This is a genomic window from Bdellovibrio sp. HCB2-146, from assembly GCF_047345725.1.
Classification (GTDB): Bacteria; Bdellovibrionota; Bdellovibrionia; order Bdellovibrionales; family Bdellovibrionaceae; genus Bdellovibrio.
The window spans coordinates 1,089,673-1,147,343 of sequence record NZ_JBLEQP010000002.1 but is presented as its reverse complement, the minus strand read 5'-3'; the positions used below and the strand labels follow the sequence as shown (position 1 = coordinate 1,147,343).

The 57,671-nt window shown below is 45.6% G+C and carries 51 protein-coding genes and 1 tRNA gene (2 of these 52 only partly in view); 27 read left to right on the top strand and 25 right to left on the bottom strand.

The window, feature by feature from the left end:
* A protein-coding gene (locus ACLWOR_RS16400; protein WP_413941879.1) for an HNH endonuclease crosses the window boundary here: on the top strand, nt 1-17 show its 3' end. The gene continues 1,033 nt to the left of window position 1, outside the view; 17 of the gene's 1,050 nt are visible here — the last part of the coding sequence; its start codon lies beyond the left edge, outside the window; it ends in the stop codon at nt 15-17.
* 3 nt (nt 18-20) lie between these two features.
* On the opposite strand, the gene ACLWOR_RS16395 is transcribed toward ACLWOR_RS16400, so the two are convergent.
* Nucleotides 21-2,357, bottom strand: a complete 2,337-nt coding sequence (locus ACLWOR_RS16395; RefSeq protein ID WP_413941878.1) for a phosphoenolpyruvate carboxylase — start codon at nt 2,355-2,357, stop codon at nt 21-23.
* Between the two features lie 206 nt (nt 2,358-2,563).
* Between ACLWOR_RS16395 and ACLWOR_RS16390 the strand changes: the two genes are divergently transcribed.
* From ACLWOR_RS16390 to ACLWOR_RS16375, 4 genes are all read left to right on the top strand, one after another.
* Nucleotides 2,564-2,947: a hypothetical protein gene (locus ACLWOR_RS16390; protein ID WP_413941877.1), complete on the top strand. Its 384-nt coding sequence runs from the start codon at nt 2,564-2,566 to the stop codon at nt 2,945-2,947.
* Nucleotides 2,948-3,111: 164 nt separating this feature from the next.
* Entirely contained in the window at nt 3,112-8,580 is a 5,469-nt protein-coding gene (locus ACLWOR_RS16385; protein ID WP_413941876.1) for an alpha-2-macroglobulin family protein, read from the top strand.
* Nucleotides 8,577-10,637: a penicillin-binding protein 1C gene (pbpC, locus tag ACLWOR_RS16380; protein WP_413941875.1), complete on the top strand. Its 2,061-nt coding sequence runs from the start codon at nt 8,577-8,579 to the stop codon at nt 10,635-10,637. The genes ACLWOR_RS16385 and pbpC overlap by 4 nt, the downstream gene beginning before the upstream one ends.
* 53 nt (nt 10,638-10,690) lie before the next feature.
* Nucleotides 10,691-11,065, top strand: a complete 375-nt coding sequence (locus ACLWOR_RS16375) for a hypothetical protein (protein WP_413941874.1) — start codon at nt 10,691-10,693, stop codon at nt 11,063-11,065.
* 6 nt (nt 11,066-11,071) lie between these two features.
* On the opposite strand, the gene ACLWOR_RS16370 is transcribed toward ACLWOR_RS16375, so the two are convergent.
* The gene (locus ACLWOR_RS16370; RefSeq protein ID WP_413941873.1) at nt 11,072-11,842 is read right to left on the bottom strand and encodes a lysophospholipid acyltransferase family protein; all 771 of its coding nucleotides are present in this window, start codon (nt 11,840-11,842) and stop codon (nt 11,072-11,074) included.
* Between the two features lie 39 nt (nt 11,843-11,881).
* Here ACLWOR_RS16370 and glpK point away from each other — a divergent pair, with 39 nt between their 5' ends.
* Together glpK and ACLWOR_RS16360 are read left to right on the top strand one after the other, a co-directional pair.
* Nucleotides 11,882-13,363 (top strand): glycerol kinase GlpK, encoded by a 1,482-nt coding sequence (gene glpK, locus ACLWOR_RS16365; RefSeq protein WP_413941872.1) that lies wholly within the window; start codon nt 11,882-11,884, stop codon nt 13,361-13,363.
* Nucleotides 13,363-14,064, top strand: a complete 702-nt coding sequence (locus ACLWOR_RS16360; RefSeq protein ID WP_413941871.1) for a flagellar brake protein — start codon at nt 13,363-13,365, stop codon at nt 14,062-14,064. The genes glpK and ACLWOR_RS16360 overlap by 1 nt, the downstream gene beginning before the upstream one ends.
* Before the next feature lie 6 nt (nt 14,065-14,070).
* Here ACLWOR_RS16360 and ACLWOR_RS16355 read toward each other — a convergent pair whose 3' ends face one another.
* Nucleotides 14,071-14,457, bottom strand: a complete 387-nt coding sequence (locus ACLWOR_RS16355; protein WP_413941870.1) for a Crp/Fnr family transcriptional regulator — start codon at nt 14,455-14,457, stop codon at nt 14,071-14,073.
* Between the two features lie 11 nt (nt 14,458-14,468).
* A complete protein-coding gene (radA, locus tag ACLWOR_RS16350) occupies nt 14,469-15,860 on the bottom strand; it encodes a DNA repair protein RadA (RefSeq protein ID WP_413941869.1) in 1,392 nt (463 codons plus the stop codon).
* Between the two features lie 63 nt (nt 15,861-15,923).
* Between radA and ACLWOR_RS16345 the strand changes: the two genes are divergently transcribed.
* Genes ACLWOR_RS16345 through ACLWOR_RS16330 form a run of 4 tightly spaced genes read left to right on the top strand, consistent with a single transcriptional unit; the run spans nt 15,924 to nt 20,813 of the window.
* Nucleotides 15,924-18,326 carry a transglycosylase SLT domain-containing protein gene (locus ACLWOR_RS16345; protein ID WP_413941868.1) on the top strand — a complete coding sequence of 801 codons (2,403 nt, stop codon included), beginning with the start codon at nt 15,924-15,926 and terminating at the stop codon, nt 18,324-18,326.
* A gap of 23 nt (nt 18,327-18,349) precedes the next feature.
* Nucleotides 18,350-19,207 (top strand): ABC transporter permease, encoded by an 858-nt coding sequence (locus tag ACLWOR_RS16340; protein ID WP_413941867.1) that lies wholly within the window; start codon nt 18,350-18,352, stop codon nt 19,205-19,207.
* Nucleotides 19,204-20,031: an ABC transporter permease gene (locus ACLWOR_RS16335; protein WP_413941866.1), complete on the top strand. Its 828-nt coding sequence runs from the start codon at nt 19,204-19,206 to the stop codon at nt 20,029-20,031. Before ACLWOR_RS16340 ends, ACLWOR_RS16335 begins: the two co-directional genes overlap by 4 nt.
* Complete coding sequence (locus tag ACLWOR_RS16330; RefSeq protein ID WP_413941865.1) at nt 20,028-20,813, top strand: hypothetical protein; 786 nt, start codon at nt 20,028-20,030, stop codon at nt 20,811-20,813. Before ACLWOR_RS16335 ends, ACLWOR_RS16330 begins: the two co-directional genes overlap by 4 nt.
* Before the next feature lie 18 nt (nt 20,814-20,831).
* Here ACLWOR_RS16330 and ACLWOR_RS16325 read toward each other — a convergent pair whose 3' ends face one another.
* The 12 genes from ACLWOR_RS16325 to ACLWOR_RS16270 form a co-directional block, all read right to left on the bottom strand.
* Nucleotides 20,832-21,704, bottom strand: a complete 873-nt coding sequence (locus tag ACLWOR_RS16325; RefSeq protein WP_413941864.1) for an SDR family oxidoreductase — start codon at nt 21,702-21,704, stop codon at nt 20,832-20,834.
* Nucleotides 21,705-21,743: 39 nt separating this feature from the next.
* Nucleotides 21,744-23,210, bottom strand: a complete 1,467-nt coding sequence (locus tag ACLWOR_RS16320; protein ID WP_413941863.1) for an amidase — start codon at nt 23,208-23,210, stop codon at nt 21,744-21,746.
* A 122-nt stretch (nt 23,211-23,332) separates the two neighbouring features.
* A complete protein-coding gene (gene ychF / locus ACLWOR_RS16315; RefSeq protein ID WP_413941862.1) occupies nt 23,333-24,433 on the bottom strand; it encodes a redox-regulated ATPase YchF in 1,101 nt (366 codons plus the stop codon).
* Nucleotides 24,434-24,472: 39 nt separating this feature from the next.
* Entirely contained in the window at nt 24,473-25,036 is a 564-nt protein-coding gene (gene pth / locus ACLWOR_RS16310; protein ID WP_413941861.1) for an aminoacyl-tRNA hydrolase, read from the bottom strand.
* Nucleotides 25,037-25,111: 75 nt separating this feature from the next.
* Nucleotides 25,112-25,762, bottom strand: a complete 651-nt coding sequence (locus tag ACLWOR_RS16305) for a 50S ribosomal protein L25 (RefSeq protein WP_413941860.1) — start codon at nt 25,760-25,762, stop codon at nt 25,112-25,114.
* 74 nt (nt 25,763-25,836) lie between these two features.
* Nucleotides 25,837-26,781: a ribose-phosphate diphosphokinase gene (locus ACLWOR_RS16300; RefSeq protein WP_413941859.1), complete on the bottom strand. Its 945-nt coding sequence runs from the start codon at nt 26,779-26,781 to the stop codon at nt 25,837-25,839.
* Between the two features lie 241 nt (nt 26,782-27,022).
* Nucleotides 27,023-29,017 carry a DUF4105 domain-containing protein gene (locus ACLWOR_RS16295; protein WP_413941858.1) on the bottom strand — a complete coding sequence of 665 codons (1,995 nt, stop codon included), beginning with the start codon at nt 29,015-29,017 and terminating at the stop codon, nt 27,023-27,025.
* Between the two features lie 27 nt (nt 29,018-29,044).
* Entirely contained in the window at nt 29,045-29,950 is a 906-nt protein-coding gene (locus ACLWOR_RS16290) for a hypothetical protein (RefSeq protein ID WP_413941857.1), read from the bottom strand.
* 223 nt (nt 29,951-30,173) lie between these two features.
* On the bottom strand, nt 30,174-30,800 hold the full coding sequence (locus ACLWOR_RS16285) for a cytochrome b/b6 domain-containing protein (RefSeq protein ID WP_413941856.1): 627 nt from the start codon (nt 30,798-30,800) through the stop codon (nt 30,174-30,176).
* A gap of 14 nt (nt 30,801-30,814) precedes the next feature.
* On the bottom strand, nt 30,815-31,417 hold the full coding sequence (rdgB, locus tag ACLWOR_RS16280; RefSeq protein ID WP_413941855.1) for an RdgB/HAM1 family non-canonical purine NTP pyrophosphatase: 603 nt from the start codon (nt 31,415-31,417) through the stop codon (nt 30,815-30,817).
* The gene (gene rph, locus ACLWOR_RS16275; RefSeq protein WP_413941854.1) at nt 31,417-32,148 is read right to left on the bottom strand and encodes a ribonuclease PH; all 732 of its coding nucleotides are present in this window, start codon (nt 32,146-32,148) and stop codon (nt 31,417-31,419) included. Before rph ends, rdgB begins: the two co-directional genes overlap by 1 nt.
* Nucleotides 32,149-32,173: 25 nt before the next feature.
* Nucleotides 32,174-32,956, bottom strand: a complete 783-nt coding sequence (locus tag ACLWOR_RS16270; RefSeq protein WP_413941853.1) for an N-acetylmuramoyl-L-alanine amidase family protein — start codon at nt 32,954-32,956, stop codon at nt 32,174-32,176.
* A 425-nt stretch (nt 32,957-33,381) separates the two neighbouring features.
* Between ACLWOR_RS16270 and ACLWOR_RS16265 the strand changes: the two genes are divergently transcribed.
* The 4 genes from ACLWOR_RS16265 to ACLWOR_RS16250 all read left to right on the top strand — a co-directional run bounded on the left by ACLWOR_RS16265 (nt 33,382) and on the right by ACLWOR_RS16250 (nt 38,220).
* Nucleotides 33,382-34,617, top strand: coding sequence for a hypothetical protein (locus ACLWOR_RS16265; protein ID WP_413941852.1), 1,236 nt, complete (start codon nt 33,382-33,384; stop codon nt 34,615-34,617).
* A gap of 160 nt (nt 34,618-34,777) precedes the next feature.
* Nucleotides 34,778-35,221 carry a YaiI/YqxD family protein gene (locus ACLWOR_RS16260; RefSeq protein ID WP_413941851.1) on the top strand — a complete coding sequence of 148 codons (444 nt, stop codon included), beginning with the start codon at nt 34,778-34,780 and terminating at the stop codon, nt 35,219-35,221.
* A 186-nt stretch (nt 35,222-35,407) separates the two neighbouring features.
* Nucleotides 35,408-36,226, top strand: a complete 819-nt coding sequence (locus ACLWOR_RS16255; protein WP_413941850.1) for a c-type cytochrome — start codon at nt 35,408-35,410, stop codon at nt 36,224-36,226.
* Between the two features lie 176 nt (nt 36,227-36,402).
* Nucleotides 36,403-38,220: a methyl-accepting chemotaxis protein gene (locus tag ACLWOR_RS16250; protein ID WP_413941849.1), complete on the top strand. Its 1,818-nt coding sequence runs from the start codon at nt 36,403-36,405 to the stop codon at nt 38,218-38,220.
* 21 nt (nt 38,221-38,241) lie between these two features.
* Here ACLWOR_RS16250 and ACLWOR_RS16245 read toward each other — a convergent pair whose 3' ends face one another.
* The 3 genes from ACLWOR_RS16245 to ACLWOR_RS16235 all read right to left on the bottom strand — a co-directional run bounded on the left by ACLWOR_RS16245 (nt 38,242) and on the right by ACLWOR_RS16235 (nt 41,636).
* Nucleotides 38,242-39,489: a cyclic nucleotide-binding domain-containing protein gene (locus ACLWOR_RS16245; RefSeq protein WP_413941848.1), complete on the bottom strand. Its 1,248-nt coding sequence runs from the start codon at nt 39,487-39,489 to the stop codon at nt 38,242-38,244.
* A gap of 185 nt (nt 39,490-39,674) precedes the next feature.
* Nucleotides 39,675-40,829, bottom strand: coding sequence for a mechanosensitive ion channel family protein (locus ACLWOR_RS16240; RefSeq protein ID WP_413941847.1), 1,155 nt, complete (start codon nt 40,827-40,829; stop codon nt 39,675-39,677).
* A gap of 15 nt (nt 40,830-40,844) precedes the next feature.
* The gene (locus tag ACLWOR_RS16235) at nt 40,845-41,636 is read right to left on the bottom strand and encodes an undecaprenyl-diphosphate phosphatase (protein ID WP_413941846.1); all 792 of its coding nucleotides are present in this window, start codon (nt 41,634-41,636) and stop codon (nt 40,845-40,847) included.
* A gap of 155 nt (nt 41,637-41,791) precedes the next feature.
* Here ACLWOR_RS16235 and ACLWOR_RS16230 point away from each other — a divergent pair, with 155 nt between their 5' ends.
* The 3 genes from ACLWOR_RS16230 (at nt 41,792) to ACLWOR_RS16220 (ending at nt 45,032) form a co-directional block, all read left to right on the top strand.
* A complete protein-coding gene (locus ACLWOR_RS16230; RefSeq protein ID WP_413941845.1) occupies nt 41,792-43,336 on the top strand; it encodes a S8 family serine peptidase in 1,545 nt (514 codons plus the stop codon).
* Nucleotides 43,337-43,435: 99 nt separating this feature from the next.
* Entirely contained in the window at nt 43,436-44,215 is a 780-nt protein-coding gene (locus tag ACLWOR_RS16225; protein ID WP_413941844.1) for a PilZ domain-containing protein, read from the top strand.
* Nucleotide 44,216: 1 nt separating this feature from the next.
* Complete coding sequence (locus ACLWOR_RS16220; protein ID WP_413941843.1) at nt 44,217-45,032, top strand: enoyl-CoA hydratase-related protein; 816 nt, start codon at nt 44,217-44,219, stop codon at nt 45,030-45,032.
* On the opposite strand, the gene ACLWOR_RS16215 is transcribed toward ACLWOR_RS16220, so the two are convergent.
* On the bottom strand, nt 45,019-45,666 hold the full coding sequence (locus ACLWOR_RS16215; protein WP_413941842.1) for an inner membrane-spanning protein YciB: 648 nt from the start codon (nt 45,664-45,666) through the stop codon (nt 45,019-45,021). The genes ACLWOR_RS16220 and ACLWOR_RS16215 overlap by 14 nt on opposite strands.
* Entirely contained in the window at nt 45,659-47,017 is a 1,359-nt protein-coding gene (locus ACLWOR_RS16210) for a dihydroorotase (RefSeq protein ID WP_413941841.1), read from the bottom strand. Before ACLWOR_RS16210 ends, ACLWOR_RS16215 begins: the two co-directional genes overlap by 8 nt.
* Before the next feature lie 89 nt (nt 47,018-47,106).
* On the opposite strand from ACLWOR_RS16210, the gene ACLWOR_RS16205 reads away from it, so the two are divergent.
* On the top strand, nt 47,107-48,033 hold the full coding sequence (locus ACLWOR_RS16205) for a hypothetical protein (RefSeq protein WP_413941840.1): 927 nt from the start codon (nt 47,107-47,109) through the stop codon (nt 48,031-48,033).
* A 1-nt stretch (nt 48,034) separates the two neighbouring features.
* Nucleotides 48,035-48,769: a HEAT repeat domain-containing protein gene (locus ACLWOR_RS16200; protein ID WP_413941839.1), complete on the top strand. Its 735-nt coding sequence runs from the start codon at nt 48,035-48,037 to the stop codon at nt 48,767-48,769.
* On the opposite strand, the gene ACLWOR_RS16195 is transcribed toward ACLWOR_RS16200, so the two are convergent.
* Together ACLWOR_RS16195 and ACLWOR_RS16190 are read right to left on the bottom strand one after the other, a co-directional pair.
* Entirely contained in the window at nt 48,766-49,281 is a 516-nt protein-coding gene (locus ACLWOR_RS16195) for a hypothetical protein (protein WP_413941838.1), read from the bottom strand. The two genes, ACLWOR_RS16200 and ACLWOR_RS16195, sit on opposite strands and share 4 nt — an antisense overlap.
* Nucleotides 49,253-50,701 (bottom strand): carboxypeptidase-like regulatory domain-containing protein, encoded by a 1,449-nt coding sequence (locus tag ACLWOR_RS16190; protein ID WP_413941837.1) that lies wholly within the window; start codon nt 50,699-50,701, stop codon nt 49,253-49,255. Before ACLWOR_RS16190 ends, ACLWOR_RS16195 begins: the two co-directional genes overlap by 29 nt.
* A gap of 214 nt (nt 50,702-50,915) precedes the next feature.
* Here ACLWOR_RS16190 and ACLWOR_RS16185 point away from each other — a divergent pair.
* The 3 genes from ACLWOR_RS16185 (at nt 50,916) to ACLWOR_RS16175 (ending at nt 52,135) form a co-directional block, all read left to right on the top strand.
* A tRNA-Met gene (locus ACLWOR_RS16185) sits at nt 50,916-50,992 on the top strand.
* Between the two features lie 61 nt (nt 50,993-51,053).
* Nucleotides 51,054-51,341 carry a hypothetical protein gene (locus ACLWOR_RS16180; protein WP_413941836.1) on the top strand — a complete coding sequence of 96 codons (288 nt, stop codon included), beginning with the start codon at nt 51,054-51,056 and terminating at the stop codon, nt 51,339-51,341.
* A gap of 191 nt (nt 51,342-51,532) precedes the next feature.
* Complete coding sequence (locus tag ACLWOR_RS16175) at nt 51,533-52,135, top strand: hypothetical protein (RefSeq protein ID WP_413941835.1); 603 nt, start codon at nt 51,533-51,535, stop codon at nt 52,133-52,135.
* Between the two features lie 61 nt (nt 52,136-52,196).
* Here the strand turns inward: ACLWOR_RS16175 and ACLWOR_RS16170 are convergent, their stop codons facing one another.
* Nucleotides 52,197-52,805 (bottom strand): hypothetical protein, encoded by a 609-nt coding sequence (locus ACLWOR_RS16170; protein WP_413941834.1) that lies wholly within the window; start codon nt 52,803-52,805, stop codon nt 52,197-52,199.
* Between the two features lie 138 nt (nt 52,806-52,943).
* Between ACLWOR_RS16170 and ACLWOR_RS16165 the strand changes: the two genes are divergently transcribed.
* The 4 genes from ACLWOR_RS16165 to ACLWOR_RS16150 all read left to right on the top strand — a co-directional run bounded on the left by ACLWOR_RS16165 (nt 52,944) and on the right by ACLWOR_RS16150 (nt 57,655).
* Nucleotides 52,944-53,789, top strand: coding sequence for a TIGR02147 family protein (locus ACLWOR_RS16165; protein ID WP_413941833.1), 846 nt, complete (start codon nt 52,944-52,946; stop codon nt 53,787-53,789).
* Between the two features lie 32 nt (nt 53,790-53,821).
* On the top strand, nt 53,822-55,204 hold the full coding sequence (locus ACLWOR_RS16160) for a hypothetical protein (protein ID WP_413941832.1): 1,383 nt from the start codon (nt 53,822-53,824) through the stop codon (nt 55,202-55,204).
* Nucleotides 55,195-57,036 carry a hypothetical protein gene (locus ACLWOR_RS16155; protein ID WP_413941831.1) on the top strand — a complete coding sequence of 614 codons (1,842 nt, stop codon included), beginning with the start codon at nt 55,195-55,197 and terminating at the stop codon, nt 57,034-57,036. Before ACLWOR_RS16160 ends, ACLWOR_RS16155 begins: the two co-directional genes overlap by 10 nt.
* A 169-nt stretch (nt 57,037-57,205) precedes the next feature.
* Nucleotides 57,206-57,655, top strand: coding sequence for a nuclear transport factor 2 family protein (locus tag ACLWOR_RS16150; RefSeq protein ID WP_413941830.1), 450 nt, complete (start codon nt 57,206-57,208; stop codon nt 57,653-57,655).
* Here the strand turns inward: ACLWOR_RS16150 and ACLWOR_RS16145 are convergent, their stop codons facing one another.
* Nucleotides 57,656-57,671: the 3' end of a winged helix-turn-helix transcriptional regulator gene (locus ACLWOR_RS16145; RefSeq protein ID WP_413941829.1), read on the bottom strand. It continues 395 nt past the right edge of the window; only the last 16 of its 411 coding nucleotides appear in the window; its start codon lies off the right edge, out of view — the gene reads right to left on this strand; its stop codon occupies nt 57,656-57,658.

Sequence of the window (57,671 nt, the reverse complement as noted above, 5' to 3'; positions counted from 1 at the left end):
GAACTATCAAATTATGAGTTTTAACCCGTTGTCTGCATGCCACTCGAAACGCCGGTCACAGTGACTCGCAATAGTGCTAAGTCCTTTTCTTCCATCGCGATGATTTGTAAGAGGTTTAGCGGGTGGATCATCGGGGACCGGAGGCGAATGCTTTCGGCTAGCCATGGGCGGTACCAGAGTAGTTCTTTTTCGTCAGTGATTTCATGAAAACATTTTTTGGTTTTTTCAAATTCATCTTGGAAGGCTTTGAATATTTCAGATTGCTGTTGGGATGTTAAATTACTTTTGAATAGGTACATTCTAAAAACTTCGATTTCAATTTTGGCTAATGTAAATCCAAGTGCTTTCACGTAAGAAGTAAACACGGCATCTGTCTGAAATGATTTTCTCAAGGATTTCTTGTCACCAGCAGAAAGACTTTCCCACGCATGACCAACACCCCACCAAGTTGGAAAAAGAACCCTGGTTTGGGTCCAGCACATGATCCATGGAATGGCTCGTAAACCCGCAACTGACAATTGTGTAGAGCGTTTGGAAGGACGGGATCCGATTTTCAATATATTCAGAAACGAATAAGGTGTTGCCGACTCCACCATCCACAAAAAAAGTTCTGAAGTGATTTGTTGCCGATAACTGGCAGAAATATTTTGTGCAAACTTATCTAACACCGGGTCTCGAGTGAAGGCATGATTGGTTTTAAGTCCACGGCATGCACTCAAATAAATTTTTTCAAGCTGACTGCGAGCAATGGCAGGCGTGGCGAGACTGCGTTCGACCATTTCTCCTTGAACTGTGCCCTTGTAATAGCGAAGCGCCGATTTCGGCCACCAAGAAGTTTGGTCTTCGATCGTGCCACCACCACGGTCAATGCTTCCGCCGGAGCCGTGAAAAAATAAAGGTGTGATCTTCGCTCGTTGGCAGACTTTTTCTAACTTCGGTAAGGCTTCAGCAATAGCAAGTCGACTGGATAAAACTCCGGCCTCTTTCGACGAGTCTGAATATCCCACCATCATTTCAATACGACCGTCCCAGAATTTTTCGACGGCATGACGGATTTTTGCATCTTCCGTCATTTCTTTGACGATATGAGGCGCGTCCACCAGAGCTTCGGTTTTTTCAAAGAGCGGAATGATTGGCAGGCGGTAATCTCCGAAAGCAGCCCGCTGTTTTTCCCCAGCCTGGCGAATGTGCTCGATGGATTCACACATGCTGATAATAAATCCGCGAGCGTACCAGCGGGGATCGCCGCCCTTAGAGATCGTCGCCAATGTTGCTAACATTCTTTCGATGGCGATTTTCTTTCCTGACGAGGGCGCCATCAGAACATCGGATGACTCTCTCAACTCGAGAGGAACAACCAATCCCGGAAAGATGTGAAAAATTTGACGGAGGCGGCGGAGATCGGGATGTTGTGCTCCCAGTTCACTTTCATATTCTTGACGAAACCGATGAAGGGTTTCGCGCAGCCTCTGAACTTTCTGGCCATCAGCACTGCTGATGTTTTTGAGTTGGCGAATATGTCTGTGAGCTTTTGAGATTTGCTTAATCAAATTGGGAGAAGAAAACAGTTTAAGGCTTTGTTTTACTTTTTCTAACAACTTGAGCGCCATTTTCAAAAGCATTTGTCGCGACAGAGTCAGACTTTCTAATAAAACCTGTTCATCGACACCAGGATGTCCGTCCTTATCTCCTCCAACCCAGCTGCGAATGTAAATTGGTGTATAGCGTTCACTGAACTCTAAAAGACTCATAAGAATTTCATCGCGAAAAAGCAGAGAGTAAATATGTTCCGCCTCATCTTTCACTTTCGGTGCGCGTCTGCGCACGATGTCCGTACGCCAGGCAATTTCAATAAGATGTAAGAGATCGTTTTCTTCTATTGCCAAGAAATCCAGAGATTCTTGTTTTTCCATCCTTGCCAGAATCTGAATAAGCAGACTTTGTATTTGATGAAAGATGGCAATATTCAGGGGAGAGCGAGCCTCAGTGGGGTGGGCCGTGAGGACATACACGATCGCTGCTGGCTGATCTTTCTGGAGAGTGATTTTGTTGGGATTCAGTTCCAGACGATGACTGCGATAGGCGTTTTCACAGGTGTTCATGAGTTCTAACATCAGTGTGAATGAATGGGCTATGGCGTGCCGTTCTAGCGGAGACGATTTTTTGAGTTGAGCATAAACCTTTTGCAGCTCTTTGAATGAGAACTCATCATTGCGATCCCTCAATCCTGTCATCTGTACTCGCAGCTTTTCGATTTTAAGAAAGACGTTTTTACCTAGTTCCCTTTCAATCACTTTTCCAAGAAGAGCGACTGATTGGTTAACCAGATGACGAAGCAGGGGAGTGAGGTTTTGCATTCCCTAAGTTTAAGAGGTGAAGCTAAAAATGCAAAAGCAGATGTCCCCTCGTGCTGATGTACACCGTTTCGGGGAGCGCGGAAGATTGGGTCTACCGTTCTCGATCAGCAGTGACGCGTGAGGCTGGTTTTGGTAAATAGATGACAGGCCTGTTGAACCGTTTACCATTTTAGTACGTCATTAAAATTTAAAAACACGGAGGTTTTATGAAGTCATTGATCGTCGCGTTCGTCTTGTTGGGGAGTTCGGCATTTGCAGCAGGCCCTAACTATGATTTAAAAATGGAATTGTCCCTTGAAGGCAAGCATGTTTTGTCGCCGAAAGTTATCGTTCCCGCTGGTGAAACGGCTTCTGTGGACGATGGTAAAACATTTGTTGAAGTCGTGGCCAATGAAGGTGCCATTCAAGACCATAAAGGTATTTTGATGAAGCTCACGGTCGGGACTATCGGTAAAGACGGAAAACGCAAGATTTTGGCAACGCCACAAGTTTTGGCCAAAGAAAATCAAGCGGCACAAGTCACTGTTGAGTCCGCAAACGGTGGGCCTGCTGATCTGTCACTTTCGATCGTAGCGAAAAGAATCAAATAGATTTCTTCAAACGGGGCATCGCTGTATGTCCCTTTTTGTCTCCCAAAGCTGAAGCGAGGCGTTGCTGTATAAGAGCATTTCGCAAGCTGTCGTTTGTATATAATCATTTAGTTTAGAACCTGTGCGCGGTAGGCTTTCTGTGGAAATTTACAGAGGGATTTTACATGCCTACTTTCTTGAGCTTATTTGTCTCGTCGATTGTTTTTGCACAACCACAACCCGCAGTTAAAACCTTCACGCCGCAGGGTTATCAAAAGTCTGTGGAGCAAGTGAGAATTGAGTTCACAGCACCCATGGTGAAGTTCGGTGATACAAAGCTTGCGGCCCCAGCACAAAGCAGCTGTTTCGACAGCACCAAAGGCGAAGGACGTTGGATCGACACACGCAACTGGGTATTTGATTTCAAAGAAGCTCTACCTGGTGGAGTCGCGTGTGATGTAAAAGTCGCGGGTAAGAGTTTTAAATTCAATACTGGTGGCCCGCATATCAAAGAAACTTTTCCTGTTTCCTATCGTAACCTAGAGCCAGATCAAAATTTTGTATTGATCCTAGATGCCCCTGTTAAAAAAGAATCTTTGGCGGAAGGTCTTTACTTTGTTGTTGAGGGCTTAGGTGATCGTATTCCTGCGCAAGTCATTGAAGGGACAGAGGCCGACAAAATCATCGAAGCCGCGCAGAAAGAATACAAATACGAGAAAGAAAGCTTCAAAGGACAAAAGATTGTTGTGAAAGCTACTCGCACTTTTGCGCCAGAAGCAAAAGTAAGCCTTGTCTGGTCTAAAAAGATTCAGTCCGAACAGGGAGCTTCATCGCCAAATGATCAGACGTTTGAATTTTCAGTCGCAGAAAATTTCAAAGCCAAATTTAGCTGTGAGCGCGAAGTAGCAGAAGGCCCGTGCGTCCCGCTGTTGGGAATGAACATTCAATTATCAAATCAGATTTCACTGAAGGATGCGCAAAGCATTTATCTTGAGGGCCCTCAGAAGGAAAAAATCAAAGCCGACGGCTTAGATGAAAAAAACGAGAAAGATCGTATTTCGTATTTAGCTTTTAAAGGACCATTTAAACCACGCAGTTCCTATACGGTCGTCATTCCTCCAAATGTAAAGGACGAGGACGGTCGGGTTCTTTCAAATCAATCTCAGTTCCCGTTAAAAGTTCAAACGGGTGATGATCCGGCGTTATTAAAATTCGCATCGAGCTTCGGTTTGATCGAAGCAGGCCCTCAAGCGACCTGGCCTTTGACTCTTCGCCGTGTAGAGAAGAGTTTGGTGACGGAGTTTGGTGGATGGACAGGAACTATAACAGCCGCACAATTTAAAGACGTCATCGCTTCTATGGCAGAAGTAGAACGCAACAATGTCAGCGAAGCGCGTCTGACTTACTGGTCAAAACTAAAAGCGGAAAAAATAAAAGTTCAAAAGCCTCAAGCCGCTTCTGAAACGGAAGTCATCGGAATTCCCCTTAAGAAAAAAGGTTACTACCTTGTCGAAATGAAAAGCCCTCTCTTGGGACAAGCGTTAACAGGAGAAAAGAAAAATCTTTATGTTCGCGCGGCGGCCCTGGTTACTGATATGGCTGTTCATGTTAAGTTCTCATCTCGTGAATCTTGGGTGTGGGTGACGGAACTTGCGAATGGAAAAACTGTCGCGGATGCCAAAGTTAAAATCTATGACGTGAAGGGAAACCTCATCGCAGAAAGCAAAACCGATCCAAAAGGTTTGGCGTATATTCCATTTAAGACTTCGATCAGCGATTGGGCTCGCAACGAAGGGGGGCCTTATTACGATGGCTTCTTTGCGGTAGCAGAAAAAGGCGATGATTTTAGTTTCAGCCACTCTTCTTGGGATCGCGGAATTGAATCTTGGCGTTTTCAAATTCCAGCAGGAAACCAAGAGGACGGTCTTATTGGTCATGCGATCTTAGATCGAACACTCTTTAAACCTGAAGAAAAAATGTCGGCGAAGATTGTGATGAGAAAGGCCGAGGGAAAGGGGCTGCAAATCCCAGCGGCCTCTGAATATCCGACAACACTTCTCGTGAGCCATGACTCGGGTCTTCAATCCTTTAAGTTGCCTCTTAAATGGAATACGAAAAAAGGCACCGCGACGGCCAGCATGGATTTGCCGGCGGGAATGAAGCTGGGCCGCTGGACGATGAGCTTCGAAAGAAAAAATTCATACCCGTTGTATGTGGGAGAGTTCTCGGTTGAGTACTTCCGAGTGCCTCTGATTCAAACGACGGTTCATTCGGCAAAGCCCCGCTTTGTCCAAGACAGAAACATCAAGCTACAAGTCCAATCGAATTACTTTGCAGGGGGGCCAGTTGCGGATCTTCCGATAAAAATGCGCTGGAGTGTAGAGCCCAACTACTTTGAAGCGGAAGATGACAATCTCCGGGATTTCACATTCGCGAACGGAAGCGTGAAAGAAGGCCTGTTTCGCCAAGGCGAAAATGAAGAAGCCCGTCACGTTCCTCAAAGTGGAGTGCAAGATTTAAAATTGAACAAACTGGGTAGCGCTGATATCAGTTTGTCCGGAATTAAATATGCGAATAGTCCACAGACTCTTCGTTCAGAAGTAGAGTTCAAAGATCCAAGCGGAGAAACAAAAACAGCGATTCGCTCTTTCAGTCTCTGGCCCTCAAGCATTGTTCTGGGCATGAAGGCGAAATCATGGTCGGCGACCAGAGACTTGGTTGAGTTTGATATCGTAGCACTTGATTTAGATCAACGTCCGCAGGGGAAACAAAATATCACCGTCGATCTCTACACAAGTCATTATTACTCACATCGCAAACGTTTGGTGGGTGGATTCTATGCTTATGAGGATTTCCAAGAATTCAAAAAAGTCGGTGAGCTCTGCAAAGGCACAACGGATTCTCAAGGAGTTTTCCGCTGTAAAGGAGTTTCACCCATCAGTGGTTCGGTGATCGCTGTTGCAAAAACAACAGATCGAGATGGAAGGGAAAGCTTCGTACAAACCAGTCAATGGATTGTGAAACAAGGCGAGAATCAATGGTTTGGTTCTCAAGATAATGACCGCGCAGATTTGATTCCATTTAAAAGAACTTATGAGCCGGGCGAAACTGCTGAGTTTCAACTGCGCACACCATTCCCAACAGCCAAAGTCCTTTTGACGGTTGAGCGTGATGGCGTTCTTTATTCCGAAGTTTTGGATGTGAAGGGAGACAAGCCGACAATTAAATTGCCAATCAAAAAAGAATACGCACCGAACGTGGTTGTTTCTGCATTCGCTATCCGCGGCCGTTTATCTGAGCCTAAGCCGACAGCTCTTGTCGATTTGGGCAAACCGGCATTTAAGCTTGGAATGACATCGATCAAAGTGGGTTGGAAAGAAAACACTCTCAAGGTTGCTGTCAGTACGGATCGCAAAAAATATAAAGCGCGCGAAAAAGTACAAGTCAAAGTTCGCGTGACAAATGATTCTGGTCAACCTGCTTCTCAAGGCGAAATCGCCTTGGTAGCAGTCGACGAAGGGCTTTTGGAACTTCGTCAAAATAAGTCGTGGGATCTGTTGTCGGCTATGATGAAACTTCGCTCCCATAATGTACAAACGGCGACGGCTCAGTCCCTTGTGATCGGGAAAAGACATTTTGGTTTGAAAGCTGTTCCAGCAGGTGGCGACGGTGGGGGCGCGATTCGTCGCGAACTGTTTGATACGCTACTTTATTGGAACCCAGCTGTGACTCTTGATAAAAACGGCGAAGCAACAGTTGCTGTCACACTAAATGATTCTACAACAAGCTTCCGTTTCGTCGCGATTGCGCTTCAAGGAGCCGATCAGTTTGGATCGGGATGGACGTCCATCCAGTCATCTCAAGATTTGATCATTATGCCTGGCCTTGCCGGAGTGACTCGTCAGGGTGACGACTTTATGGCGACGTTCACCGTCAGAAATGCTTCAGAACAAAAGCAAGATCTGCAATTATCATTGGTAACATCACCTCCATCAGCCAGTGCCAACGGAGTTCAAAAGATTTCATTGGAGCCGGGCGCTGCCAAAGAAGTTTTCTGGAAAGTAAAAGCACCGGTAGCCGCAGAACTCAGTTACGTGATGACGGCAAAAAATGCGCAAGGAAAAGTTCTCGACGAAGTAAAAAAGACGCAAAAGATTTTGACACTGCAAAGTCCCAGAATTTTCCAAAGTGAATTTGGACAATGGCCTGATTTAAAAGCTCTGTCATTGCAGCAACCGGCAGGGGCGTTGGCGGGACAAAGCTCTATCATTGTCGAAGTGAACAAATCTCTGGGTGGGTCTGATTCAGGAATTCGTGAGTTCTGGAAAAACTACGTTTATAGCTGTCTTGAGCAACAAATTTCCCGTGCAGTTTCTTTGCAAGACAAAAAGCTCTGGCAAAAACTTGACGATCAACTGTCAACTTATATGGATGGCAACGGTCTGCTTCGTTATTTCCCGCGCGATACATTAGAAGGCAGCGTAAATTTAACGATCTATGTGACAGCTCTTGCTCACGAAGCGGGATTTAAATTTAGCGAGGTTAATGAAAATCGCCTGCTTGATACGTTAAGCTCTTATGCCGAAGGTCGTTTGAAAAATCCAAGCAAGATTTCTCGCATGGATGAAGCACTCCTGAAAATCTCAGCGTTCGAAGTTCTTTCTCGTTACCGTCGACTGAATGTCGATCTTTTGTCATCTGTCGATGCCAAAGCTATGACAGATTGGCCACTTTATTCCCTAGTGGAGTGGTATCAAATCCATTTGTGGGAAAAGAATATCCCTCAACGTGATAAAAAATTGGCAGAGATTGAAAGCACTTTACGAACTCGTTTTTACTTCTCAGCAAAGCGGCTGCAACTCAGAGGTGAAGACGCAGAAAATATGTCATGGCTGATGCGTGACTCAGAAAGTTCAATCTTAAGATTGATTCTGGCGACATCTGATCAAGCTGCTTGGAAACTAGATATGCCACGACTGGTTCAAGGCGTTCTTTCTCGTCAGCAAGAAGGCGCATGGGGACTTACGACAACAAATGCATGGGGCAGCCTCGTGATGAGAAAACTTCAAGCATGGGCGAAGAACAACCCAGTATCTGGTGTGTTCACAGCTGAACTGGAAAAAAATAAAACACGCTATGATTGGAAAAAAGGCAATCTGGGTTCGATGACTTTGCCGTGGACAGGACAACAGGCAAAACTGCAAATGAACCAAGAAGGTTCTGGTAAGCCGTATATCACAGTTTCGGCGAAAGCAGCTGTTCCGGTAACGAAGGCACAATTTGCTGGATTTAACGTTGAAAAAACGATCTTAGCAGTGGAACAAAAGAAAAAAGGCGTTTGGAGTGTAGGTGATATCGCTCGCGTACAACTCAAAGTTCGTGCGAAGGCCCCACAAACATGGGTTGTGGTTGAAGATCCAATTCCAGCGGGCGCAAGCTTGCTCCAAAACTCTTATGCGTCGGCCGTGGAGCGCAAAGAAGAATTGATTCGTTTGTACTTTGACTGGTTCCCATCTGAAGAGCAGACTATTGAATATACGCTTCGCTTTAACCAAGCCGGAACGTTCCATCTGCCAGTGACAAGAGTGGAAGCGATGTACAGTCCGGATTTATTTGCGGAGTTGCCTGAGGGCACATGGAAGGTTCAAGAGTGAGTAGAAAGCTTCTGATTTCTTTATCGATTGCGAGTGCGCTAGCTGTGACAGCAGGGGGAAGTTATCTCCTGCTGGAAACGCCCCGCGCACCTTCGTTTGAAACGGTGAAAAAGAATTATCAGAGCTCGGACCTGTACCTGATGGATCGTAAAGGCGAGATCCTGCATCAACTCAGACAAAATCCCAAAGAACGAAGTTCCCTCTGGTTGCCATCAGAACAAATTCCGCAAGTGATGGTGAAGGCTCTCCTTAAATCCGAAGACAAGAAATTCTATAAGCACGAGGGCGTGGATCTTAAAGCACTCGCGGCCAGTCTTTATCAGCGAACTTTTAAAAAATCAGAACGCGGAGGCAGTACGATCAGCATGCAGCTGGTAAAATTGATCTCTCCTAATAAAGAAATCTGGCAGGGCTATAAGGGAAAACTTCGCCAGGTGAAAGCGGCTTGGCAGTTAGAAAAATCTTGGAGCAAAAAACAAATCATCGAGGCGTATTTAAATCTGGTCCCATTCCGCGGAGAACACCGCGGCCTTACAAGTATTACGCAATCTCTGTATCATAAAAATTCGATTGGACTGACTTTGCCCGAAGCAACTTTACTTGCGGTTCTGATCAGATCTCCAAATGCAGATCAAAAGCAATGGTTGCAAAGAGCCTGCTGGCAAGAACGTGCATGGTGTGATGCCATGAAATCTCGTCTCGCAACGAGCAATCTACGCGATATCATTTTGCAGATCCCGCAAGGCGCCTATCATATTTCTCAACGCCTCAGCCAAACGGGTCTTCGAGGGCAAGTGCAAAGCACACTTTCAAAAGATCTTCAGTCTTATATTCAAGATACAATTTCCTCACAGATGCAAAGCTTGAGTGCCCAGAATGTGCATGATGCTGCGGTTCTCGTGATTGAAAATAAAACCGGAGAAGTGTGGGCTTATGTTGGTGGCTCAAGAGAATTTTCAACCGCTCCGTATGTAGATGGGGTGAGAGCTCTCAGACAAGCCGGCTCAACTCTAAAGCCTTTCCTATATGCGACTGCTTTTGAAAAAAATATTTTGAATGCCGATTCCTGGCTTGAAGATTCAGCAGTTGACGTGGTTTTTGATCGCGGTGTTTACAAACCACAAAACCACGACAAGCAATTCTACGGCTGGGTGCAGGCAAAGACGGCCCTTGGCTCGTCGCTGAATGTTCCTGCCGTCAAAGTATTCCGTTTACTCAATGACGATTCCTTCTGGGGGAAATTGCAGGCTTTGCATTTCCGCCAACTGAAAGATCCAGATCACTACGGACCGGCACTCGCTTTGGGAGTAGCCGATGTGACCCTTGAAGATCTCACGCAAGCCTATCGCGCGCTCGTGAATAATGGTGCTTACACCTCTTTGAAGTTTGTAAAAAGCATCGAACCCGCACTTCGCAATCAAGTCTTCACCGAAAAAAGCGCAAGTGAAGTTGTTACCATCTTATCTGAAAACCAAAACCGTGCGTTGGGTTTTGGAATGGATTCAGCACTCTCTATACCAGGCACCGCGGTTAAAACGGGAACCAGCAAAGATATGCGCGACAACTGGTGTGTCGGTATGAACTCCCGATTTACAGTCGGCGTGTGGGTTGGAAACTTCAACGGTCAACCGATGTGGAACGTCATGGGCGTGACAGGGGCCGCACCCATTTGGAAAAAAACTATGGAGTGGTTAAACGAACGTTATCCTGCTACGGAATCAGTTCCACAACTTCGAACTCTTGCGGCAACGGCACCAGTACAAGCACCGCAAATTAAGGCACCAGTGCAAAGTCAGCCAATGAAGTATCCAAAGGCCCGCATCATCTATCCGCAAGATGGCATGGTGCTCGCCATGGATCCAGCGATTCCATCGCTTCATCAAAAAATGCCTTTGATGGTTGAATCAGCAAAAAATAAAAACCTACGCTGGAAAATCGACGGCAAAATGATTTCCGCCGACAAAACACATCTGTGGCAACCGCGTCCCGGCAAACACAGTTTTGAACTGTATGACGGGCAAGAACTTAATTCCAAAGTTCAAATCCTTGTAAAGTAATCCTCGCTCAAAGTCCTGTTTAGAACTGAGACAAGGTCGCCGATAAGAAAGATATGGCGCAACTGACTCCACAAAAGCTTCAATCGCTTTGTGAAAATTTAAAGAAAGCATACACTCCAAGAAAGGGTGAAATTCTTTTCTTTGATCTCACAAGCCCCGAGGACCCGAGGATTCTGGAAAATGAATCCGAACTCTCGGCTTTGGTCGAGTCTTTGGTGGCGACGGAAAAACCTTACGCCATCATGAATTACACCGGCGCATTCCCGGTACTGACGATTCATGGTGTGACCTTCGTGAAGCAAGAAAATATGGAGACGGGTAAAACTCTTGATGTCGTCAACGACGGCATGTCGACAGAGGATATGCTCGCACTTCGCCGCGAACTTCGCCAGATTCGTGGACTGCTGCCTTACTCAAAAGCTAGCTAGTAACAATTAAATAAACGGATTTCCACGATCGTGAAGAGCTTCTTCAATGGCTTGTTGCAATTTTTCCTGCATGTCTTGCGCAATCTCATGCACTAATTCTGAATCATCAACTTTGTTGGGCTTATAGGGCAAGGTGATTGGGGGTAAAAAACGAATCCGCCACTTTGCTGGTAACGGCAAGATATTCAAAGGCAACGGAATCACCGATCCGCGCAAGAATTTCGTGAATTTTAATTTTTTTAGATTAATATGCGTTTCTTCCGCACCCAAGATCACCACGGGGACAATCGGGCATTGTGCTTCCAATGCCATGCGCACGAATCCGCGTTTGAATTCTTGCAGCTGATATCGCTCCGAAGTTGGCTTGAAATTTCCTTGTTCCCCCTCGGGGAAAAGCACAATAGCATTTCCTTTTTTAAGAGCGTTCAAACCATTTTCGTAAGTCGCCTCAGTAAAACCCATTTTGGTAGCGGGAATCGCTGTTGTTTCAGTGAGAAACCAAAAATGATGGGTCAAAACACGGGGAACACGTTTGGCTTCCTGTTGCACAATATGGCCTAACAAGAAGGCATCGAATCCAGAATAGCCAGAATGATTGGGAGCTAAAATGACGGGGCCACGGCGCGGGATATTTTCGACCCCTGTGACCTCCAAACGGAAGTATTTACGAAGAATCTCGAGCAAAAATCTTGGAAGAACCCGAAAGATCAAAGTATCTCGATCGAGTTCCTTTAATCCGAAAATTTTTTCGTTGGGTTTCTTCAAGAAATTCTTCATGATCTAAGTAGTAGTTTCCATTGTTTTTGGAGGTAGTTGATGTCTAGTTTTATCATGGCGATTGATCAGGGGACAACGAGCTCTCGTACCTGCATAATCAATCAAGCCGGAGGTCTTGTCGCAGAGGCCCGCGAATCCTTCAAGCAAATTTTCCCAAAACCAGGTTGGGTGGAACACGATCCTGAGGACATTTGGTACTCAACGCAAAGATCAATGCGTTTAGCAATGGAGAAAGCTGGAATTAAAGGCGGTCAGATTCGCACCATCGGCATCACCAACCAACGTGAAACTGTGATGCTGTGGAATCAAAAAACCGGCAAAGCCTTGTACAATGCCATCGTTTGGCAATGTCGTCGCACGCAAGATCTCTGCGAGAAATTGAAGAAAGCCAAAAAAGAAAAGATCATCACGGCGAAAACTGGTTTGGTTTTGGATCCTTATTTTTCTGCGACGAAAATTCAGTGGATTCTTAAAAACGTTCCGGGTGCGATGCAAAAAGCAAAAGCAGGTGATGCTCTAGCTGGAACTGTTGATAGTTTCCTTTTGTGGAAACTCACAGCAGGGCAATCACACAAAACGGATGTTTCAAATGCGTCACGCACGATGCTTATGAATATTCACACGGGCTGGTGGGACGAAGAACTGATGAAAATGTTCTCGGTTCCCGAAGAAGTTTTGCCAGAGATCTGCCCAAGCAATGCCGATTTTGGCACCACAATGGGTCTTGGATTTTTGCCAGATGGAATCCCAATCACGGGAATGATTGGTGATCAGCAGTCGGCTTTGTTTGGCCAGACATGTTTTGAAGTCGGCGAATCAAAATGTACTTTCGGAACGGGAAGCTTCTTGCTTTTGAATACGGGCAAAAAAGCCGTGAAATCAAAAAATAAACTTCTCACGACGGTTGCATGGAGATTGAAAAACCAAGAAACAATCTACGCTCTCGAAGGCGGTGCTTTCGTTTGCGGCGCCGCTGTCCAATGGTTGCGTGATGGCTTGGGTCTTTTCGAACAATCATCTGAAGTTGAAGCGTTGGCAAAAACCGTGAATGATACGGAAGGTGTGGAATTCATTCCGGCACTGACAGGTCTTGGTGCTCCTCACTGGAGACCGGACGCGCGCGGTTTGATCTGTGGTCTGACTCGCGGAACAACGAAAGCACATATTGCGCGTGCAACTCTGGAAGCCATGGCTTTACAAAATGTCGATGTTCTTCTGACGATGCAAAAAGATTTAGGTAAGAAATTAAAAGATATCAAAGTCGATGGTGGTGCGGCTGCGAACGATTTGCTGATGCAAATGCAAGCCGACTATTTGGGCGTCGGCGTGGTTCGTCCTTCCAATCTGGAAACCACAGCGCTGGGTGCGGCCTTTATGGCAGGCTTGGGCGTGGGAATCTGGAAAGATCAAAAAGAACTTCGTCGAATTCTAAAAGTAGATAAAGAATTTAAAGTGAAGATGAGCCCGAAAGATCGTAAGGCTCGTCATGTTCGCTGGGAAAAAGCTTTGGAGAGAGTCTAATGTCGGCGCAAGTCATTTTTAAAAAAGTAGGCGTCTCAGAAAAGAAAATGCTCTTTCGTGAAATCGCTGACGACAAGATTCAAGTGGCGCTTAAGGGTGAAGACGATACGATATTTCACCTCATCGCCGTGCAATGTGAAAAAGACGAACAGCTCTTTTGTCATCACACCGCAGACTCCAAGGCACATACGAAACCACAAAAGGTGCTGGCAAATTTTTCGTTTAAAAGCGAGCGCTACTTTTTTCAAACGGAACTGACCTTTTCAACAGGGTGGGCGATTCTAAGTCTGGATGGTGATCTTTTTCAACTCCAACGCCGAGCAAGTGCGCGCGTGGATATCCCATCAGGTTATCCGGCGACATTCAGTTTACATTCAGTTTCTGGCAGAAATTATTTCGTCGAAGCCAAAGTTCGCGACGTGAGTGCCGGCGGAGTGAAAATTGAATTTGCAACAACGGGTATTACTCTGAAAACCGGAGATCAAGTTCGCGGCTCATTAAAACTTGGAATTCGTCGCGCGATCGATTGTGAATTAGAAGTTCGCCACGCAATGGAAAGACAGCACGAAGGCCTAACGATTGTCGGAGCAGGGATGCAGTTCCTCAATGTCGATCAAGGCCTGGAAAATCGCTTGCTCAGTTTAATGATGGATTTACAAAGAGAAATTTTCCTAAAATACCCAAAGAAAAGTGAACGCTAGCAAAAGCTAGCGTTTTACGAATTGATCTGAGTCTTTGAGTAGGTTCGTCATATTTTTTAGACGATCTACGAATGAAAGCATCATCGAATTAGCCCAGCCAGGGAGTTCATCCAAGAGTTGTTGAAAACCTTCCTCAGAAACACGCACCAATGTGACATCCGTGATGGCTTGAGCCGAAGCAGAGCGGGGTTTTTGATCGAGCAAAGCAAATTCACCGAAAGATTCACCATCGACGATTTTGCAAAGATTCACACGTTGGCCTTCTTTATCTTTAGTAAAGATTTGCACAACGCCAGTTTCGACAATGTAAAAATGGCTTTCGATATCTCCTTCGAAGAAAATAAAATCACCTGGTTTATAATTTTCCTTCGCAATAGCATCGAGTGGATTCATTCCCATTCTCCTTAAATAAGACGACTCAGTTCACGAACGTTCTTAATAAAAGTAACTTTCTTATCTGTAGAAAGCTTAACATCAGCCATGTGCCGTTTGTTAGAAAAAGGAATAACAAAATGAGTGAAGCCTAGTTTGTCGGCCTCTTTCAGGCGACTCTCGACGAAGGAAACTCCGCGGACTTCTCCAGTGAGGCCAATTTCCCCAAAAAAGCAGGTTTTTGCGTCCAGGTCTTTACGACCTTCGGTGGAAAGAATGGCGGCAGCGACCGCCAAGTCTGCTGCAGGTTCGACGAGTTTTAATCCGCCTACCACGTTAATAAAGATATCGTTATGGGCAAGACGCACATCCAAGTGTCGATCCAGAACCGCCGTCAAAAGATGCAGGCGATTCACATCAATACCCAAAGCTGTGCGACGAGGCATCGCCATCGGGCTTGAAAGAGTCAGTGCTTGAACTTCACAGAGTAACGGCCTTGTTCCTTCCATTGATGCGAACACTGCAGATCCGATCAGTTGATCACCACGCTCTTCTAAAAATAATTCGGAAGGGTTGGAAACTTCCTCCAGACCTTTAGAGTTCATCTGAAAAACACCGAGTTCGTGAGCCGCACCAAAACGATTTTTCAAAGCACGCAGCAAGCGGAAGTTGTAGTTCGTGTCACCATCAAATGAAAGAACACAGTCTACCATGTGCTCAAGAACTTTAGGGCCCGCGATCGTACCGTCTTTGGTAACGTGACCAATTAAAATCACGGCGATGTTATCTTGTTTGGCAAGGCCCATTAAATGCCCCGCACATTCACGAACCTGCGAAACGGAACCAGGAGCTGCCTGTAAATCAGGCAAATACATTGTTTGAATCGAGTCGACGACTAAAACATCAGGTTTTTTAAAGCGCGCCAGTTCCATGATGCTAGTGAGGTTCGATTCGGCACCGATCTCAATCAGTGGAGAGCGAATTCCCAAGCGGTGAGCGCGAGAGCCTGTTTGCGAAATGCTTTCCTCGCCTGAGATATATAAAACGCGGCGCTTATCTTGGGCTAAACCACCAGCCATTTGCAGCAACAAAGTTGACTTACCAATTCCCGGTGAACCGCCTAATAAAACAAAACTTCCACGCGCTAAACCGCCACCCAAAACACGGTTCAATTCTTCGAACGACGTATCAAAGCGATCCAATTGAATTTCTTCTAGGCGTTGGTCTAGGCTGACGGGCTTCATGCTCGCCACGCCTTTTTCATTTGTTCCCGTCGACCAACCTCGAGTTTTTGGTTCTTCTTGCTGCAATTCTTCGACGTAGGAATTCCACGCGCCGCAGTCAGAGCATTTTCCTTCCCACTTTGGTCTTTGGGCTCCACAATTTTGACAGGTATAGATCGTTTTCGTCTTCGATTTTGCCATAGATATTCGGTATCATTATTAGGACGGGGATTCAAGAACTGAACTCAAGAGGGAGTGGACACAGTGGCAAGAGGACGCGCTTCTGTAAACGCAATTTTATTATCTTTGCTAACAGCTTCAATGGCATTTGCTCAGGCGCCCGCGGCGTCCGAAAAAAATCCGAGTTTGGAATCTTTCAAAAAAGCACTCGATCAATACAAAGCTTCTCAATACGATCAAGCGATCACTTCTTTTGAAGATCTTTTAAAAAACAAATCTTCACTCGAAGAATACGGTCGTTTCTATCTTGCGCAATCCTGCATGAAAACGAAAAAGTTTGATGAAGCCGAAAAAGAACTCGTGCGCGTATTGGATCTTTCTCCCAACGTTAAAATGAGCATCGAGGCTTCCAATCTATTAGGTCAAATTGCTCTGGAAAAGAAAAACTATAAAGCGGCAGCGGTGCAATTCCAGAAATTGGAAAAGCGCACACGCAATACCGAAGATCATCCTGACGTCGTTTACAATCTCGCCGTGGCAGAAAAAGGTTTGGGTCATCATGCCCAAATGTGTAAGTGGCTCACGAAACTTTATGAGCGCTATCCAGCTTATTCCAAAGTAAAAGACTGGGGAGTGGATTTGGCTGCCAATGAATTTGAAGGTAAGCCGACAGATTGCAAAGTCACTCCTGAAGATTTCCGCACGCGCGTTCGTTATCTACTGTGGGCGGGGCTGGATCAAAAAGCTCAAGGCGAAATCAATATGATGAAAGAGAAGTTTGCCAAAGATGACAAATTTCTAGCCGATAAACTTCAGGCGCAATTCTATGCGCAAGAAGGTGAAGTTCAAAAAGCAGTCGAGATTTTAAAACCTTACTATGAAGCGAATAAAAGAAATTTCGATTTCCTGATCTTGTTTGCATCGGCGGCCGCACGTGCGGGTGAAGTGCAGTTGGCCGTGGGTTCTTACTACTCTGCTTATAAATTGGCACCACGTTCAAAAACGGCAAGATCGGCTTTGTATCAATCGGCATTTTTAAGCTACCAGTTCCAAGACTATGATGGCGCCACTCGTCGATTCCAAGAATTCATGAAGGCCTATCCCACGTCCGGTTTGAATCGCGATGCAAAGTGGCACTTGGCTTGGTTGAAATATCTTAAAGGCGATTACCAAGGAGCTTTGAAAGCTTTTAGTGATTTGCAAATGCAAAAACGTAAATCACCTAAAGCTTGGAAGGCGTTCCCGCAAGATCGCGTGACATATTGGATGGCGATGAGTTTGTTCCGCCAAGGTAAAGTTGTTCCAGCGCGCACGATGATGGAAGGTCTCGCTAAAGATCCTCTTCTTGGTTATTACTCCATCGCAGCACAAGCGCGTTTGAAAAAAATGGAGTTTGTCTTAAAAGATTCAAAACTGGCACAAACTACACCGACGCCAGCACCTCTTCCGCGTTTTATCTCTCGTTTTTCTGCCGGCGAATTTATGGTGCCAGCTTTGGATAGTGACTACGGTGGCGATGAAGCGGAATCAGAGGATACTTTAATCCTAACTCAGTATTCTGCTGATGATGAAAATGGTGAAGAAGAAGCAGAAGCCAGCGACAATCCTGATGTGAAATCAGTCGACGTGGCTCAACAAGGTGACGAGGCGACAGAGGCCGGCGGGGAGAAGCAAACGACATTTGCAAGCCCGATCCTGACAAATCGTTTCGAACGCGCTCGTGAGATGATGTCTATTGGTGAAAACGAATGGGCTCGTTGGGATCTTTATGATATCGAAAGAAAAACATCCAACCGCGATCATCTTCGCTCTTTGATGGGTGAATACAATACGGCTGGTCACTACAATCGTTCTTCTTATATTGCGCAAATCACATTCGGTGGCCAACGTGGTTATCAAGGTTTGACGAACGGAAGAGCTCTGTGGGAGTTTGCTTATCCGCAGGCGTACTCTGATTCTGTTAGCAAGTACTCTAAACAGTTCTCAGTGCCGACAGAACTTGTTTGGGGCATCATGCGTGCTGAAACAAATTATCGCCGTGATGCGATTTCACCAGTGGGTGCACTTGGTTTGATGCAAGTCATGCCATTTACAGGTCACAAAGTCGCTGCGATGTTAAATGAAAAAGATTTCAGCGCACCGATGCTTTTACAACCTGACACGGCAGTGAAAGTTGGTTCTCGTTACCTGAAGCGTTTGATGGATAGATTCCAAAATACCATTCCACTTGTGGCAGCAGGTTACAATGCGGGACCTCACCGTGTGAAAAACTGGCTGACGGCTTTTGGTGGTCTTGAGACGGATGAGTTTATCGAACACATTCCGTTCCTTGAAACACGCAACTATGTGAAGCGTGTTGTTTCCAATGCTTACGTTTACGGACAACTTTACGGCAACAAAACAGATCTTTTCCCTTATTTGGCTGATGCCGTGCCTGTGAAAATGACAGCTGAAGTTCAGGGTAAGGAAAACTGGGACGACATTTGAGAGATAGCAGCGTTAGCTTTGTAGTGAAGAAAATTTTGGAGCTTATTACGTCGTTAGCGGTGCTAGCGACGTTGCTGTTTTTATTGCTGCGCCTTTTGCCCGGCGGTCCTTTCGATTTAGAAAGAACACTTGATCCCTCAGTCCAAAAAAATTTGAGTGAATCTTGGGGGATTCACAATCTCACAGACTCCATGATCAGACCCGATCAAAGTGTTTTTGGCATTATTCTGCAAGGTCTCTCCAATACGTTAAGTTTGAATCTGATGGCTTTATTTATTGTGTTGATGGGCTCATTAGGCATGTCACTTTTAGTCGTCAGATACCGCGGTGGCTGGTTTGAACAGTTGATCAATCAGATGCTGATTGTTTTTGTGTCTTTGCCGAGCTTGTTCTGGGGTCCGTTTCTTATTTATCTTTTTGCTTTCTATTTTGATCTTTTACCTGTGGCACTTTTAAATTCACCGGCAAGTTACATTTTACCGGTACTCACGTTGAGCATTCGGCCGTTTGCGACTCTTGTGCGTTTGTTGCAGACCTCCCTTCTCACCAATATTCAGCAGGACTACGCTCGAACGGCGATTGCAAAAGGACTGACATCTTGGGAAGTGCTGGTTAAACATGTCTTGAGAAATTCCTCGATGGCTTTTTTAAGTTATCTGGGGCCTCTGACTGTCTCGCTGGTGTCGGGTTCATTCTTAGTAGAAATTTTGTTTGCGATTCCAGGATTGGGAACGGAATTTGTTCAGGCGATCAACGATCGTGACTATACGGTGATTGCCGGTATTACTTTGTTCTACGGATGTTTGCTTTTAAGTCTCAACACATTGATTGAAATTGTTCAGCGAAATATTGATCCCCGCCTTAAGGAGGACACGCCATGAAGTCCTTCAGTCGTTGGATCGCCCGCGTCTTCCTTGCGGGTTTAATGTTTGCCATATTCTTTGGCCCTTGGATTTTAGGGGAACAAGGCTATGAGCAAAATATGAATGCGGTGCTGGAGGCGCCAAGCTCACAGCATTGGTTCGGAACCGATTCTCTGGGACGAGATCTTTTCGCGCGCACTCTGATGGGTGGGAGAGTTTCCGTTCTTATCGGTCTTGTCAGCGCACTTCTGACTTTTGCACTCGGTTTTGTCTATGGATCCATTGCCGGATGGATGGACGGGTGGATTGATCGCGTGCTGATGCGCTTTTGTGATATTTTGATGGCGATCCCAAGTTTTATTTTGGTCTCGGTCTTTTGCTTGTCATTTCAAAGTATTTTACATCTCAATGATCCACATACCGTGGCACTTTTAAGTTTGTGTTTCGGAATTTCGATTACGCACTGGATGTCGCTGGCTCGTGTGACGCGGGGACTGGTGATGGAAACCAAAAGAAGATCTTTTATTGAGGCGGCCATCGCCCTCGGCGGCACAAAAACTCATATTATCACTCGGCATATTTTCCCCCATGTGATGAGTTCACTGCTAGTCCTTGTCGCGTTACAAATCCCTACAAGCATTTTGTATGAGAGCTTTATGAGCTTTATTGGTTTGGGGATTCACCCTCCGGAAACCAGTTGGGGCATTCTCATGCGCGAAGGCTGGAAAAGTCTTTCAAGCTTTCCCTATTTACTTCTTTTGCCCTCACTTCTTTTATTTTTGACAGTGTGGAGCTTTCACATCTTGCTTGATGATTTCCGAGAGGCGAAAAAGGATATATGAAGTTCTTCTTAGCGGTCTTACTTATCGCAGGGGCTGTAATTTTTCAAAACACGAAAGCTCATGCCGAAGAGGTCGCAAAGTCCTCCGAGCAACCCTCATTAACTGAAGCTCCCGAACCTCCTCAAGAACGTTGGTGGAACTTAGCCCCAATTGTTTCAACTGACATTCCCGTTTTTATTGGTGGTGGTTTTTCGGTTAAAGGGGAGCCGATGGAGTTTCAATTTCAATATGGTCTGACTCCAGAACCTTATGCCGACCTTATCGGTACAGCCGCCGCAGAAATTGCTGGCAATGAGGCTTACAAAGGTGTCGTGAAGGCGGCTTTTGAAAACAACAATATGCTACGGGCTGATTTATTGTATCGCTTTACCGGTAACACGGGTTGGAAAATTGCGATGGCTTATCTTGGTTTACAATCTCAAGGCAAAGCTGAAATCGACGATATTCTTTTTGCAGCTACAGGCCGAGACTACACAAACCTCAAAAATCTTTTAATCGCCGCGGGCCGTGAATCCACAGTTGATATGAATAGCACACTCGGAATCATCGAAGCCTATATTTCTTACGGTTATATGTGGGGAAGAAACTGGAACTTCGATATCAGCTTCGGTGTCGCCAAAGTTGTGGCCGCTGACGTAAAACTCAAAACCGGTCTTCCAAATTTCGAAGCCAGCCAGGCTGGCAGCACCCTCATGCGCAACACCGAAGGCGACCTCGAAGACATCATCTACGAATACGGCACCAGCCCCAAACTAGGCCTCACCCTCCAATACCTCTTCTAACCGAAAACGTGCAAGGGCTTACCAGGGGATTTCGGGGGCGGATTTTTTTAGTCCGCGATTTATGATTTTGTCGGCCATTCGAGCGGGGAGGACTTTCACCAACAGAGCTTGAGTGTGGATGGCTTTTCCGACCAGATAGGAAATGTTGGGCCAGCGGTCTTCGACGGCGCAGATTATTTTTTTTGAAACGAGTTCAACGGGAACTGCTTCTTTGGCGGCTTTCTCAACCGTTATTTGGGTCGCACGTAACAGCGGCCCATATGTTTTTTGTAATTCCGGAGACAGTTTCTTTTCGTGACTTTCACTCGTACGTAAAGACTTCGCCCAAATTTCAGTGCGAATGGGGCCGGGTTCAATCGAGATCACCTTCACGCCAAGGTTGATAACCTCGCGACGTAAGGAATCCGTCAGCCCTCGCAAAGCAAACTTCGATGCCACATAAGGCCCCAAAAATGGAGAGGCCATATGCGCGCTGATCGAGCTGATATTAATAACCCGTCCTTTGCTCTTGCGAATCAGGGGCAAAAATATTTTTGTCACATTAATCACGGCAAAAACATTCACTTCAAAGACACGGCGCCATTCATCCAGTGGTAATGCTTCTTGCGGGCCGCCGACAGCAATACCGGCGTTGTTGATCAGGATAAATTCAGCATCGCCAACTTCCGCAGAAATCATCTGATAAGCAGCGATAATATCGTTTTCAACTGTTACGTCCATTTTCAGGACATGCAAATTGCGCGGATATTTTTCCTGCAAGCGATCCAAAATTTCAGGCTTACGAAGAGCGGCCCACACATGGTGACCGCGAGCGCACAGGGCTTCAGCAGCATTGTAACCAATGCCTGTTGACGTTCCAGTGATGAGAATGTGCTTAGGGTTTTTTGCCATACTAAGCACATTGTAGAGGAGTGCTTTAAAAATAAAAGTCTATTTTCTAGGCGGCACCCAGCCACCAAATGTTGATTCTAAAAATTCCGCCGTCGCAAGGGTCAAATGATCCATGCCGTGCCGAGCTACAACTTGCACTCCCAACGGAAGTCCCTCTGGATTCAAACCCGTCGGTACCGAAGTCGCAGGATTGCCAAGAGTCGTAAAGAGGCCCGTATAAATAAAATCAAAAGGCGACCACAAAACGGCACGATGCTTCGGAGCCACTCGAGAGTGCGGAGGCAAAATCAAAATGCCATCCGGGCCCAGTTTTTCATCTAGATCTTTTTTCATCTGTTCAAGGCCAGTCAGTTCTTCAGTTAAGTCTTTCGAACCGATTCCTAAAATTTCAGATAAAGAGACAATGAGATTTGGCAGAGTGTAATCAGGACGTCCCATCGCAAGCTTGAATAATTCTTTGCCGATCGAAAGATTTTTCTCTGGACCCATCAAAGCCTCATGCAAGTCCTTGGTTTTTGAATTCTTAAGAGCGGCAAACCACATCTTCGTTCCTTTCACAAAGAAACGAGAATCCAGTTCTTCAACGTGAGCACCTAATTCTTCAAACAACTTCCCACAATTCACAACAACCTGTGAAAGTTCACCATCCGTTCCGCGCGCACCATGGAATGAAGGATTCGGACAAATCAAAACGCGACGACCTTCCCACTGCAGTGGTTTTTCGCCGTGGCGAATGTTTTTCAACGTCGAGCGATCATGCTCATCCGCGCCTGCCATTATTTTCGTTAACAAAGACAAATCAGCAGCACGGCGACTTAAAGGACCCACCGAAGTAAACGGATATTTCTCATTCAACAACGTATTAGCAAAATCTCCAGGGCCATAAGGAAAGTGACCTGTGAGTGGCAACCAATAGCGAGAGGGCTTGTGCCCAAACACGCCACAGAAAAATGCCGGAATACGAATGCTCCCGCCGATATCACTTCCCAAACCAAACGGCGAAGCACCAGCCCCAATCAAAGCTCCTTCACCACCACTGGAACCACCGCATGTGCGACTGTCATCATAAGGATTGTTGGTACGGCCATAGATAGGATTATAAGTCTCAAACCAAAAACCTAATTCAGGAACATTCGTCGTTCCCATCGGAATTGCACCCGCATGTTTCATGCGCGCTAATATCGTAGCATCCCAATCCATCACATCATGACGATGATGAATGCTGCCGCCGGTGCGTTTCATTCCCGCATACGCCAACATTTCTTTCACAGTGAACGGAACACCAAAGAGGGGAGGCAGATCCGAAACAGAATGAGCCAAACGCTCTGTTTGTTCACGCGCGGTTTTACGAGCACGAACAAAGTCGTCTTCGACCATCGCATTTAAATCCGGATTGACTTGTTCGATACGCGAGATGTGCGCTTCTAGAACTTCCAGGGGAGAAACTTCTTTTGCTGCTATTCTGCGAGCAAGTTCAGTTCCAGAGAGAGTTAATAGTTCATTCATAAACAATTCCTCTTAAAAGCAAAGATCTTCAGTTGATCTCGAGAGAAATAGTCTACAACTACAAAAAGAAAAGGGGGATTGAAATCCCCCTTTTTAAATTCAAATACACGGCATGTTATTCGTTAGACATTGAAACGGAAGAACATGATGTCGCCATCTTTAACCAGGTACTCTTTACCTTCGACACGGTATTTACCTGCGTCCTTAACAGCTTGCTCTGATTTGTAGCTGAACAAATCTTCACAGTGGTAAGTTTCAGCACGGATAAAGCCGCGCTCGAAATCTGTATGGATCACACCTGCTGCTTGTGGAGCTTTCATGCCTGCGCGAATCGTCCACGCACGCACTTCTTTCTCACCCGCTGTAAAATACGTATAAAGACCAAGCAAAGCATAAGCCTCACGGATCAAACGATTCAAACCCGGTTCAGTTGCGCCCATTGCAGACAAGAACTCAACGCGTTCTTCAGGTGGAAGCAAAGAGATTTCCGCTTCCATCGCAGAACAGATCAAGATTGTTTTGTTATTTTCTTTTGCAGCGTGCGCTTCAACTGTTTTTGTCCAGTCGTTACCACCATTAGAGAAGTCTGCATCTGTGACGTTCATCGCGTAAAGAACAGGTTTCGCAGTTAACAAATGCATTTCTTTAAGGAACGGAAGTTCCAAGTCATCCAAAGTTACTGCACGAGCTGGCAAACCTTGATCCAAAGAAGCTTTTACTTTCTTTGTGACTTCGAAATCCATTTTGATTTTTTTGTCTTGAGTTGATTTCGCCATTTTTTCTAGACGAGCATAACGTTTATCAACCGAATCCATATCAGCCAAAAGCAATTCTGTGTTGATCACTTCGATATCGCGAAGTGGATCTACGGAACCAGAAACGTGGATGATATTTGGATCGTCAAAGCAACGAACCACGTGAACGATCGCGTCTGTTGAACGGATGTGTGAAAGGAATTGGTTGCCAAGACCTTCACCCTGAGAAGCACCTTTTACGATACCTGCGATATCCACGAATTCCATTGTTGTTGGAATAACTTTTTGTGGCTTGATGAATTGAGTGATTTTATCCAAACGCAAATCTGGAACTGTCACAACGCCCACGTTCGGGTCGATTGTACAGAAAGGGTAGTTCGCTGCTTCAGCTTTTGCTGATGTCAGAGCGTTGAAGAGAGTACTTTTACCTACGTTCGGTAGTCCGACGATTCCTACTTGTAATGCCATGGGATCCTTTTCTGTTCAGCTATTCGGGAAGAATGTAGCTTACCCGTTAAATTTTGTCGAAGCTTTTTGAATCCCGTCCTTCATGATGGATTCAATCGCGTCGCCCGCACGATTCAAGAAATCTGGCATCTGCTCGAATTCTTCTTTCGTGAATTTTCCGAGTACATAGTCTGCCACATTATGCTGAGGATTTGCAGGGCGACCAACGCCCAGACGCAAACGAATGTAATCGGCAGAGCCCATAAGGCCTGAGATGCTTTTAATGCCGTTATGGCCGCCGTGCCCGCGGTTTTTCTGAATTTTCATCTGAGCAAAGGGCTGGTCAATCTCGTCGTGAAGCACGATCAAGTGATCAAGAGGGATTTTATAAAAACCCATCAACGGTTGCACAGATTCCCCAGAGAGATTCATGAATGTTTGCGGTTTGCAGAAAATAACTTGGTGATCACCGATTTTCGCCTGCGCGATTTCGGCCTTAAATTGATTTTTGATAGGAGGATTGCCAAGACCTTGGAGCAAATAATCCACGGCCATAAATCCGATATTGTGACGAGTGAGTTTGTATTCTCCGCCCGGATTACCCAAGCCGACGACTAACCACATTTTCGTTCTCCTTCAAAAAGAAAAGCAGCCCCGAGGAGCTGCTTTCTTGAAAAGATTCGCTGTTGAGAGCAATCCTTATTTTTTCGCTGGAGCTGCTGGAGCTTTCGCTGCTGCCGCTGGAGCTGCTGCTGCTGCAGGAGCCGCTGCTGCTGGAGTTGCAACAACTTCTTCTTCTTGAGCAGATACAACCGCGATAGTTTGTTCAGCACCAGTGATGATTTTAACTGAGCCAGATACTTTCAAGTCAGAAACGTGAAGAGCATCGCCTACGCCCAAGTTCGAAACGTCAGCTGTGAAGAATTCAGGGATTTCAGTTGGCAAACACTCGATCTCAACTTGACGAGCAACTTGTTGCAACAAGCCACCTTCAGAAAGACCGATAGCTTTACCTTCAAGACGGATTTCAACGTGTACGCGTACAGTTTTAGAAAGATCCAAAGCGATGAAATCAACGTGTTGTGGACGACGAGTCAATGGGTGAACGTCAACTTGCTTAATAAGAACAACTTTACCGTTCGCGTTTTTGTCAGAAGATTTCAAGTTGAAAAGAGCATTCTCGTAAGCACGAGTGTTGTACTTTACGATGTCACCTTCATAAACGTGTACGTTAGTTGGAGTAACCGCGCCGTAGATTACAGCTGGTACTTTACGGTTTGTGCGAAGAGTGCGGCTGTTGTGTTTGCCAGTTTCGCGTGGTTCAACAGATAGTTCGATTCTGTTTTTCATAATATATTCCTTCTAGTCCGATAGAATGGAGTTAATAAATTCCCTTGCGGGATTGTGTTTCTGCTCAAGCGCCGTTAGTCAAAAAGACTGCTTACAGAATCATTTCCGTGGATTCGTTTGATTGCTTCAGCTAACACTGGAGCGACAGAAACCACTTCGATTTTTCCGCAGTTTTTTGCGGCCTCTGAAAGAGGGATCGTATCCGTAACCCATACTTTTTCGATAGGGCTTTCTTTCAGGCGGCTGATGGCAGGACCCGATAAAACGGGGTGCGTTGCAACGGCGAACACACGTTTTGCCCCATTCTTGTAGAGGCTGTCAACTGCTTGTGTAAGAGTTCCTGCCGTATCGATCATATCGTCCACGATCACGGCCGTTTTGCCAGTGACGTCCCCGATAAGATGCAGAGCTTTTGCCTCGTTCGGGCCGGAACGGCGTTTATCGATGATCGCCATCGAAGATTCGATACGTTTGGCAAAGGCACGGGTTCGTTCAACCCCGCCAGCATCTGGACTCACCGCAACAAATTCAGATCCCTGGCCGTGAGCTTCACGCCAAGCGCGAGCTAAAGTCGGAATCGCGAACAAGTGGTCCACTGGAACATTGAAGAATCCTTGGATTTGGGCGGCGTGGAGGTCCACGCAGACTACCCGGTTGGCTCCAGCTGTTGTCAGCAGATCCGCCATCAATTTGGCAGTGATCGGAGCGCGTGGTGCTACTTTGCGATCTTGGCGGGCATAACCGTAGTACGGAATGACGGCCGTGATGGAAGCGGCTGAGGCTCTTCTTAGAGCATCGAGCATCACAAAGAGCTCCATGTAGTTTTGGTTCACAGGAGGGCAGGTACTTTGCACCACAAAGACGTGCTGTCCTCGAACGCTTTCATGAATTTCAACTTGAATTTCCCCATCGGCAAATGTGCTCACCTCACAAAATCCGAGGTCAACACCGGCTGCTTCAGCCACTTTCTTTGCAAGGGTGGGATTGGCATTAGCGGTAAAGATCTTAAGGCCCTTCATCACTCGTAGTCTCCTGAGTTAAAAGTGCGATTTGAAAGACCCTAGCACATGATTTTTGACTCGAGAAGGTTCTTTTTAATTTTTGCAATGAAGGGAAAAATGCAGCGAGCTGAGGGGGATCAGCTCGCTTGAATCGGGGTATAGAGGGGGTTAGGGGCAGGGGGTTAAGTCGTGAAGAACTCGCGACTTGATCTTGAACCCAATATACCCGGGGCGGGAGGACAAAACCTCCCAGATAATCTTACAACTTTGAGCTGGATTTATAGAGGGAGCGAATCAAATCGCCTAAAGTCTTCATATTTTCGCCGACGGCTTTAATTTCGGCTTCGTCTTTCTTGGAAATTAAGCTTTCGACGGTCGCCTTTGCTGAATTTTCAATCCGAGAGGCACGCTCCGACTCAGTTTTGATTTTCGTATCCGCATTGATAGACTCCTGGTTTAAAGGGAGCCCATAGCCGTCTTCATCTGCAAGGAAAAGGGCCGGTTTGGCAAAGAGCTTGCTGAGTTCCATATAATCATTCGCCAAGTCGACAACATCTTTTTTGCCGCTAGCTTCGGATGTTTTCACTTTGCGTTTTTCCATCGCCTGCAATTCTTCGAACGCAATTTTTTGCACGTCACCCATGATACGTTTTTGCAAACGTTTTTGGATCGCCGTTTCTAGAATTGTGGCCCATGCAGCTGTTTGCAACGCATCTGGAGTGTCTTTCGTGAGCTTGCGGTAGTATTTGCTTCTTTGTGCCGCTGACAGTTCAAAGAAAGCTTTAAAGTCTTCTTCCTTCACGTGCAGATTTTTTTTCACCGAAGCAAAAGCTGTTTTAAAGCGCTCTTCGAAAGAGTCAAAGTAGTAACTTAAGCTCAAAGCTTCTTTGCGATTTGCGAAAACAGAATCATCTGCGCGACCTGAGCGCACCAACGATGCATACAGATCAATCGGAGATTTGACTTCGATAGGTAATAACTCTGGAGAGAACAAAGCACTGCGAATCAAGTTCATGCTCTCTGTCGCACAGTTATTTGAAACGAAGTAGTACTTACCGTTGTAAGACCAATGCGACTCGACGGAACGAGTGACCACGTCTTCAATTTCTTTACGAGAAAGTTTCAAAGGAATGCTCTTGAGTGCACGCAATTCACCTTTTGCATACTCTTCAACAATTTGGTGCAAAGGAATGATGAACAGGCGAGACGGGTACTTCCCAGTCAATCCATCCATTGAGTTGATCGCCATTGAATCAACAAAGGCGCGGTAACTTAAAACCACATGTGAATCAAGATCTGTCAGGCACGTTGGACCCAACTCGTGATTAGGAGCGCAGATCACCAAACGAATCATGGCATGACCCCAACCACTCATCATGGCCTCACCCTTGTCAGCAAGCAAGTAGTGAACTTGATAGACTTTCGCTGGATCAATTTTCATCATTTGCGCAGGTTGCGCACCATTTGCAGGAACAACGTAACTGAGTTCACGGGCACAGTTTTCATTCTCAAACGGGATGTGTTTGAAATGTTGAGAAAGCATGCGGTACATGGTTGGACGACGGCATTTGTATTGCGGATCCAAGAGGAAGTATTCCATGTTCACAGCTAAATTTTCGCGTGGATTTTTAAGCTCGTATGGATCTGGGCTGCGTTCCACCATGCCGTTGAAATCCAAAATAAAACCCGCGGTCATCAAGAAGTAAGGATTTCCTGAAAACGTGGTGTTCATGTTTTTGTAATAACGGCACATTGCAGGCAATTTGTCTTCAATAGCTTGCTGGGCTTTTTCTGAAGAAATTTGCGGTTTACATTTACGAATCCAAGCTTGCTCTTCGGGAGTGTGTTTATTCAATAGATCGTAAAGATGAATTGTTTCATGTAAAACTGTCGCAAGAGCTTCGCGGTAAGCCGTTTTGTGAGCGCGCCCTTCGATAATTCGAGAGCCTGCTTCACCGGCGGCGATATCTTTGATCATGTCTTTTTTTAGAGTGATCGTAGATGAAAAACGACTTGCGTGGCCGACGACCTCATCACCGGGCATTTTTTCGAATCTGACGTTAACGGTTTTTAGAGAGCCTTGAACTGTTTGAGGTAATGTCTTTTTTGCTGTTTCAAGAAAGTTCGCAATGAGAGTTCGTTCCGAAGAAGAGAGTTGCGTGGTGACTTTGTATTCAAGTGACCACGCCGCTTTGGGTGCGAGGAGGGTTGCGATTGAGAGACCAACTAATGAAGACCAATTCAAGGCTTTCATGCAAACCCACCTTCTGAGATGAAAAGATTAAGCTTTTGTTCTTTTTGCAGCTGCTTCTGCAGGAGCAGCTGGAGCTTCGCCTTCGTCGTCAGCTTCTTCTTTTTTCTCTTCAGTCTTTGTCTCAGTTGTTTTTTCACCTTTTTTAATCGCGTTTGTTTCTGCTGATTTTACTGTGCCATCAATTGGGTTCATGCGAACACTGCACAGATATTCTTGATTGGCTTTAACTGTCTCTGTTCCTGTAACTGACGTCACAGAACAGTTTAAGACGCCACCCAGTTTTTCCTTAGCCGAATACCAGCTGCCATCAGAACCAATTTGCGTTTCAGTTGCAGTCAATGTTTGGTAAATCGCTTGAGCATCCACACCGTTGATTTTAAGAAGAGCAGATTGCTCTGAAGAACCTACGACGATAGATAGATCTGTTCCGTTGAAGCCTTCGGTGATTTCTTTTGCTTGTTCATCAACTTTGATTTCAGCTCTTTCAGCAAGAAGGTTTCCTGTTTTGTAGTCGATATAGATATAGCACTCTGCTGAATCAGTTCCACCGACAAGTGAGCGGCATTCTACGCCTTTACCTTTTTTAGAAACCAATTGTTTGCCAGCGACAACATCAGCTGAGCCAGATTCTTCTTTTAAGCGCATGCGATCAAAGATAGCTTGGGCATCTTTGCCGCTGATTTTAATCAGACCTGTGTTTTTTGGGTCTTTCGCAGTCAAAGTGACTTTGTCACCTTTATAGTCTTCTTTAGTCAGATCAATTTTAAGAGGCTCGCGAGTTCCGCGTTCGTTGATCGTGTCAGTTACTGTCGAACCATCGCCGCCGCCTTGGCCTTTTGCTAAGCGAGCTGCTTCTTCTTTGTTTGATTTTGCGCAGGCAACTACAAATAAGCACGCAAGTGCGGTTGTACCGAAAAGCTTTGCTGATTTCATGGTTCGTCTCCTCTTTGTCGAGCCTTTAGTCACCACAGGGGTGATAGTGCCCAAAATCGTAACTTTTTTGGCAGAAATACGGGGTTTTCTGCCTTCGCAAAGGTAGAGAGCAAAAGCATTGCCAACTTGAAGAGATCGTAGGTTTTGGCAGATTTTATCTAATATAGAGTGATGGGATGCTGTCTCAAATTGAGACAGCATGTGCTCGTATGGCAATGAAAAGCTAGGAGGGTTTGTCGCCACCGTTGATCATATCAGACACCAGACCGCGGTCTTTTTGATTTTCTGCGATCACGACACCTGCGATATGGCCCACCACAAAGACGATAAAGAACCACTGCATCAGTTCGTGGGCTTCTTTGATGAGGTCTTCAAGTCCTTCTCCGAGGTGAAGGCTTTCTTCAAAATTTAATATAAGTCCGGTGATAACCATAAACAAAACGGCCAAGTAGAAAAACGCATAGCTTGTTTTGACAAGGTTGTAGTGCCATACGCGAGAAGGAGGGGAGGATTTTGAAGAGACAGAGGGCGCTAAGATCATTTTGCGGTTTTTGAAATACACAATCACGCGATAAATGAGAAGTGCACCAAGAGCAAAGCCCAAGTACACATGCCAATCCCACATATTATCGCGCATTTCTTTAGCGATCTTGCCAGCAACTTCAGGAGTGATTGTGGCGCCCGTTGCTGAAATACGTTCCTCGATAAGTTTGGCGTTACTGCGCCAGCTTAAAAAAGTTTTACGTAAAAGGACGGTCCCCAAGAGACCCAGTATGACGAGAGCGTTGAGCCAGTGCCAGATTCGGAGATTTAAGGGCTGATACTTCCGAAAATTGTAGTTCTTTGGCATGGCTCAATCTCCTTTTAAAGAGCTTTCATTTTTTCAATCAGCGCACGTAAAGCATTAGCGCGGTGAGAGTGTTGATTCTTATATCCTGCACCCAATTCGGCAAGAGTTTGTGTTTGTCCTTCAGGGATGAACACCGGATCGTAACCAAAACCATGCAATCCAGCAGGTTTTAGTGCGATCGTGCCTTTCATTTCGCCCGTGACAACCCATTCTTCGCCAGAAGGTGTGAAGACTACAGTTGAACAATAAAAACGCGCGTTGCGGTTTTTAAGAGGCTTAAGCGCCATCATTTTTAAAAGCTTGGCGACGTTTTCGCTGTCAGAAGCTTTGGGGCCTGCATAACGAGCGGAATGAATACCAGGAAGGTTGTTCATGCCTTCGACTTCTAGGCCGGAGTCTTCACCTAAAACCCACACGCCTTGTTTCACTGCTTTTAAAGTGCGCGCTTTGATACGAGCGTTGTCTTCAAAAGTTTTTCCGTCTTCAGGGCGGGGAGAGAACGTTGGAAGTTCTCCTTGATGATGAATCTTCATGTCTGGAAATTCTTTTTCCAAAAGCATTTTGTATTCAGTGAGTTTGCCTTTGTTGCCGGTGGCAACCCAGAATTCGTTAAACATTATTTGCCTGCCAAACGATAAATTTCGCCAGTGATCGAAGCTTGGTGAATGAATAATTCACGGCAACCTTTTTCCGCCACATCCATCATCGCAAGCAATTGCTGACGAGAAAACGGCGCTTGTTCCGCGGTGCCTTGCACTTCTACGAAGTTTCCATCTTCTGTCATCACAAAGTTCATGTCTGTGTGAATCGAAGAATCTTCGTCATAATTCAAATCCAAAAGAGGACGACCTTCATGTAAACCCACGCTGATCGCCGAAACATAATGCACCAACGGATTTTGTTTGATTTCACTTACGTCCAATAATTTTTTAACGGCCAAAGCAAGAGCGACATAGCCGCCAGTCACAGCCGCTGTGCGAGTTCCGCCGTCTGCATTCAAAACATCACAGTCGATCATGATTTGTTTTTCGCCGAGTTTTTTCAAATCAACAGCCGCACGAAGTGAACGACCAATCAAGCGAGAGATTTCTTGAGTGCGACCACCAGTCATGGTTTTTTCGCGTTTCATGCGAGTGTGCGTTGATCTTGGGAGCATGCCATATTCAGCAGTCACCCAACCGGCGCCAGTACCCACCAGCCATTGCGGAGCTTTTGCTTCGTAAGTTGCTGTGCAAAGAACTTTGGTACGACCGAATTCAACAAGTGCTGAACCTTCTGCGTATTCAGAAACATTCGGTGTGATTTTAACGTTACGTAATTGATCGAAAAGACGGCCATCGACGCGCATAGAAACTCCTTCGGGACTGAAGGGTTCAATTTAAGGTCTTAGCTGCGCTATTGTCCACTTTTTCTTTATATGACACGAGGGCCTTGTATATTTTTTGAGCCAAATCGCCTTGATAATCCTTATTCAGAAGCTTCTTCACTTCGCGAGGATTTGTGAGGAATCCAATCTCAATCAATACTGAGGGCATTGAGGTCTTAGATATCACATAAAACGGCGCTTGCTTGATCGTCGAGGACGCGGCAGATGCATCAGTTTCCCACACGTTGGTGAGAGTTTGTGTGAGGCGTAAACTGGAAAGCATTCTGTTTTGACGACGCAAGTCTTCAACGATCGCAGCCACATCACCTTTTTTAGAAACTTCATCGCCACCCGAGACTTCGTGCATCTCGTGACTTGTGATCATGGCTTGGTTTTCTTGGCTTGCTAAAAACAAACTTTCTTCGTCAGGAGGAAGATTATTTTGAAAGAAGAATTCAACACCCTTTGCGCGAATATCAGAGGCGGAGTTGGCGTGAATGCTGACAAATAAGTCTGCCTTTTTCGCTTCGGCTAAGCGCACACGTTCCGGCAAACTGATATTGCGATCTTGAGTGCGCGTGATGCTGACTTGAAAACTTGGATCTTTTTCGAGTAGGGCTTTCAGGCGATTGGCGACAGTAAGAACGAGCTCGGCTTCTTTGGCGGGACCGTAAACAGCACCTGTATCAATACCACCATGGCCCGGATCCAGCATGATATGCAGGGCCGAAGCAGGGGAAAGAAATCCAAGTGTTGTCAAAGTAACAAAAGCAAAGCGCAACAAGTTCATCTCTTTAGCCTAAAGAGCGAGCAGGAGGAGAAGCAAGTCCAGCACTTGGGGTTCAATTCATTCGTGGTTTTGTCTGCGACTGAGACAATCGAACTCACAAAAAGTCTAGATTCTTAAAGAATCGACGTTAACCCGAAAATCTTTTTTTGAAGCGCTCTCGCCAGCTTAATGTCGAGTTCAAGTTCCGAGGAGGAGCGCCAATTGTCAGTTTATGTCGATTTTCTCGACAGAGGTCGATACATCAGCTCTTGTTTTTTTCGATTTGAAGCATGTTTGTGAGGTTTCTGGGGTTGGCACCTCGCTTGCTCTAGTAGTAAAGCAACCCCCCATGGCGGCCAGGACCCCTCCCCCCCAATCCTGGTCGCTTTTTTTTTGCCTAAAATTCCTCTATCCTTATTGCTGTTCAACATTGAAGGAGAGGACTCATGCAATTGAAACGACTTGGAATGCTTCTTATTGCAGCAGCTATGACTCAAGGAGTGCCTTATCAAAAAGCACTCGCGCAAGATTCATCAGCCATCGACGCTGAAGAGGCAACAGCAGACGCAGAATCGGCAAAAGCAGACGCTGCAGAAGCTAAAAGAAGAGCCGACGAGGAACGTAAACGCCGTGATAAGCAACGCTCAGATGCACAAGCTGCGATTAGCAAAGCTCGTTCATTAGAAGCAGAAGCTAAAAAAGAAACGGCTGAGTCTGAAAGAGAATCCGCAAAACTTCGTGCGGAAGTCGCAGAACACGAAAGAGGCCAGGCCGCTGCTGAAAGAGAGCAAGCTGCTTCTTCTGCGAAAATCAAAGCTGCGCAAGAGAAAACTGCGAAAGCAGCAGCATTGCGTGACGAAGCTAAAAACAAAAGAAAACAACTAGAAGAAAAAGCGAAAGAGCTAACAAAACAAGCTCAAGAAGCTGACAAGCAAGCGCAAGCCGCAACTGAAGAAGGCGTAAAGGCAACGAAAGAAGCTGACGCTGCGAAGTTGGAGTCGATGAAGGCTGAGCAAAACTTGGCGAAATCAAAACTCTTGACGCAAAAAGCACTGGCTGAATCAAAAGCTCGTGAAACAAAAGCCAAACAAGAGATCGCTCGTGCAAATGCTGAAAAAGCAAAAGCTGAAGCAGAGATGCAACAGTTGAAAGTTCAAGGCGAGCACGCTCAAGCTGCTATCGTAAAAGCAGAAGAAGAGTTGAAAGCTTCTCTAGAAGCGACAAAACAAGCTGCTAAAGAAGTAGAACAAGAGCGTAAAAAAGTTGGCGAAATCAAAGCTCAAGAAGAAAAAGCAAGACAAGCAGCTGCAAAAGCTCGTCAAGAACTTGAGAAAAACAAAGGCGAATTGAAAAAAGAAATCGCCGGTGCGAATCTTGATATCGCTCGTTACAAAAAAGGCATCGCAGAGTTCGAAGCACAAACGACAAAGGCGGAAGCTGAGTTGAAGTCTTTGAACGAAGAAGCTGAAAAAGCAAAACAAGAGCGTATTCGCCTGGAGGAGTCCCACGATAACGCAAAAAATAAAGCTGAAGAGACTGGTATCAAACGCGATACCGCTCAGGCAGAAGCTGAGACTGAAAAGATGAAGCTAGAATCTGAACAAATCAGAAGAGAAGCAGCAGGTCTCCCAAAAACAGCCCCAGCAAAAAAAGAAGCCTCAACAAAAAAGAAAAAGAAATAAAAGGTTCCTGCTTCTTTTTTGAGTCTACACCGCGTAAAAAATCAAACCCCACCTCGAAAGATGTGGGGTTTTTCTTTTTGCCGCAAGGCTTCTCCGTAGCGGAGAAGCACCGCTTCCTAAATAAGTACCAGGAACCTTCCCAGTATGGCAGAATCGTCTCATGATATATGTCGATGCCGACGGGTGTCCGGTCAAAGATGAAATTTATAAAGTCGCTGAACGTTTTCAAATCAAAGTGATTTTGGTCGCGAACAAAGCGATGTCGATTCCTTTTAACGCTTTGTTTGAGATGAAAGTCGTTTCATCAGGCTTTGATGCCGCTGATGATTGGATCGTTGAGCAGGTGACACCAAAAGATCTTGTTGTGACGGCTGATATTTTATTAGCCGAGCGATGCGTGAAAAAAGGAACGCGCGTTTTAAATCACAAAGGTGTTGAATACGATGAAGACAACATCGGCATGTCAGTGGCGAATCGCGAATTGATGCAGAACTTACGACATATGGGAGAAATGCGCGGCGGACCTGCGCCCATGGATAAAAAAGCGCGTTCGAATTTTTTAGGTTCTTTGGATCGTATTCTCCACGCTCTTAAAAAAATCTAAGGAGATCGGGGATCTTTCTACTGTCGGCAAGTTGTTGCCAAAACTTTGTGGAACAACCCAAAGCGAGAATCATAAAGAGCTCGTAAAAAGAATCTTCAACAGCGATGTTTTCAACACTTTTTAAGAAGTTTCTGGGGGCTAAATTTGTTATGAGCATCGGCTCAACTCTTGCTTTTGCAAGAGAGTATGAAAACACTCATCGTCTCAATTTCATCAGTAGTAGTCCTCACGTCTTGTAGTTATCCAATGGGCCTTGTAGGAATAGGCTCTGAAGTCGCAGGAGAGAATGATTCAGCATCTCTCTTAAATCCTTCGCTGGAACCACAGGCCATGGCCATCATCGAACAGAACTGCACCGGTTGTCATACTGAGACTGCAGGCCCCGCGAATGTCTATAACTTAACCGATACCGACCATCTTCTTACAACGGGAATGTTGGTGCCTGGGAATGCAAACGCGTCCTTCATATATACAGTGATTCAAACTGATCAAATGCCTCCCGGCGGTGGAGTTTCCCAATCTGATAAAGAAATTTTGCGCCGCTGGATTGCCGGAGATAACGGTTCGACACCGACACCTTCACCGGGTCCAAGCCCAACGCCATCACCATCTCCAACTCCGAGCCCAACGCCGACTCCGTCTCCAAGTCCGTCCCCTACACCAACACCAAGTCCATCACCGAGCCCAACACCGTCACCAACGCCAAGTCCGACTCCAAGTCCGACGCCAACTCCTGCGCCGGTAACTTACACAAGTCTTCGTGCAAGCATCTTCCAACCGAAGTGTTTATCCTGTCATACAGGAGCGAGTGCCAAAGCCGGCGTTGCACTTGATACTTATGCAGGAGCGACGAAAACAAATGCGATTAATAAAACAACACCAACAAGCAGTCGCATCTATGTCGTCACGAAAAGCGGAGCCATGCCAACTTCAGGAGCGAAGTTAACAGCTGATCAATACAACTCACTCTTGCAATGGGTTCAAAACGGCGCACCTGAAAAATAAATGAAAGTGGCCTCCAAAAGGGGGGCCGCCACTTATGGCGTCTAGATATGAACATCACTTAAGTATGTTTCATTGAAACCTATAAAGCCCATCAAACGTCGAGGACATTGATCCAAACCGGGTTGAATTCATTATTTTCTCTTAGTGCTACAAACAAATCCCGTATGCTCAATATCATGCAAAGAGAACTTTCACTTAAAGCAAAGATCGCGCTGCCTATCTTATCTATTACAGCTATTGCCTTGGGGCTTTTGACCTACTTCTCTGCTTCGAGTAGTTTCAAAACTGCGGAAGAGGATGCGGATGTGAAGCTTATGAAATCGGCAGAAGCATTCGCCAATGCAATCAAGGCCGATCTCGATACGCAATTAATGGTTGCGATCCAACTCAAAGCCTACCTATCAAGTACCCGGCAAAACGGTGGCCATGATCGCCACAAGGTAAATGAAGTTTTAAAAACAATGCTGATGCAAGTGCCTGGAGTTTTTGGAACTTGGGCCACGTATGAGGTTAATGCCTTCGATGGCAAAGATGCAGAGTATTTCAAAACTCCAGGTTATGAAAAAACAGGGGGCTTTGGTCCTTACTGGCATCGCAGTGTGAACGATGATGGCATTTCTTGGGAAAATAGTACTTCATATGATGGCGAGTTCTATCTTGCTCCGAAGCGAGCAGGCAAAGCCGTCTTGACCGAGCCCTACTATGATACCGTCGACGGAAAGAAACTTTTTATGTCTTCTGCTGCGATTCCTGATTTTAAAAAAGATGGAACGTTGGCTGGGGTTGTTGGTATCGATATTCTTTTAGATGATCTCGTTAAGAAAATTTCCGAGGTAAAGCCCTTCTCAACGTCGCAAGCTTATTTGGTATCAAGCCGATTTAACTATGTGACGAATCCTGAGGCTTCGATGGTCGGAAAACCTGTCGTTCTGTCATTTGCTGAAGAAGAATTTAAAAAAGCTTTGAGCGAGGGACGTGCGCTTCTGCAAAAAGGTTTTGATGAGAATCTTAAAGCTGAAGCATTAACGATTATTGTCCCGGTGAAAATTGCGATGTCAGGTGAAAATTGGGCAGTGCTGATTACAACTCCAATGGCTACTGTGCGAGCGGGTGCTTACAATTTGCTGATCAAGCAACTCTGCATTTTTGCTGCGTGTTTGATCGTTATGTGTCTTGCCGTTTTTACGGTGTCCCGTCGTATCGCGACTCGATTTACGCATCTTACGCAAAAACTTGAGCAAGCTGAAAGCGTTGTAACGGGAGCGATCGATCAACTCAGTCGCGCCGGCAAAAATCTGGCCCAATCATCAACTGAATCGGCAGCTTCTATCGAAGAAACCGTGGCAAGTCTTGAGGAGATGAGTTCCATGGTAAAATTGAGTGCAAGCCATGCAAAAGAAGCGGCGGTTCTTTCGGGAAGTTCAAGTAAAAGCGCTGAAGTTGGGAACGTCGAGATGTCAGCTCTCTTAGGTGCGATGGGAGAAATTTCGGATTCTTCCAAAAAAATTGCTGATATCACGGGTGTGATTGACGATTTGGCTTTTCAGACCAATTTACTGGCTTTGAATGCTTCCGTGGAAGCCGCGCGAGCTGGGGAACACGGAAAAGGTTTTGCTGTTGTGGCAGATGCTGTCAGATCGCTGGCACAAAAATCCGCTGAAGCTGCCAAAGACATTACGTCTTTGATTTCTGATTCCGTGGATCGGGTTGAGCGCGGGAGTGATAAAGCCGGATCTTCCAGTCGCAATTTAAATGAAATTGTTTCTTCAATCAAAAAAGTCAGCTCGCTAAATGGAGAAATCTCTGCTGCGAGCGACGAACAATCAACTGGAATTCAGCAGATCAGCAAGGCCATGAATCAGTTGGATCAATCTATTCAAACAAACGCAGCTGCAGCAGAAGAAATCTCGGCTACGGTGCAAGAGATTTTGAATCAAGCCATTGTGATGAAGTCTGCCGTAAGCGAAATGAATAAAGTTGTTCGAGGCGGTTAGTGTTAAAACCTCAAGGCCTCGTTACGAGGCTCTTGTTTGAACGACGTTATGAACGTGCTCGAGGAATTCAGGATATTTGTTGCAAACGTGATCGAACGAAGCTTTTTTAAGAACATATAGATCACAAAACTGTGTGGCTTTGGCTGTTGCATTTCTTTTACCATCAAAGAGCAGAGCCATTTCCCCAAAGAAACTGCCCTCGGTCAGTTGGGCCAGAGAGTCCCCCTGTTCAGAGAGAATCTCAATGCCGCCTTTGTAAATGAAATACATCGCATCACCATGGTCGCCAACTTTAAAGATTTTCTCTCCTGGGACACAGACGTGGGACTCAAGTTCATTCATCAAATCTTCAACTAGTTCATGGGATGCCCCTTGTAAGAAGGGCACCTGTTCCAGAACGGGTCTATTAATATGAAAAAATAATTCAGACTGAATTTTCTTTGGCAAATCTTCCAAGGCCGAATGGTCGCGATAGCCTTTTTTATGTTGCCACATATAGTGATAATACGATCGAACTCGCGAACGCGTATCGGTCGGGATGCGATGAGAACGCATGAAGTTTTCAACTTTGTCCAAGTTGTCCATGTGATGTTCGCGAGCCGCATCTTTACGTGCTAAAAGACTGGCGACGTTGCTGAGGATAAAACCAAACACGCCAACACCCGTTACTTGTACGAGGCAGGTGAAAAGCATTTGCGGAATCGTTTTTGCTGAAATATCGCCATAACCTACGGTGGTCAGAGTTGTGAACGACCAGTAGATCGCCTTCACGTACTCATAAATTTGATCGCGATCGGGGCCTGCCGTGCCACTGCCCAGGGAAATCCAGGCACAGGCAATTAAATGCAGTAAAAGCGGCATCATCACAAAAATCGGAACCAGGCGATAGGTGATCGGTTGAAGATGGCCAAAGTTGTCCAGAATTCCTTTGACGTGACGAACATGCCGAGCTGCCAGTAGGTTGAAAATCAAAAGAGCACTGACAGTCGTATCAAAGAATACAAATGCCACGAGCGACAATGGAAGCAGGCAGATCAAATCGCAAACAAGCCCCAAACTCTTCCAAGACGCCAGTTCTCGGAAGTTAACTCCGGGCTTTTGAAAATAAAGATAAACATTAATGCCCGCTACGACTGAAACCAAAAGATCAAAGAGTACTTCAAGCTGCGGATTTAAAACATAGCCGATCAAGCGAAGCGGAATCCAAAATCCGACAAGAAAGGCTCCGGCCACCGAGATGATTTTCAAAGCTTGTATTTGGCTTTTCATATCTATCTCTTCGGACTCCAAACCACCTAATCCAAGTCTGGAAATCCAAAAGACAAAGGTCCAGCAGGAAGCCAAAGAGGTACGCCGTACCTTTTTGAAACGCGGAGAGTTGAAAAACAAAACCCCACTTCTTTCGAGAGTGGGGATCTAACGCAGTGTAGACCCAAAAAAGAAGCAGGCACCTTTTAGGTGAGTTGGGCTGGGCCTACGTTGCGGTGATAAACCGTGCGAGTAGGGTAAGCAAAGTCGATTCCGAGTTCGCTGCCGATTTTCAAAATGTCCACGAAGATTTTTTCTTGGTGATCCAACTCTTCTTGGCCTGTGGCTGCGCGCAGGTGGAAGTTAATCAAGATATTCAAACTTGAATCTGCGAAGTTGTTGAAGTTCACAGAGACGGTGTCGGGATTTACTAAACCATCCTGGCGAATGGCGTAGCGAACGCGTGCGCAGAATTCTTCGATTTTTTCTGGCGGAGTTTCGTAAGCAATCCCCACGTTTTGACGGATACGACGGAATGGGCGCATTCCCATATTGTCCACTGTTTCTTTGGCCATCATTGCGTTAGGAATTGTGATCACGGAGTTATAGAACGTGCGGATGCGAGTTGAACGGAAACCGATTTCTTCAACCGTGCCTTCCATGTCTTTTACTTTGACCCAGTCGCCGAGTTTGAATGGTGTATCCAGCAAGATCGTGATCGAACCAAAAAGATTCGCCGCCGTATCTTGCGCTGCTAACGCCAAGGCCAAACCGCCCAGGCCCAGACCGGCAAGAAGCGACATTACGTTTAAACCAAAGCTTTGTAAAACAATCAGCAAACCCAGAACAACAACCAAAACCTTCATCGTCTTAGTTGCAAACGGTGCCAACTGATCATCCATCGTGCTCTCAGTTTTTGCCGCGTAATCAGAAAACACACTGCCGATCGCATCGACCACATAATAAAGCAAACGAATCAAATGGAACGCCAAAAACGCACGAACGAAATTGTCGTAGCCTGTGTGAAACTTTTCCGGCAAGTCCGCAGCGTGACCGACGGCAAACCATAAGCTCGTGAGCAACAACCACGAAAGCGGGCGTTCAATCTGCAACGCCAGTAAATAAGCCCAAAAGCTCTTTGGATATTTTTTAGCGATCAAATTGTGTTCTTTGATTTTCTTAAGAACCCATTGGATCAGGGGACGAATCAAAAGACCCAGAACAAGTCCGGTCACCAAAACAATCCATTTCCAATTCGCGATCAAAATAACTTGATACTTAAGGACGGCAATCATGTCCTCTGAAAGGAAGTCTAATTTTTCAAACCAAAGTTTTTCAATTGCTGATTCAGTTGCTGCCATCTCGCGTGCCTCTCACTACATAAGTTGCAATTCGTGGCCACTATAAAGCATCACTAATATAATGACACCTACCAAAATACGGTAATAGCCAAAACCTCTAAAGCCGTACTTGCTCACAACGCCAATGAAAAATTTAATCGCGATAATCGCAACTACAAAAGCAACAAGAGAACCCACTGCCAACACGCTCCATTGTCCAGGCTCAATTGTTTTATAAATCTTCAACAACTTATATAAAGTTGCCGCCGCCATCGTTGGCACAGCGAGGAAAAATGAAAATTCAGCTGCTTCCTTTTTGTTCATGCCAAGTGTCAATGCTCCCATAATGGTCGCCCCTGAGCGGGACACACCGGGAATCATGGCGATGGATTGGAACAGTCCAAGCTTCACCGCGTCTTTATTTGTTAAATCCGAAGTTTTGCGGCCAGTGGATGTTAATGGAGCGAAAATGCGATCCGACCAAACTAAAATAATTCCACCTAATATAAGAGACCACGCCACAACCTGAACGCTTCCCAATAAATGCTCGACAAGGTCTTTGGCGACAAAGCCGATGATGGCAGTTGGCAGGAAGGCGATGAAGAGCTTTTTATAGAAACTCCATTCGGGAAGAAAGCGTTTCCAGTACAACACTAATACAGACAGAATCGCACCAAACTGAATGATAACTTCAAAGGCTTTGGTAAAAGAATTGTCTTCAATCCCCATCATTGATGAAGCGATAATCATGTGTCCTGTTGAGGAGATCGGCAGGAACTCTGTGATGCCTTCGACGATTCCTAAGATGATTGCGTGCAAGTATGTCATATAGCTTTTTCTCCTCGGCGACATTGTTGAAAAGAAGGGGAGTGGGTTCAACTTTCGATCACACGTGTCATGAATTTTAAGATTTGTTTAAGATTTTCCTACTCATTGTGGATCAAATCTGATTTGATTTTTTTCACCACGGAGGGGGTTTAATTATGAAACGTGCATTATTATTGGGTGCAATGATGTTCGGTTCGCAAGCTTTCGCAGGTGAATACCTAGTGAAGTACACGAACACGAGCGCACTTAACATGCTCACAAGAATGACTACTATGTCAGTTTCTGCGATCCAAGCGACGGACCACAATGAAACTGCGCAACTAGTAAAAGTCGACATCGTAAAAGCTCAAGAAGCTCGTGCTCTTGCTGCTCTTCTTTCTCAACCAGGTGTTGAGTACGTTGTTCCAAACTTTAAATTGAAAGCTTTCACAGCTCCAGTTGATGCAGCTGCTTTGAAGGACCAATGGGCTATCGCGAAAGTTCAAGCTGAAAAAGCATGGCAACGCGCTGGTAACAAAGGTAGCCGCAACGTGATCGTAGCTGTTATCGACACTGGTGTTGACTACAAACATCCAGCATTGGCTCCAAACATGATGGCGGGTTATGACTTCGCTGAAAACGATGCTGATCCAATGGATAAAACTGGTTTCCAAAACCCTGGTCACGGTACTCACTGTGCAGGTGCAGTTGGTGCAACTGGTTTGATCGATGGTGGTACTATCGGTTTGTCTCCTGAAGTTACTTTGATGCCACTTCGTTTCTTGGACGAAAGAGGTTCTGGTGACCTAAATAATGCAATTAAAGCGATCGACTACGCTGTAGAAAAAGGCGCGCAAATCATCTCAGCTTCTTGGGGTGCAGCGGTTCCTCGTTCAACAGCAGCTCCATTGTTGGAAGCAATCAAACGTGCTGACGACAAAGGTGTTATCTTCATCGCAGCTGCTGCGAATGATGGTAAAAACAACGATACAACTGAAATGTATCCAGCGAACAACGGATTCCCGAACTCAATCACAGTTGCGGCTTCTGGCGCTTCTGATGCAAAACCATCTTGGTCAAACTACGGAACAGCAACTGTTCACGTATCTTCTCCGGGTGAAAACATCATGAGCACATTGCCAAACAATAAGTACGGAAACCTTTCTGGTACTTCAATGGCAACTCCGCTTGTGTCTGGTCTAGTAGCTTTGATGAAAGCTCAAGATCCTTCACTTACTGGTGCGCAAGTGCGTGCGATCCTTCAAACGACAGGTGCTAAAGTTTCTATCGAAACTGCATGTAACTGCCGTGTTGACGCTTTCGAAGCAGTTGATGCTGTTATCTCTAAGAAAATGGTTGTTGTTCCAGCTGCTGCGACAGTAGGTGCGGGCGAAACAATCGCAGTTTCTGCACTTCATGGTAAAGCTCCATTCAAATTCGCTTCTTCTAACTCTTCAGTTGGTACGATTGCGGACAACGGAACTTTCACTGCGGTTGCAAACGGTTCGACAACTATCACAGTGACAGATGCTGATGGTAAAACAGCTTCATCTTTGAACTTCAATGTAGGTCGTAAATCTGCAGGTAACCCACCAGGCGGTAACCCAGGTCAACCACCACCACAAGATCCAGGTCAACCTGGCGATTGCCCACTTGGAGATCCAGCGATCTGCCAAATCATCTGCCAAATCAAACCTGACCTTCCGTTCTGCAAACAGTAGTCTGTTGAAGAAAAAGGAAACATAAGAAAAAGGCTCCGCAAGGGGCCTTTTCTTTTTTGTTGTGCCAAAGCTTAGCCTTCCATATCATATAACTCACATATGAAAAGAAAGCCCTGGGCGATAGTCATTCTTGCACTCCTTCACGTTCTAGCACCATTTGGGAATCTTGTTCTCAATGCACTTCGATCCGGTCGCACATTGCCGATGCAGTGGCAGTTTTGGTCCGAAGTTTTGCCAAAATCTTTGTTTTTAATTTACATCTTAGTGCCACCACTCGCCGGGTTGTTCATTTATATGTGTCGCCGTTGGAGTTATTGGGCGTACATCGTTTGTTTGGGAATTATCTTTATCTCCAATCTTTATAGCTTCTGGTCGTATATGACCTGGATGACTTTCGCATTCTTGGTGTTTGTGATTGTCGCCGATCTTTTGGCAGTGGCGTACTTTGTTGTGCCGTCGGTAAAAAAAGTCTACTTCGATCCGCGCCTTCGTTGGTGGGAAGCAGCTCCTCGTTATAACTTCGATCATAACGTGATCGTTAACAAAGCTGTGTCAGCATACGTGAAGAATATTTCTTACGGTGGTCTGTTCATGACTTTCCCAGAGCCTTTGGAAGAAGCGCAAACTTTGGAATTAACTTGGGAGTATGAGGGTGTTTCCTATAAAGTAACAGGAAACGTCGTTTATAAAACTCCAGGCGGTTATGGCGTTCGTTACAATCATACTCCAGAGACATCTGCAGCTATGAAAAAACTAATGTATCGCCTGCATAAAAAAGGTTTGATCGTGCGTGAACGTTTGCCAGGTCCTGAAGACAGTTTTGGCACTTGGATTAAAAAACTGATCCGCACACGCTCGGGTCTGTTCCCTAAGGTGTAAAATGTCTTTCTATTCGCAAATTTATCCGCATTTAAAAGTGAACCTCGACAAGCATCAATTGTGGGTGACACTGGACAATGCGGAACAAAGTAATGCGATTTCGTTAGAGATGATTTCTTCTCTGACTCAAGTTCTCAAATACGCTGATTTCGACAGTGACGTCCGCGTGATAATCATCACGGGCGAAGGCACTTCGTTCTGTGCCGGTGGCGATATCAAAGCCATGGAACACAAAACCGGAATGTTTCACGGTGAATCCAACGAGCTGCGCATGCGCTATATGCACGGGATCCAACAAATTCCAATCGTGATTGAAAGTTTATCAACTCCAGTGATTGCGATGGTGAACGGGCCAGCAATTGGTGCGGGTTGTGATCTGGCGATGATGTGTGATTTGCGAATTGGGTCGGCGAAAGCAAAGTTCGGCGAAACTTTTGTGAAGCTCGGACTTGTTCCGGGTGATGGTGGCAGTTACTTCCTTCAACGTGTTGTCGGATTTAGTAAGGCGATGCAGATGTCTCTTACTGGAGATATCTTAGCAGGGGAAGAAGCCTACAAATTTGGTTTGATGAATTACTTCGTCGGTGAAAGTGATCTGCGCGCAGAAACACAAAAGCTCGCTGATAAAATCGCCAACAACGCACCAGTCGCTGTACAGATGACGAAAAAAACCATGAAGATGGCTTACTCAAATGATCTTCAAACGATTTTGGACGTGGCCGCGGCCTACCAAGGCATCACACAAAGAACCGAAGATCACTTCACAGCTCTTGCTGCAATGAGAGAGAAAAAAGCTCCTAATTTTACCGGGAAGTAGTTTTGCAGCTGCTCTCTGGAGAAATGAGAGTGTGACCATCCGTGAGCTCTTGCTGCATTTGTTGAAGAGCTTGAGCAGAAATAGATTTTCTTAAGAAGATAACTTCCAAAATCAGGTACAAAACAAAACTAACAGTCAGGCCGATACCTTTTAGCAAAGCCCATGCGGTCGTACTCCAAGCAAACGCTGCCCAAACCGCAAGTCCTGTGTGCGCTAAGAAAAACAATCCCACTCGGAAAGTCACACCCGACATTTTAGCTTTGATCGCATCAGGAAATTTCTGACCTTGTTGTTCGGCTAAAACCACAAGCAACGGTTTCTTCACAAGCAAAGATCCCCACATCGCAACAACCAAAGCGGCTTCCATCAATGCGGGCTGCAACTTAAACCAAATGCCTTCCGAAGAAATCAAAGACACACCACCCAGAACCAGCAATAATCCATTCCCAATCCAAGTGATCTTTTGGACTTTCTTGTGCTTCACTAACTCATAAGTAATTTCGCCGACACCAAAAACCATCCCGGCAATCAAACCCGCGACAGTCCCGTAGTATTCTTCAATCAAAGTAAAGGCGATAACAGGCAGGAGGCCCGCGAAAAACAAAGCTCCCATCTGTCTTTTTGGATTACTCATGCTTGGTTCCTTTAAAATTCACAGGCTTGCCAGTTGATGGTAAAACAACTTTGTCGTTTTCCATCACCACGTTGCCGCCAACGATTGTATGTGTCGGCCAGCCTTTGACTTTGCGACCATGGAACGGAGTCCATCCGCAGCGACTTGCAATCCAAGAATTATCAATCGTGCGCTCAGCCTTCATATCTACAATTGTGATGTCGGCATCGTAGCCTTCGCGTAAGAAACCTTTATTCTCAACCCCAAACACACGAACAGGATTCATCGTCACCAGCTCAACAAATTTAGTAAGCGACAATTTTCCATTGTTCACATGATCCAGCATCAACGGCACCAACGTTTGCACGCCTGGAACTCCTGAAGGACTTGCAGGATAAGGACGATCTTTTTCTTCACGCGTGTGAGGAGCATGATCGGAACCAATCACATCCACAGTTCCGTCCAGTAACGCCTGCCAAATGCGATCCATATGACGTTTTTCACGAATCGGCGGATTTTGTTGCGCATAAGTTCCCAATTGATCGTAACAATCAGGCGCAAACAAAGTTAAATGCTGAGGCAAAACCTCAACCGTCGCAATGTCTTTGGCGTCTTTTAAGATATCCATCTCTTCGCCAGTGGAAACATGCAACACGTGAACAGGGCGGCCGGTTTTACGCGCAATACGCAACAGGCGAGTTGTTGAAGAAACAGCAGTTTCCACATCACGCCATACAGGATGGGCATGCGGATCGGCGGCTTCGGTTGCGATATGTTTTCTTTCGCGCAAACGAATTTCGTCTTCGGAGTGAATGATCACGCGGCGTCGGCCTTGTTTTAAAATTTTCTCGAGCGTTTCATCGTCTTCGACTAGCAACGTGCCAGTCGAGGATCCCATAAAGATTTTAATCCCTGAACAGTGGGGAAGAGTTTCAAGGTCTGGCAGAGTCGCCACATTGTCATGTCCGGCGCCAACAAAGAAGGCATAGTTACAATGAGCCCGACCTTTTGCGCGTTCTAGTTTATCAAAAAAAGCCTCGCGAGTCGAAGTCGCAGGGTTCGTGTTCGGCATTTCAAAGATGGAAGTGACTCCGCCTAAAACCGCAGCTCGCGTTCCCGTTTCGAGATCTTCTTTATGAGTCAATCCAGGTTCACGAAAGTGAACTTGGCTGTCGATCACCCCAGGAAGGACATGATGTCCATGGGCCTTAATCACTCTCTGTGCGGGTTCTGAGATATTTGCATGAATTTTAGCGATGCGGCCATCTTGAATAGCGATGTCGGCCTGTTGCTCGATAAGACCAGTTCCAGTCGGGTTGGGGAGAAGGCAGGTAGCTCCTTGAATCACGATATCAAAAGGGCGCACGGACATAATCACCTCAGATTTTGAGAAAACTTACCTTAGACACCATCAAAGGTCCAGCGTTGACGAGGTGTCTGACATAAGCGAGAATTTGTATTGTGACGATAGATAAATTTCTCTCCTTTTGGAGTCAGCACAATACCGTGATAATCGAGGGCCTTGTCGCCCTTATTATTCTCCTCTCATTATATGTAGCATACCGTGGATTCTTTGGAAAAAAAGAGTCCGGGGGTTCTTCGGCTGAGCTAGGTGGCGGACTTGATGCAGTTCAACTCGAAAAAACTCTGCAAAAGATTTTGGAAAATCAAAATGTCACAGGCGGTGGCAAAGCGCGCGCGGCCAGTGTCGATCTTGGGGTTGATGTTGATTTAGACAGCATGGATAAAGGCGAAGGCGGTAGCGGTGAAGCCAGTGCTGAACTGACTGCTGAAGTCGCACAATTAAAACAAGCCTTAGCAGAAAGCCGCAAAAAAGCTGAAACCCTTCAAGGCAAAGTCAAAGAAGCCGAAGAAAAAGCCGCACAAGCAGCCGCTGCGGGCGGGGGAGCTCCTGCGGAAGCCGGCATGAGCGCGCAAGAAAAAGAAGACCTCTCTGGAAAAATCCGTGATCTTGAAGCCCGTTTGGCAGAGTACGAAATTATCAGTGAAGATATCGCGGACCTTTCTCGTTATCGCGAAGAAAACGAAGAGCTGCGTAAAGAACTTGATAATGTCAAAGCCGGAGCTGCCGCAGCACCGGCGGCACCAGCTGCTCCCGCTCCGCAACCAGCAGCACCTCCACCACCTGAGCCGGCTCCAGAAGTTCCGGTTGCCGAAGCAGCCCCAGCAGAACCTTCGGTCGGCGCTGACCTGATTGATGATGAGTTGATGAAAGAGTTCGCTGCCGCTGTCGAGGGACAACAAAATAAGACACTCGAAAAGGCTGCACAAAAAGCAGGTGACGGTACCGCCGAGGCGCAAGATAATGGCGATGATGCTTCCAAATTGATGGATGAGTTTGAAAACTTCGTAGCAAAGAAGAGTTAATATGAAGAAGGTCGTTTTAGTTTCGGGGATTCTTTTAAGTGTTTCTTTGAATGTACTAGCGGCCACTCCACAACCTTCATCCAGTACTTTAACATCTGCTTCTGACATTCTGAATTTACCTGCAGAAAATCGTCGCCTGGTTTTAGAAACTCAAGGTGACAAGTACTACAATCGCTTTTTGGAAATTGCTTTTAATGAAGAGCAACCGATGAGCATGCGTTGGCGCGCTTTGATGGCTGCGGCTGAGGCGGGTCAGAAAAAATCAATTCCTGATCTTTTAAAAGCCGGTGATCACAAGCTGTGGTACATGCGAAACGCAGCCCTGATTGCTTTAAATGAAGTCAGTGGCACGGAAGCGCAAAAACTTGCAACAAAGCTTCTAAAAGATAAAGCCTTGGTGGTTCGTTCTGCAGCGGTGAGTGTGATGGATAAAAACCTGACTCCTGAAACCCGCGATCTTTTATGGGATGAGCTCAATCAAAAATATAACTACAAAGGCACGCAAAGCCTTTGGATTCGTCACCAAATCGTGGAAGTTCTGGCGCAAAAGCCTTTTGACCATGAGCTTAAGATCTTTGCCGATCTTTTAACGGATAAAGATGCCCGTGTTCAATTGCCGGCTGTGAAAGGTCTTGAGAAACTCACCGGCGTAAAATTGGGTGAAGGTAAAATGCAGCAATCCGCTCTTGTCGGGCTGTGGAAAGACTATATCAAGAAAGATAAGTCGCTTAATTAGTTAGCAGCTCTTTTAAGCGCGTCTTGGATAATGAGTTCGCGCTCGATTCTATAAAAGATAATTTTCTCTTCGAGTCCATCTGTATCAATCGTTTCAGGTTCCGAGAAAAAATCGCGCAGGATTTCAGTTTTCTTTTCAATAGAAACGCGGGTTGATTCTCGGCCCTCAGTTTTTCCTTTGGCAAAGTTCAAAATCAACTTATAGCGAATCCCACTTGAAGGGGCGCGATCGACATTGGGTGGCAACCAGCCATCAATGCCTTTGATATATTCAGTTTCAATAATGCCGGTATCTTGGTTTTCTTGCGCGATCGGGTATTTGATCACCGCATGAGCTGCACGCCAGACGTTGTCATAGCCGGCAAAGAATACGCGTTGTTTATTAATTTGCGACATTTGTGCGTGCGCTGAGGGCTTTTTATCAAAAAGGCTGCAACCCAATAAGGTGCAGCCCGTGATGATCACAGAAACTAAGAGAACTTTTTTAGAAAGAAAGCGAACTGTGTGTGACATGTGTTGCGGCTTCAATTATAGCAGGACCCAGTCCCACTTGTGAAGCAGTTTGGGACCCGATAAAGGAAACTTCCCAACGTTTTTTACCGCTTACTGGAGCTTCGTTTGGCCATTTTGGAATTGCCATACGCTCTTGCCAGTCCGAAGCATAGATTTCCCACTGAGGATTCATCAGTTTTACTTTCGCGCTTCCTTGCTGAACTTCTTCTTCTTTTGAAAGCACCGTGTAAGTCGCAATTGGATTTACGCCTTCAACTGTGTTGAATTTCGGGAACAAAAGTTCGCCGTTTTGCAGCGACGGATCTGCAATCAAAGGAAGCATTTTTGGAGAAATGCCTGCTGTGAATGGAGAAAGAGCCGCACTCATACGACCGCCTGCTTTTTCGCCTTTCATTTCTGATTCCTTCATCAAAACGCCCAAAAGCAATTGATCAGAACCAGGCAGTGCATTCACGTTCAATTTTTTACCAGATTCGATTTTCTTCACATCTGTTGGGATCAAGTAACCAGATTGGTTTGATACGCCGACAGCCATAAAGATTTCATCGGAGCGGTGAGTGGGAGCGTTTACTTCTTTTTTCTCGTTGAAATTCAATTCACGAGTTGGAACGTCCAACTTTGTTGAGCCTGTGCGCACGTCGATATCACGGATACCACCGCCATTGATGCGGATATCGTTAATCACGTCATAGAACTCTTTCCCGTTTTTAAGATCTTCCAAAACACCTTTGAAAGCAAAACGACCGCGAGCCGCGAACACGCGTTGGATACCTTGTTGACCAGCGTAAATGCGGTATGAAGGTTTTTCCAAAGTCACAGTGAATAGACCATATTTTTCGCTCTGTTTAGGAAGCGAAATGTTAGCTGGGATATCCACGTTTTGACCGTAAACGCTGATGCGGTCGACTTGCGGGCTGATAACGTTTGTAATATTAAACGCCAAAAGATCCATTTTCGAGAACGCTGGCATCACCAAGCCGAAATCGATGTAACCGTCTTTGTCTTCAACTGGAAGTTCGCGAGCGACACCTTTGATTTCAAATTGCGCGCGAGTTGTTGCCGCACGAAGTTTGATCGTCAAAGAGCTCGGTTCTTGATTCATATAAGTTACGCGCAAATAACCAGGGGCTTGCACCGTGATGTTTGCAGGTGTTGTCCAACCCGCTGGCAATGCGATTTGGCCGTTTTCGTCAGTTGTTAGGAAATTTCCAGCAAACGGGGAGTTCAAAGCATCGCCGATAAGGACTTGGGCATTGGCAATCGCTTGACCTTCCAGGTTCAAGATTTGGATCGCTGGGACTTCAAAACGATCAAAAAGTCCGCCGAAGAAGCTGGTTGGTTGCTGTTGGTGTTGTTTATTGGCATCAGAACAGCCAACGATCAGGGCAGGCATCAATGCTGCCACGAATAGTTTTCTCATAAGTTTTCCCCCTCCATGAGTTTTTCTTACGTCGTCTGTTATTGCATTGTGAGATCGCTTCGGGGTCAAGACTAAAGGCGAGCAATTACTCAATAAGATAGAAAAAGCACTTTAACGCAAAGCCCAGTATTGACATATAACGTATGAGGACTTAAAAATTGCAGCTCGCGTCGCTCGTGTATTCTTCTAAGTGCACGGGAGATTGCGTTCGGTTGGTGGGGTAGCTCAGCTGGTTAGAGCAACGGAATCATAATCCGTAGGTCGGCGGTTCAAGTCCGCCTCTCACTACCAATTTTTAAAGCCTGGGGGAACCCGGGTTTTTTTTTGCCCGAATCACGAAAGCGACGTAGCCATGCCATCTATCAAAACTGAAGCCGTAAAGCTTATTAAAAACCACCTTAAAGAACTGAACCAATCAGCTGAAGTCCTTGGTGGCGTTTTCATTACCGGAATGGACGGCGCTGTAGCTGTCATTGGGGTTGAAAGTTCTAAAAAGAAAATTATCTTCCGCACGGGCTTTGTCAGCGACAACGTGAACCAGCTTTTGGATGCGCAGGTCGAAATGCAGGATCTTCTTGAAGATGAAGGTATCGAAGCGATTTCCGAACACGATTTCAATATCGCGATTAGCGAGCTCTAATATTTTTTCTTTGTTCCGCCTGTGATGCAAAACTTTGTGGTTGAAGCAGGCTCGACAATAACAAACGAAAATATCTATTCGATACTTCCCGTTTTCACAGGGAACATTATCTTTTACACAAATACATGGGTAATTCGTCATTTGTTTTCTTGGCGTGGACAAGTTAGTTCACGCGCAAAAAGGGAGAATGAATGAAAAAAATTGTCTTTTTACTTGTGACTCTTTCGCTTTTTACATTTCAAAATTCTGTGCTTGCCAGTGGGTTACCTGAAGTCCCGCCAGAGGATCTGCCACCAAGGGAGGGATTTCGCGCCACCGTTGTCAAGAGCCTCGATGGTTCCGTCGTGCATTGTGAACGCGGTATTCCCTATACAGGAGTGCCTGGACAGAAATTCATTCTGATTCAAAAATCGCACGATGGTGAAGACGAAAGAAATTTTTTCGTCGGTGTCGGAATTCATCTGGTTACTTGCCGTAACAACACGTGGATGATCGATTCGGATCCGTACCGTGAAGAATACGAAACGATGGATGGCGATCGTGTCACAGTCGTTTACGACGACTTCCAGGTTTTTATTAAAGACTCTTCAGGTCGGGTGATTTATAGAGAGAAAATTCGTGGGGTGAGTCGAGGCTACTTCCATCGATTAACAATGGAGCTTCGCAAAACGCGAGCTCGCACCGCAGACTACGAAATTCTCGTCCGCGCTATGAAGACGGTTTATGCCAACGATCGTTTCTTGCACAAAGACTACGTGCCATTTGGAGTTTTTAATTTACGCTTGGAACACTAAAGTCCCCAACTCTACGCCAATGGATTGGCGTAGTTTTCCTGAAGATCTCGGCTCCGTGCTTTTAAGGCAAATAAGTGTCTGCACTTCGCCCATAGATGGCAGCTTTTTTCACAACGTTTTCTTGCGGATCGGTTTCAACTAACACAATTAATTCGGGATTGCTGACAAGCTTATAAAACGGCGACTCGGGTGTGAGTCGATTTTTATCGGTGATGAGGATGATACTATAATCAAAAGCATCAACAGAAACGGCGTTGAGATTTTGAATCCTCATTCGTGATGGGGGAGCCGGATAAGGCTCTTCATGCTTGATCGCGATGAATTGATATTCCTCGTCTTCAAGCAGGCGTGCGCAGTAATCCTTGGCGATTCTTTCAAAAGCACTTCCTAAAAGAGTTTCTTCTTCGTTCTGATTTTCCAGATGGCTTTTTAGTATGAGGCCGGTTGCGTAGTACAACAGACCTGCTTTCCCTAGATTTGAGTGCACTTCAATTGATAAAGTTTCTTCTTGGTATTTAAGCTCGCGGTGCGATTTAAAATATTTCCGCTGTTCAAAAAATACCTCAGCAAACGCGGCCTCTCGGGCAAAGCGCTTTTCGCATTCAGGGCAAACAGAGCTCTCTGAACTTAATTGGCTGGTTTGTTTAAGGCATAAAGGGCAAGCGACCATGCATGCATCTTAAGCCTAGTTTTAACGCAAAGCAACGACCGTAAGCGGCGAACGGCCACTCACACTTTGTGAGCGAAAAATGTAATTTTGTGAGCGATTCAATTGCATCTTACTCCGGCTTCCAATAAACGATCCCTCATGCAAAAGATATCTAAGGTTCATATTTTCGATCATCCAAATTATCGAAGTTTTTTGACCGCCAGATTTAACGAACGCAGAACCCTGAATAAGGGATTCAGCTTAGGCGCGTGGGCTGCGCGGTTGGGATTGAGTGGGAACTCCGCACTTGTGATGATTTTAAAGGGGCAGCGCAATCCCAGCCCCAAGCTTACAGAAGTCCTGATCTCGGATTTAAAATTAAACGCCAAAGAGAGTGCGTACTTTCGCGATCTCGTGCTTTTAGAAAAATGCGATGTCGATGATACCAAGACTCGCGAAGAAATTTTAAAACGACTTGAACGAAGCAACCCGAAGCAACAATTCCGCAGCATTTCCCGGGAACACTTCGAAGTCGTATCGCAGTGGCATCACTACGCCATCCGCGAGCTTGCTGACCTGCCAGGATTTCAAGAAGACCCGGCATGGATTCAAAAACAATTACGTCCAGCAGTGCCTCTGAAATCCGTTCAGCAAGCAACAGAGACTTTAGAAAACTTAGGCCTGCTTGCACGCGATGAAAAAAACGACATCAAGTATACAGATAAAATTATGAGTCAAACCGACGTGCCTGATGAAGCTCTTAAACAGTTTCACGAAACCATGCTGTCATTGGCTGCGACAAGTCTGCGCGATGTTCATGTTGAAAAGCGTGAGATATCAGGAATGACTTTTACGATCGCTCAAAAAAATCTTTCGATCGCCAAAGAACTCGTCAGAAACCTTTATCACGAAATGACTCAGTTAGGACCCGAACCTCAAGATGCTGTTTATCATCTTGAAGTCGCTCTTTTCCCGCTAACAAAAACTGAAAGGCAAAATCAATGAAGCTGCCGATTTGTATTTTCATTCTTGCATCAATGGTCCTCTTAAGAGCGGAAGCACAAAGCGTTCCTAAGGCGAAGCTGTATGGATTGTCCTGCCCAGGTCAGAGGCACTTGATATCTTCGGACCGCCAACAAATAGATAAGTTAGGTCGTGTTCAATCGCGTTTCCCAACACTCGCGGAAGAAACTGAATTTCATAAAAATCGAATCAAACAGCAAAGCGGACAAAACGCAGAGTACTTCGAAAAGACTCTGGAAAGAGCCCGCACAAGGTTAATATTTAGAGATGGTATTGAGTTTGATCCCATTAATTTGGGACTTCCTAAAGCAATGAACGGCTGTGATGTCGTACCTATTATTGTGACTATGAACGACAAATTGGTCGTGAGTAACGATGCCTGGTCAAAGTTAGTCGCAGTGGACATGCTGATCAGTCAGCTCATTGCGGGCTCGAAGTGGTGGCAAGACCAAGATCAAATATTCATCGCGACTGCGTTTCTTCTTGATGATGCATCGCCAGCGCTCACGTTGAAACAATACCATCTCCGTATGAGGAATTCGCTAGTTTTGGAGCCGGGAATCAGCTTTCGAGGGACTGACTATATTGAGTGCGAATTTTGGTCAGAAAATATTCCTTCTCAGTGCGGTCCGTATTACGGGCAATTTAATCAGTCATTGGGTGTAACAGTAGACAGAAAAGTGACGTTTTGGCCCGATGGTGCGATTGCGAGTGCCTATCTCAATTACAAGAAAAGCGAGGTGTTGGTGCCGCTAGATTTGAAAGACCCTAGCGCGAAAGTTCTTTGCCGTATGGTTGTTTTCTATAGTCAAAGTGGAAAACTAACTTACTGTCCAAACACGTTCAGAGACGAAAAATCTAACACAGAAATTATATCTAATATTGGTCGCGATACTCGCACCTCGGTCGTGCGCTTTGTTCTTTTTCAAAAAGGGACTGTGTTTAACGATTTAGAAATCCCAAGAGTGCCGAGCCATCGGATCGTTCCCGATTTGGGCGATCAATGCAGGAAGGGGGAGCGCAGTCCTCTTTTGGTGGAGTTTCATCCAAGTGGTCATTTCAAGTCCGGCATCACGATCAATAAGTCGACGAAAAAATTTGAATATCTTGAAGTTGATGACAATGGGAAAATCACAAAACTTGCACCTTATAGTTGCCGCGACGAGAGAGACAATTATTATCCACTGGGAGATGAGTTCGTAAATCTATCCGATAAAGAAATCGTCTATACCTATAGCGCAGACCCTTTCTCCTATATTACAGAGTTTAAGATCCTGTTTGGAAAACCGGGTTGCATTTCATTGGTCAAGAATGATCGACAACAAATCACTCACGTGAAGGTGGGGCCGCAATGTTTTGTCTTTGCGAGAATTTTAGGAGCTGGCCATTGGCACTAACTAATTGGATTCTATCGATCTCGATTATTCTTGCAGCGACGCATTCGTGGGCTCTTACTATTGGCGGCAGTGGTGCCGGCAACGGCGGCGATGTCATCTTATGTTCGGGAGTGCCGTCTCGTCCTGAAATTCAGTTGCTTGATTTTTATGAGCTCGAACTTTTTGAGAACTTAAAGCCGTTGGTCGTAGAGTCAACACCGGGTTCGGCGCACGATAAAGCTGCGGCTGCGATTCGTACGTTGCAAAACGTGTCACCGATCCGCATGGAAAGATATCTTGATGAGTTGAACCATTTCATGAGTCGCATCACTTTTGTGCGCTATGAATTGCCGAATCTTCCAGATGATCTCAACGTGGTGATGCCAAAAGGTTGCTCGTTGCAACAGATCGCGATTCAGCAAAAACCCACGGGTGTTCCGCTATATACAGTGAATGAAAATCTTTGGAATCGTCTGGATGAAAATCAAAAGGCTGGATTGATTTTGCATGAAATCGTTTACAGCGAAAATATCTATGGCGGTCACTCGGATGCCCGCGCGACTCGCGCGTTTACAAAACGACTGGGTGTAGGTATCCCGAAAGAATGGACCAATCAAAGGAACCGGAACACCAATTCGAATTTTCCCTACCTTCTTGATACCATAGGCATTCATACCTACCGAGAGCAAATCTTGTATTCCGGTGATGTCGTGGTATTGGCTCCTTTTGCGCGTTTAGAGGGCATGTACACCTATTGCGGATATAAAAAGGTCAATGGTCCGACAGTCATACTTCTGGATCTCTGTCTTACCAAAACACCGGCACTAAGAATTGAGGATTCTTATCGAGTCGCGAGTGTTATAGATCATCAAGGTCAGCTTTTGTACCGTATGCCGGGTGCTGAGGTGGGTTTGCCATCGACATACGTCTCTTACGAAACAATGGATTTATCTCCCGTGCAGTCATTCGTCGACTCGGCACCATTTGTTTTTTCAAATGCAGAGGCTAATGTGACTTGTTTGCCGGGGACACCTGTTAGTGTGGTCCGTCTTGAGAAAGGTGATTACACGATATTTGATTTTTCTAAAAGCAGACTTCTGACTTGCAAGCTTGATCCCAATCAGGCTCCCGACAATCAGATTTTTTTAAAAGGTATGTGGCGAAGTATTGTAGCTTTTGATTTGAGGGCAAGTCGATATTACGATGAAACAGGGAAAGCTCGCGACTATGTCCAATTTAAAAATCTCGAGAGCTTTGAGCATAATAATCATCAGTTCATGGCGAAGAGCTATTCTTTGAAGGCGGGCTCTGAATATTATGACGAAGTTCAACCTTTCCAGTACGTCAATCAAGACTTTACTTGCGAGGTGAGCGGAAGTCTTTCAACAAACCCGACAGTGCTAAATTTTGGCGGTAAACCCTGCCAAATTGAAATCAACAAAATAAAGTTTCAATTCAGTACGATAACATTGGGCCTGGTGCGAGCACCTGAGAATTTTAAATATGGAACTTTGGCTGAATCGATAGAAATTCCAGGGAAGGACGAAACCCAATATCTTCCTTCAGGAACAGTTATTGAGTGGACGGGTCGGCCTATGGAGACGCACAAAGATCTTGTGACGAAATATCCCTCAAAAGTCCGACTTATGGATAAAGCAGTTGTGACGATATCCGGAGCATTTAGATTAAATTATGACCATTTGAATTGGGGCACTCTTGCAGAGGATGCCACAGTGACGATGGTGGATGGAGCAAGCCCAACATGCAAAAATACCGGTAAACGAAAAGTAAAAGCAGGAACTAAGATTTCGTTTGATTGCGATTGTCGGGCGTATAGAAAGCTTGGCGGATGAGGACTTTCCACCATGAGCTTGTCGTGTGATCCGCCTTAAAATTCGCCATCTCAAAACTATTCCATAGGTATCCTTTTGGTAAGTCTCTTACAAAATAGTGCGATCTTCCGGGAAGTTCTTTTTTATACTATCTTATGGATAGTTGCACTCTAGTAGAAAGGAACAAGCAATGAATAAGCATGAAGAAGTAAGAGCAAAGGCACAGCAAACATTTCAAAACCATTTAGATTATCTCTCAAGCGGTCGAGTCGAAGAGTGGGTGAATCTTTGGGCCGAAAATGGAGTCTTGGAGTTTCCATTCAAACTCCCAGTCTATCCAGATAAGGTTGAAGGCAAGGCGATGATTCGTGAATACATGCGCCATTTTCCAGAAACCCTCAAAGTTGAATTTTCAAAACCTGTATTTCACCGCACCGAAGATCCAACACTGGTTATTGCGGAGTTTACGGCAAAAGGGCAAATGCTCACCACAGGCCGACCTTATAACCAAACCTATATCTCAGTGGTCTATACGGAAGACGCAAAAATCACGCGCTATAAAGATTTCTGGGATCCACTCGTGGCACTCACGGCTTTAGGTGAGAACAATAATTATAAGGGCGCAACGGCGACGCTTTAATTAGATCTTCTTTGCC

Coding starts and splice junctions, on each gene's coding strand:
- ACLWOR_RS16225 (WP_413941844.1), top strand. CDS start 43,436: ATGAAAAGAAAGCCCTGGGCGATAGTCATTCTTGCACTCCTTCACGTT.
- ACLWOR_RS16270 (WP_413941853.1), bottom strand. CDS start 32,956: ATGAACTTGTTGCGCTTTGCTTTTGTTACTTTGACAACACTTGGATTT.
- ACLWOR_RS16195 (WP_413941838.1), bottom strand. CDS start 49,281: ATGTCACACACAGTTCGCTTTCTTTCTAAAAAAGTTCTCTTAGTTTCT.
- ACLWOR_RS16250 (WP_413941849.1), top strand. CDS start 36,403: ATGCAAAGAGAACTTTCACTTAAAGCAAAGATCGCGCTGCCTATCTTA.
- ACLWOR_RS16265 (WP_413941852.1), top strand. CDS start 33,382: ATGCAATTGAAACGACTTGGAATGCTTCTTATTGCAGCAGCTATGACT.
- ACLWOR_RS16370 (WP_413941873.1), bottom strand. CDS start 11,842: ATGAAGAATTTCTTGAAGAAACCCAACGAAAAAATTTTCGGATTAAAG.
- ychF (WP_413941862.1), bottom strand. CDS start 24,433: ATGGCATTACAAGTAGGAATCGTCGGACTACCGAACGTAGGTAAAAGT.
- ACLWOR_RS16220 (WP_413941843.1), top strand. CDS start 44,217: ATGTCTTTCTATTCGCAAATTTATCCGCATTTAAAAGTGAACCTCGAC.
- ACLWOR_RS16325 (WP_413941864.1), bottom strand. CDS start 21,704: ATGGCAAAAAACCCTAAGCACATTCTCATCACTGGAACGTCAACAGGC.
- ACLWOR_RS16295 (WP_413941858.1), bottom strand. CDS start 29,017: ATGAAAGCCTTGAATTGGTCTTCATTAGTTGGTCTCTCAATCGCAACC.
- ACLWOR_RS16255 (WP_413941850.1), top strand. CDS start 35,408: ATGAAAACACTCATCGTCTCAATTTCATCAGTAGTAGTCCTCACGTCT.
- ACLWOR_RS16260 (WP_413941851.1), top strand. CDS start 34,778: ATGATATATGTCGATGCCGACGGGTGTCCGGTCAAAGATGAAATTTAT.
- ACLWOR_RS16215 (WP_413941842.1), bottom strand. CDS start 45,666: ATGAGTAATCCAAAAAGACAGATGGGAGCTTTGTTTTTCGCGGGCCTC.
- ACLWOR_RS16395 (WP_413941878.1), bottom strand. CDS start 2,357: ATGCAAAACCTCACTCCCCTGCTTCGTCATCTGGTTAACCAATCAGTC.
- ACLWOR_RS16385 (WP_413941876.1), top strand. CDS start 3,112: ATGCCTACTTTCTTGAGCTTATTTGTCTCGTCGATTGTTTTTGCACAA.
- rph (WP_413941854.1), bottom strand. CDS start 32,148: ATGCGCGTCGATGGCCGTCTTTTCGATCAATTACGTAACGTTAAAATC.
- ACLWOR_RS16170 (WP_413941834.1), bottom strand. CDS start 52,805: ATGGTCGCTTGCCCTTTATGCCTTAAACAAACCAGCCAATTAAGTTCA.
- ACLWOR_RS16235 (WP_413941846.1), bottom strand. CDS start 41,636: ATGACATACTTGCACGCAATCATCTTAGGAATCGTCGAAGGCATCACA.
- radA (WP_413941869.1), bottom strand. CDS start 15,860: ATGGCAAAATCGAAGACGAAAACGATCTATACCTGTCAAAATTGTGGA.
- ACLWOR_RS16200 (WP_413941839.1), top strand. CDS start 48,035: ATGAAGAAGGTCGTTTTAGTTTCGGGGATTCTTTTAAGTGTTTCTTTG.
- ACLWOR_RS16320 (WP_413941863.1), bottom strand. CDS start 23,210: ATGAATGAACTATTAACTCTCTCTGGAACTGAACTTGCTCGCAGAATA.
- ACLWOR_RS16285 (WP_413941856.1), bottom strand. CDS start 30,800: ATGCCAAAGAACTACAATTTTCGGAAGTATCAGCCCTTAAATCTCCGA.
- ACLWOR_RS16190 (WP_413941837.1), bottom strand. CDS start 50,701: ATGAGAAAACTATTCGTGGCAGCATTGATGCCTGCCCTGATCGTTGGC.
- ACLWOR_RS16300 (WP_413941859.1), bottom strand. CDS start 26,781: ATGAAGGGCCTTAAGATCTTTACCGCTAATGCCAATCCCACCCTTGCA.
- ACLWOR_RS16375 (WP_413941874.1), top strand. CDS start 10,691: ATGGCGCAACTGACTCCACAAAAGCTTCAATCGCTTTGTGAAAATTTA.
- ACLWOR_RS16175 (WP_413941835.1), top strand. CDS start 51,533: ATGAAAAAAATTGTCTTTTTACTTGTGACTCTTTCGCTTTTTACATTT.
- ACLWOR_RS16355 (WP_413941870.1), bottom strand. CDS start 14,457: ATGAATCCACTCGATGCTATTGCGAAGGAAAATTATAAACCAGGTGAT.
- ACLWOR_RS16360 (WP_413941871.1), top strand. CDS start 13,363: ATGTCGGCGCAAGTCATTTTTAAAAAAGTAGGCGTCTCAGAAAAGAAA.
- ACLWOR_RS16150 (WP_413941830.1), top strand. CDS start 57,206: ATGAATAAGCATGAAGAAGTAAGAGCAAAGGCACAGCAAACATTTCAA.
- ACLWOR_RS16335 (WP_413941866.1), top strand. CDS start 19,204: ATGAAGTCCTTCAGTCGTTGGATCGCCCGCGTCTTCCTTGCGGGTTTA.
- ACLWOR_RS16305 (WP_413941860.1), bottom strand. CDS start 25,762: ATGAAAAACAGAATCGAACTATCTGTTGAACCACGCGAAACTGGCAAA.
- ACLWOR_RS16165 (WP_413941833.1), top strand. CDS start 52,944: ATGCAAAAGATATCTAAGGTTCATATTTTCGATCATCCAAATTATCGA.
- ACLWOR_RS16230 (WP_413941845.1), top strand. CDS start 41,792: ATGAAACGTGCATTATTATTGGGTGCAATGATGTTCGGTTCGCAAGCT.
- ACLWOR_RS16160 (WP_413941832.1), top strand. CDS start 53,822: ATGGTCCTCTTAAGAGCGGAAGCACAAAGCGTTCCTAAGGCGAAGCTG.
- ACLWOR_RS16210 (WP_413941841.1), bottom strand. CDS start 47,017: ATGTCCGTGCGCCCTTTTGATATCGTGATTCAAGGAGCTACCTGCCTT.
- rdgB (WP_413941855.1), bottom strand. CDS start 31,417: ATGTTTAACGAATTCTGGGTTGCCACCGGCAACAAAGGCAAACTCACT.
- ACLWOR_RS16240 (WP_413941847.1), bottom strand. CDS start 40,829: ATGGCAGCAACTGAATCAGCAATTGAAAAACTTTGGTTTGAAAAATTA.
- ACLWOR_RS16180 (WP_413941836.1), top strand. CDS start 51,054: ATGCCATCTATCAAAACTGAAGCCGTAAAGCTTATTAAAAACCACCTT.
- ACLWOR_RS16330 (WP_413941865.1), top strand. CDS start 20,028: ATGAAGTTCTTCTTAGCGGTCTTACTTATCGCAGGGGCTGTAATTTTT.
- ACLWOR_RS16245 (WP_413941848.1), bottom strand. CDS start 39,489: ATGAAAAGCCAAATACAAGCTTTGAAAATCATCTCGGTGGCCGGAGCC.
- ACLWOR_RS16390 (WP_413941877.1), top strand. CDS start 2,564: ATGAAGTCATTGATCGTCGCGTTCGTCTTGTTGGGGAGTTCGGCATTT.
- ACLWOR_RS16290 (WP_413941857.1), bottom strand. CDS start 29,950: ATGAAATCAGCAAAGCTTTTCGGTACAACCGCACTTGCGTGCTTATTT.
- glpK (WP_413941872.1), top strand. CDS start 11,882: ATGTCTAGTTTTATCATGGCGATTGATCAGGGGACAACGAGCTCTCGT.
- pth (WP_413941861.1), bottom strand. CDS start 25,036: ATGTGGTTAGTCGTCGGCTTGGGTAATCCGGGCGGAGAATACAAACTC.